A 57,671-nucleotide genomic window follows, 5' to 3' on the forward strand; every position below is an offset into this window, starting at 1 on the left:
TCTGCTACGAACGCATTGGCGGTTGGCAACGGTGCGACGGCCTCCGCTGGGAACGCAGGGGCAGTCGGCCCGTCTTCGACCGCGGCCGGGGCCGGATCGTATGCATTGGGCGTCGCAGCCCGGTCGCTGGGCCAACAGGCGCTCGCTATTGGGAATCAAGTAACGGCGTCCCAGTACAGGTCAGTCGCGTTAGGCCCATTTGCCACATCAGCAGGGAGCTCATCGATTGCCCTTGGGGATACGGCAGTCGCAGCCGGGAGCTCGTCGTTGGCATTCGGACAATCGGCGATGGCATCAGGTCTCAGCGCAACAGCGATCGGGTTGAACTCCACAGCATCCGGTACAGATGCAGTGGTACTTGGAGTCGGATCAACTGCGTCTGGAGATTTCTCGGCCGCCATTGGCACTTCTTCTACCGCTAGTGCTCCAGCCAGCTTCGTATTCGGTATGTCGAGTACTGCTACGTCGCAGTTTGCGGTGGTAGTAGGTACGAACAATCAAGTGACGGGTGATTTCGGAGTCGCCGTCGGCGATGCGGTCTCCGCGACGGGAGCAGGTTCGGTTGTAGTTGGGAATCGCTCGCTTTCTTCTGGCTTTCGCGCTACGGTCATCGGCAATGCTGCAACAGCAAGTGGGGGCTACTCCGTTGCGGTTGGAGCTAGCGCAATCGCTTCGGGAACGCAGGCGGCGACTTTAGGATTCGGCGCGGTTGCTTATGGAGACAATTCGCTTGCAGGCGGTTCGAATTCCGTCGCTGGCGTGAGTGGCAGTACCACGATCGTCAACGACGTCGCACTTGGCATGGGTGCGTCTGCGGTTGGCGGAAACTCAGTTGCGTTAGGCGCGACTACTACGGCTACAGCTGCGAATGCCACGGCCCTTGGTAATGGCTCACAAGCGCTGGCAGCTTCTACCGTCGCGCTGGGTGATAGCAACACCGCGGCGGCTACTGCGGGTCAAGGCTCGATCGCCGGTGGCTACAAGTCCACGGCATCGACGGGCCTGGGGGCGGTTGCACTGGGTTATCAGCAGACCGCATCGGGCAATGGTGCGGTGGCGATTGGCGACCCGAACACGGCAACCGGCAACGGTGCTGTTACCGTCGGCGCGAACAACACTGCGACCGGCGACGGTGCAGTAGCGCTGGGCAATGCAAACGTCGCAGTCGGCACGGGTTCGCTCGCGCTCGGAAACGTCTCCACAGCCACCGCGGCAGGGGCGATTGCCCTCGGGAATGGCGCGACCGCGGCCACGAGCGCAGGCGACGTGGCGCTCGGGTCGGGTTCCGTCACTGCAGCAGCGAACCCGACGTCGAGCTCAACGATCGGCGGTCAAACGTACTCGTTCGCGGGCACGACGCCGACGAGCGTGGTGAGCGTGGGAGCGGCAGGCGCGGAGCGTCAGATCACGAACGTGGCGGCCGGCCGGATCAGCGCGACGAGCACGGACGCGATCAACGGCTCGCAGCTGAATGCAACGAATCTGGCGGTCAATTCGCTGTCGACTGGTCTGTCCTCGACGAATAGCAGCATTACGTCCTTGTCGACTTCCACCTCGACGACGGCTAGTTCCTTGTCAACCGGTCTTTCGGCGACGAACAGCAACGTGACATCGCTGTCGACCTCGACGTCGACGACGGCAAGTTCGCTGTCGACGGGTTTGTCGACGACCAATAGCACGGTGTTGTCGCTGTCCACGTCGAACTCGACCGCAGCCAGCTCGCTGTCGACCGGCGTGAGCTCGCTGTCCACGGGACTGTCGACCACGAACAGCAACGTGTCGTCGCTGTCGACGGTGGTCTCGGCTACGCGTACCCACTACTACAGCGTGAACGACAACGGCACGCAGGGCGGCAATTACAACAACAACGGCGCGACGGGCGTGAACGCGCTGGCCGCCGGCGTGGGTGCAACGGCAGCCGGTGCGGCCGGTGTCGCGGTGGGCAACAACGCGAACGCGGCAGGTGCGAACACGGTGGCACTGGGTTCGGCCGCGACGGCGACGAACGCCGGTGACGTTGCGCTGGGCAATGGCTCGGTGACGGCTGCGTCGAACCCGACGTCGAGCGCGACGATCGGCGGCCAGACGTACTCGTTCGCAGGCACGACGCCGTCGAGCGTGGTGAGCGTGGGTGCGGCAGGTGCCGAGCGTCAGATCACGAACGTGGCAGCAGGTCGCGTCAGCGCGACGAGCACGGACGCGATCAACGGCTCGCAACTGAACGCGACGAACCTGGCGGTCAACTCGCTGTCGACGTCGACATCCACGACGGCTAGCTCGCTGTCGACCGGTCTGTCGACGACGAACAGCAACGTGACATCGCTGTCGACGTCGACGTCGACGACGGCCAGCTCGCTGTCGACGGGACTGTCGACGACGAACAGCAGCGTGACATCGCTGTCGACCTCGACGTCGACGATGGCCAGCTCGCTGTCGACGGGTCTGTCGACGACGAACAGCACGGTGTCGTCGCTGTCCAGCACGGTGTCGGGCAGCAAGACGCACTACTACAGCGTGAACGACAACGGTACGCAGGGCAGCAACTACAACAACGACGGCGCAACCGGCGTGAACGCGCTGGCGGCAGGCGTGGGTGCATCGGCAGGCGGCACGAGCGCGACTGCCATCGGCAACAATGCGCAAGCGCAGGGCGCTTCATCGCTGGCGCTGGGCAACTCGAGCTCCGCGGTAGGCACGGCGGCGCTCGCGCTCGGCAATGGCTCGATTGCCGGCGCCGATGGGACGATGGCGTTCGGAACGGCCGCCAGCGCCGGCGCGCAGAACGGCATCGCGATCGGCACGAATTCGATCGCGTTGAACGCCGGCGACGTTGCGCTCGGCGCGAATTCCGTCACGTCGACGTCCAACCCGACGTCGAGCGGCACGGTCGGCGGATCGGTCTACAACTTCGCCGGCACGAATCCGACGAGCGTGGTCAGCGTCGGCAACGTCGGCGCAGAGCGACAGATCACCAATGTCGCGGCGGGGCGCATCACCCCGTCGAGTACCGATGCAGTCAACGGTTCGCAACTTTATGCAACCAATCAGGCAGTGAACAAGCTGTCGACCTCAACGTCGACCACGGTTAGCTCGTTGTCGACTGCAGTGAGTTCGCTGTCGACGGGTCTGTCGGCGACGAACAGCAGCGTGACGTCGCTGTCCACGTCCACGTCGACCACGGCCAGCTCGCTGTCGACTGGCGTGAGCTCGCTGTCCACGGGTCTGTCCACGACGAACAGCAGCGTGACGTCGCTGTCGACGTCGACGTCGACGACGGCCAGCTCGCTGTCGACGGGTGTGAGCTCGCTGTCCACGGGTCTGTCCACGACGAACAGCAGCGTGACGTCGCTGTCGACGTCCACGTCGACGACGGCCAGCTCGCTGTCGACCGGCGTGAGCTCGTTGTCCACGGGGCTGTCGGCAACGAACAGCAGCGTGACGTCGCTGTCGACGTCGACCTCGACGACGGCCAGCTCGCTGTCGACGGGCGTGAGCTCGCTGTCCACGGGTCTGTCGGCAACGAACAGCAGCGTGACGTCGCTGTCGACGTCGACGTCGACGACGGCCAGCTCGCTGTCGACGGGCGTGAGCTCGCTGTCCACGGGTCTGTCCACGACGAACAGCACCGTGACGTCGCTGTCGACTTCGGCTTCGACGGGCATTTCCTCCGTGTCCACGGCCGTCAGCACGCTCAACGCACAGGCGGTCAAATACGACGTGAATCCGGATGGAAGCGTCAACTACGGTAGTGTGACGCTTGATCCGGGCGGCACGGCTGCGCAGCTCCACAACGTGGCGGCAGGCACCGCCTCGACCGATGCAGTCAACGTGTCTCAGCTGAGTACCGTGGTCTCGAGCAGCAAGACGCACTACTACAGCGTGAACGACAACGGCACGCAGGGCGGCAACTACAACAACGATGGTGCGACGGGCGTGAACGCGCTGGCCGCCGGCGTGGGTGCAACGGCAGCCGGTGCGGCCGGTGTCGCGGTGGGCAACAACGCGAACGCGGCAGGTGCGAACACGGTGGCACTGGGTTCGGCCGCGACGGCGACGAACGCCGGTGACGTTGCGCTGGGCAATGGCTCGGTGACGGCTGCGTCGAACCCGACGTCGAGCGCGACGATCGGCGGCCAGACGTACTCGTTCGCAGGCACGAATCCGGCAAGCGTGGTGAGTGTCGGCGCGGCGGGTGCCGAGCGTCAGATCACGAACGTGGCGGCCGGCCGGATCAGCGCGACGAGCACGGATGCGATCAACGGCTCGCAACTGAACGCGACGAACCTGGCGGTCAATTCGCTGTCGACGTCGACCTCGACCACGGCCAGCTCGCTGTCGACCGGTGTGAGTTCGCTGTCGACCGGTCTGTCAACGACGAATAGCAGCGTGACATCGCTGTCGACGTCAACCTCGACGACGGCTAGCTCGCTGTCGACCGGTCTGTCGACGACGAACAGCAACGTGACATCGCTGTCGACGTCGACGTCGACGACGGCCAGCTCGCTGTCGACGGGACTGTCGACGACGAACAGCAGCGTGACATCGCTGTCGACCTCGACGTCGACAACCGCCAGCTCGCTGTCGACGGGTCTGTCGACGACAAACAGCAGCGTGACATCGCTGTCGACCTCGACGTCGACGACGGCCAGCTCGTTGTCGACCGGCTTGTCGACGACAAATAGCACGGTGTCGTCGCTGTCCAGCACGGTGTCGAGCAGCAAGACGCACTACTACAGCGTGAACGACAACGGCACGCAGGGCGGCAACTACAACAACAACGGCGCGACCGGTGTGAACGCGCTCGCCGCCGGCGTGGGTGCCACGGCAGCCGGTGCGGCCGGTGTCGCGGTGGGCAACAACGCGAATGCGGCAGGTGCGAACACGGTGGCGCTGGGCTCGGCCGCGACGGCGACGAACGCCGGTGACGTGGCGCTGGGCAATGGCTCGGTGACGGCTGCGTCGAACCCGACGTCGAGTGCGACGATCGGCGGTCAGACGTACTCGTTCGCGGGCACGACGCCGTCGAGCGTGGTGAGCGTGGGTGCGGCAGGCGCTGAGCGTCAGATCACGAACGTGGCGGCTGGGCGGATCAGCGCGACGAGCACGGACGCGATCAACGGCTCGCAGCTGAATGCGACGAACCTGGCGGTCAATTCGCTGTCAACGTCGACCTCGACCACGGCGAGCTCGCTGTCGACCGGTGTGAGTTCGCTGTCGACCGGTCTGTCGACGACCAACAGCAACGTGACATCGCTGTCGACGTCGACGTCGACCACCGCCAGCTCGTTGTCGACCGGTTTGTCGACGACGAACAGCACGGTGTCGTCGCTGTCCAGCACGGTGTCGGGCAGCAAGACGCATTACTACAGCGTGAACGACAACGGCACGCAGGGCGGCAACTACAACAACGACGGCGCAACCGGCGTGAACGCGCTGGCGGCCGGCGTGGGCGCCACAGCAGCAGGCGCTTCCGCTGTCGCAATGGGCAACAATGCGAACGCAGCCGGCGCGAGTGCACTCGCACTGGGCCCGAATTCCACGGCATCCGGCGCGAGAAGCATCGCAGAAGGTAGCGGCGCAACGACGCCGACGACGGCCAGCGACAGTATTGCAATCGGCACCAACGCGACCGTCGTGGCCAATGGCCCGAGCGGCGGCGCGGGTGCGGTGGCGATTGGCTCGGGCGCGATGGCGGGGGATCCCGGCACCGCAGTCGGTACGGGGGCTTCTGCACTGGGAACCGATGCAACGGCGGTCGGCTACATCGCGACTGCTTCGGGCTCGGCCAGCGCCGCGCTTGGAACGGGTTCCGTCGCCTCGGCGGCAAACACGACGGCCCTCGGTCACGGCGCGACGGCGACGAACGCCGGTGACGTTGCGCTGGGCAGTGGTTCGGTGACGGCGGCGGCGAATCCGACGACGGGTGCAACGATCGGCGGCACGGCGTACACGTTCGCAGGCACGACACCGGCGAGCGTGGTGAGCGTCGGTGCGGCAGGCGCCGAACGTCAGATCACCAACGTCGCGGCGGGCCAGCTGAGCGCGACGAGCACGGATGCGGTCAACGGCTCGCAACTGTTCTCGACGAACCAGGCAGTCAACTCGCTGTCGACGTCCACGTCGACGACGGCCAGCTCGCTGTCGACGGGCGTGAGCTCGCTGTCCACGGGGCTGTCGACGACGAACAGCAGCGTGTCGTCGCTGTCGACGTCGACCTCGACGACGGCAAGTTCGCTGTCGACGGGGCTGTCGGCGACGAACAGCACGGTCTCGTCGTTGTCGAGCGGCGTCGGTTCGATTTCGAGCAGCCTGTCGTCCACGAGCAGCAGCCTCGCATCGCTGTCGACTTCGACTTCCACGACGGCCAGCTCGCTGTCGACGGGGCTGTCGACGACCGACAGCACGGTGTCGTCGCTGTCGACGTCGAGCTCGACCGCGACCAGCTCGCTGTCGACCGGCTTGTCGACGACGAATAGCTCGGTGGCGTCGCTGTCGACGTCGACCTCGACGACGGCAAGTTCGCTGTCGACCGGTCTGTCGACGACGAACAGCACGGTGTCGTCGCTGTCGACGTCGAGCTCGACCGCGACCAGCTCGCTGTCGACCGGTCTGTCGACGACGAACAGCACGGTGTCGTCGCTGTCCACGTCGAGCTCGACCGCAGCCAGCTCGTTGTCGACCGGTGTGAGCTCGCTGTCGACTGGCGTGAGTTCGCTGTCCACGGGTCTGTCGACGACGAACAGCAACGTGTCGTCGCTGTCGTCGGTGGTCTCGGCTACGCGCACCCACTACTACAGCGTGAACGACAACGGCACGCAGGGCGGCAACTACAACAACGACGGTGCGACGGGCATCAACGCACTGGCGGCAGGTGTCGGTGCGACGGCAGCGGGTGCGGCCGGTGTCGCGGTGGGCAACAACGCGAACGCGGCAGGCGCGAACACGGTTGCACTGGGTTCGGGCGCAACGGCGACGAACGCGGGCGACGTGGCGCTGGGCAGCGGCTCGGTGACGGCGGCGGCGAATCCGACGACGGGTGCGACGATCGGCGGCACGGCGTACACGTTCGCTGGCACGACGCCGACGAGCGTGATGAGCGTCGGCGCGGCAGGTGCTGAACGTCAGATCACGAACGTGGCGGCGGGCCAGCTGAGCGGGACGAGCACGGACGCGGTCAACGGTTCGCAACTGTTCTCGACGAACCAGGCTGTCAACTCGCTGTCGACGTCGACGTCGACGACAGCAAGTTCGCTGTCGACGGGCGTGAGCTCGCTGTCGACCGGTCTGTCGACGACCAACAGCACGGTTTCGTCGCTGTCGACGTCGACTTCGACGACGGCAAGTTCGCTGTCGACGGGCCTGTCGGCGACGAACAGCACGGTCTCGTCGTTGTCGAGCGGCGTTGGCTCGATCTCCAGCAGTCTGTCGTCCACGAACAGCAGCCTCGTATCGCTGTCGACTTCGACTTCGACGACGGCCAGCTCGCTGTCGACCGGTCTGTCGTCGACCAATAGCAACGTGGCCTCGCTGTCGACGTCGACCTCGACCACGGCCAGCTCGCTGTCGACCGGCTTGTCGACGACGAACAGCACGGTGTCGTCGCTGTCGACGTCGAGCTCGACCGCGACCAGCTCGCTGTCGACCGGTCTGTCGTCGACCAATAGCAACGTGGCGTCGTTGTCGACCTCGACCTCGACGACGGCCAGCTCGCTGTCGACCGGCCTGTCGACGACGAACAGCTCGGTGTCGTCGCTGTCGACGTCGAGCTCGACCGCGACCAGCTCGCTGTCGACCGGCCTGTCCACGACGAATAGCTCGGTGGCGTCGCTGTCGACGTCGACGTCAACGACGGCAAGTTCGCTGTCGACCGGCCTGTCGACGACGAACAGCACGGTGTCGTCGCTGTCGACGTCGAGCTCGACTGCAACCAGCTCGTTGTCGACCGGTCTGTCGTCGACGACCAGCTCGGTCGCATCGCTGTCGACGTCGACGTCGACGACGGCCAGCTCGCTGTCGACGGGTCTGTCGACGACGAACAGCACGGTGTCGTCGCTGTCCACGTCGAGCTCGACCGCGACCAGCTCGCTGTCGACCGGTGTGAGTTCGCTGTCCACGGGTCTGTCGACGACGAACAGCAACGTGTCGTCGCTGTCGTCGGTGGTCTCGGCTACGCGCACCCACTACTACAGCGTGAACGACAACGGCACGCAGGGCGGCAACTACAACAACGACGGTGCGACGGGCATCAACGCACTGGCGGCAGGTGTCGGTGCGACGGCAACGGGTGCGGCCGGTGTCGCGGTGGGCAACAACGCGAACGCGGCAGGCGCGAACACGGTGGCGCTGGGTTCGGGCGCAACGGCGACGAACGCGGGCGACGTGGCGCTGGGCAACGGCTCGGTGACGACGGCGGCGAATCCGACGACGGGTGCGACGATCGGCGGCACGGCGTACACGTTCGCTGGCACGACGCCGACGAGCGTGATGAGCGTCGGCGCGGCAGGTGCTGAACGTCAGATCACGAACGTGGCGGCGGGCCAGCTGAGCGGGACGAGCACGGACGCGGTCAACGGTTCGCAACTGTTCTCGACGAACCAGGCCGTCAACTCGCTGTCGACGTCGACTTCCACCGCGGTCGGTTCGCTGTCGACGGGTCTGTCGGCGACGAACAGCACGGTGACGTCGCTGTCCAGCGGCATCGGCTCGATCTCGAGCAGCCTGTCGACCACGAACAGCAGCCTCGTGTCGCTGTCGACGTCGACGTCGACGTCGGCCAGCTCGCTGTCGACGGGTCTGTCGACGACCGGCAGCACGGTGGCATCGTTGTCGACGTCGAGCTCGACCGCGACCAGCTCGCTGTCGACCGGTCTGTCGTCGACCGGCAGCACGGTGGCGTCGTTGTCGACCTCGACCTCGACGACGGCCAGCTCGCTGTCGACGGGGCTGTCGACGACGAACAGCACGGTGTCGTCGTTGTCGACGTCGACCTCGACCGCAACGAGTTCGCTGTCGACCGGTCTGTCGACGACGAATAGCTCGGTGGCGTCACTGTCGACGTCAACGTCGACGACGGCAAGTTCGCTGTCGACCGGTCTGTCGACGACGAACAGCACGGTGTCGTCGCTGTCCACGTCGAGCTCGACTGCAACCAGCTCGCTGTCGACCGGTCTGTCGACGACGAACAGCTCGGTCGCATCGCTGTCGACGTCGACGTCGACGACGGCCAGCTCGCTGTCGACGGGTCTGTCGGCGACGAACAGTACGGTGTCGTCGCTGTCCACGTCGAGCTCGACCACCGCCAGCTCGTTGTCGACCGGTGTGAGCTCGCTGTCGACTGGCGTGAGTTCGCTGTCCACGGGTCTGTCGACGACGAACAGCAACGTGTCGTCGCTGTCGTCGGTGGTCTCGGCTACGCGCACCCACTACTACAGCGTGAACGACAACGGCACGCAGGGCGGCAACTACAACAACGACGGTGCGACGGGCATCAACGCACTGGCGGCAGGTGTCGGTGCGACGGCAGCGGGTGCGGCCGGTGTCGCGGTGGGCAACAACGCCAACGCGGCAGGCGCGAACACGGTGGCGCTGGGTTCGGGCGCGACGGCGACGAACGCGGGCGATGTCGCACTGGGCTCCGGCGCGGTGACGGCTGCGCCGACCCCGACGTCGACCACGACGATCGGCGGCACGGCATACACGTTCGCGGGCACGACGCCGACGAGCGTGATGAGCGTCGGCGCGGCAGGTGCTGAACGCCAGATCACGAACGTGGCGGCCGGCCGGGTCAGCGCAACGAGCACGGACGCGATCAACGGTTCGCAGCTGTATGCAACGAACCAGGCGGTCAACACGCTGTCGACGTCGACCTCCACCGCAGTTGGCTCGCTGTCGACCGGTCTGTCGTCGACGAACAGCACGGTGACGTCGCTGTCGACGTCGACCTCGACGGCGGTCGGCTCGCTGTCGACGGGCTTGTCGACGACGAACAGCACGGTGTCGTCGTTGTCCACCTCAACCTCGACGGCAACGAGTTCGCTGTCGACCGGTCTGTCGGCGACGAACAGCACCGTCTCGTCGCTGTCGTCGGGGCTGTCGTCGACGAACAGCACGGTGACGTCGCTGTCGACGTCCAGTTCGACTGCGACCAGCTCGCTGTCGACCGGTCTGTCGACGACGAACAGCACGGTGACGTCGCTGTCCACGTCGAGCTCGACGGCAACGAGTTCGCTGTCGACCGGTTTGTCGTCCACGAACAGCACGGTCAACTCGCTGTCGAGCACGGTCAGCGCGATCAATGGCACCAGCACGTCGCTGTCGACCGCCGTGTCGACGACGTCGAGTTCGCTTTCCACGGCGATGTCGTCGACGACCAGCACGGTCAACTCGCTGTCGACGTCGACGTCGACGACGGTGGGCTCGCTGTCGACCGGCCTGTCGACGACGAACAGCAGCGTGTCGTCGCTGTCGACGTCGACCTCGACCGCTACCGTTTCGCTGTCGACGCTGATCTCGTCGTCGCGCACGCACTACATGAGCGTGAACGACAACGGTACGCGTCAGAGCAACTACGGCAACGACGGTGCGACGGGTAACAACTCGATCGCCTTCGGGCCGGCAGCCACGGCCGCGGGTGTCGGTGCAATCGCCGTCGGTAACGGTGCGAATGCTGCGTCGGATGGCGCGACCGTCATCGGTGCCAATGCGATGGGGTCCGGCACGAACGCCACCGCAATCGGTACGAACGCGACGGCGAGCGCACCGAATTCGGTTGCACTCGGCGCGGGTTCGATCGCTGGTGAAGCCAACACGGTGTCCGTCGGCTCTGCAGGCAACGAGCGCAGGCTCACCAACGTCGCGGCGGGTGTGAACCCGACCGACGGTGTGAACGTCTCGCAGTTGAATGCAGTGCAGGGAAGCGTGAACAACGTGGCCCGCAAGGCATACGCCGGTGTCGCGGGAGCCACTGCGCTCACGATGATTCCGGAGGTGGACCTCGGCAAGACCATTGCGATCGGTGTGGGCGGGGCCTCATACCAAGGCTATGGCGCAGTTGCGATCGGCTTCACGGCACGCTTGACGAACAACGTCAAGATCAAGGGCGGCGTGAGCAGCAGCAGCGCGGGGCACGTGGTAGGCGGCGGCATCAGCTACCAGTGGTAACAACGCGAAAGCGGGCGCGGACGGCAGCGATGCCGCCGCCCCGCGGTCGATACACGCTTGGCAAAGAATTTCCAGAACAACGAGGTTTGACATGACCAAAACAGCGATCGCGGCAGTGCTTGCCGCCGCCACCGTGCTGGCCGGCTGCTCATCGGCATCCGGTCCGACGTTCGACGCGTACACGATCGTGCTGCCGAACCAGCAGCAGGCATACCGTGTACGGTGCGACGGCCTGCTCGAAGGACATGGCACCTGTGATGCGAAGGCACGGGAAATCTGCGGTAGCACCCCGGTACGGCTGATCGAAGGGCAGGCGCCTTACTCGAGCGACGTCGGCGTCCGTCTGCTGACTTTCCAGTGCGCGGCACCCGTTCAGCCGGCGCCTGCGCCGGTGCAGCCGGCGCAGGCACCTGCTCCGGCGCCGGTACCCGTGCCGAAGAAGATCACCCTGGCGGGCGACGCCAATTTCGACACCGCGAAGGCGAGCTTGACGCCGGTCGCGCAATCGAAACTGGACAACCTCATCGCCGATGCGCACGGCATGTCGTTCCGGACCGTTGTAGTCGACGGTTATACGGATTCGCGCGGCTCGGATGCGTACAACCTCGATCTGTCCGCGCGTCGCGCGCAGACCGTGTCCGCGTACCTGCGTGATCACGGCCTGCGGTCTCAGCAATACATCACCCATGGGTTCGGCAAATCCAATCCGGTGGCGAGCAACGCGACCGAGGTCGGCCGCGCGCAGAACCGCCGCGTCGAGATTCAGCTGGATACGGTGAACTAGAAGTCCGGTGAAGTACCCCCGTTGTCTACGCTTCCGGTATGGGCGTGCGACATGTCACAACGGGTTTAGGGGAGGGGCTGTCGCGCCCCGGTAAGGCAGTTCTTCCCCTCTTTTTTCTAAAAACTATTACGTGTACTTCACGCAACGACAATGCGTATTGGAATTTCAGTTCTCACCCACTCCGGACATAGCGTCTGGGAAAACGGGCTAGGGCAGAACGTTTGCTACTTCGCGCAATTGTTGCGCGGGCTTCCGTTCGTGACCGACATCGTGTTGCTCAATTGCGGCGACCAGAATGCGCTCGCACCGGAAGTCGAAGCCGCTGCATTGGGTCTGCGGCTCATCGCGCCGCGCGAAGCAACTGATCTCGTCGACGTCGTCTTCGAGATGGGCGGCGGCCTCGACGTCGAATGGCTCGATCACATGCGAGCGTTGGGCAAGAAGGTCGTGTTCTTCTGCTGTGGCCAACCGTACGTCGGGCTGATCGAGCCGACGATCTTCAAGAAGGACGGGTATTTCGCGCGCGCGACGCGCTGCGACGAGATCTGGATTCTCGAGAAGGATCGCGAATTTGCGCCGATGCTGCGCGCACTGCACCGGTGCCCGGTCGTCGAGGTGCCGTTTCTGTGGGATCCGGTCTTCGTCGAGCAGCGCGTGCGCGCAGTCGAAGCCGCTGGCCTGACATTCGGGTATCAGCCGATGCCGGATCTCGTGTCGCCGCGTCGGCTTCGGGTGTCGATTTTCGAACCGAACATTTCGGTCGTGAAGTGTTGCACGATTCCGTTGCTCATCTGTGAAGCGGCGCATCGAATCGACGCCGAGGCGATCGACCGCGTGCACGTGCTGAACAGCGTGCAGATGAAGGATCATCCGACGTTTTCGTTCATGACGAGCTCGCTCGAGCTCGGCAAGAAGAACAAGCTTCACCTCGACCATCGGCACGACTTCGTCGGTTACGCGAGCCAGTACGTCGACGCGGTGGTCGCGCATCAGTGGAACAACACGCAGAACATCGTCTATCTCGATGCGCTGTATGGCGGTTATCCGCTCATCCACAACTCGCCGTGGCTCGGCACGGTCGGCTACTTCTACACCGAATCGCGCGTGAACGAAGGCGCTGGCCAGTTGCTGAACGCGGCCTACATGCACGACGTCGCGTTCCGCGACTACCAGGCAGAGACGAGGGCATTCCTCGCGCGCCTGTCGCCCGCAAACGCGAAGAATCGATCGGACTACGCGCGCACGCTGCTTGCGATTGGCGGTGCGAATCTCCCTCGAAGCAACGGACGGAGGGCAGCATGCCGAGCCGTCGCCTGAAGGTCGGGATCACGCTGTTCGTGCGCACCGGCTTCCAATCGATCTGGGAAAACGGAATTTTCCAGAACTGTTTCTTTCTGGCGATGCTGCTGAAGCGGTCGCCGCTTGTCGAAACCGTGTATCTCGTCAACGGCGGCGATGGCACGCCTTCCGACGCGAAGCAGTTTCTCGAATACTCGCCGGCGCCGATGATCGATCTGGAAACGGCGCGAGAGCAGCTCGATGTCATCATCGAACTCAGTGCGCAGCTCAATCCCGATTGGGCTCGCTCGTTCCGAAGCCGCGGCGGCCGCGTGATCGCGATGCGCGTCGCGAACGATTACGTGATCGACATCGAGCGCATGATGTTCGGCTTGCCGCACGGCATGCTGTTGTCGGGCACACCCTACGACGCGATCTGGACGCTGCCGGCATTCGAGCGAAGCTGTGCAAGCTACTACGAGACCGGGTTGCGCGCACCGGTGCGCGTGATGCAGCACCTGTGGGGCCCCCAGCTGCTGAATCGATCGCTTGCAGCGAGCGGCACGACGGCGAGCTTCGGTTACGAGCCCGGTCGAAGCCGTTGGCGGCTGGCCATTCTCGAGCCGAACATCTGCATGGTGAAAACCGCGCATATCGCCATGCTCGCGGCCGACCTGGCCTACCGGCAGGTGCCCGGCATAGTCGACGTGCTGCGCGTGTTCAACGCTGTCCACTTGAAAACCGAAGCACAGTTCGTCGGCTTTGCGCGGAGCCTGGATCTCTTCCAGCATGGACGAGCGACGGTCGAACCGCGGCTGCCGATCTACGAGATTCTCGGTCCGCAAGCCGACGCGATCGTCTCGCATCAATGGGAGAACGCGCAGAACTACCTCTACTACGAGGCGCTTTATGGCGGTTATCCGCTCGTGCACAACTCGACGCTGCTGGACGACTGCGGTTACCAGTACGACGGTTTCGACTGCGAGGACGGTGCCCTGGCGTTGCTGGAAGCGTTCCAGACACACGATTTGAACCTCGATTCGTACCGGGCCGGTGCGCGAGCATATCTCGCCACGCTCGACCCGGAGCGTAAGGAGAACGTCGAAGCCTACGGCGCGGCAATTGCGGAGCTCTTCCAATGAAACGTGTCGATTGCATCTCTACAGATCGCGGCTTGAAATTCATCGCCGCCGGTGTGGCAGCAGCTGTCATTCTGGCCGGCCGCATCGCCATGGCAGAGCCCCTGCCGATGCCGGGCACGGTCCTTTCGGCAGCCGCGATGCGTGCGGGTATTCGACGCTGCTACCCGATGGTCAACGCGATATCCAACGCGACGTTTGCCGACGCGCAGCGCGCGGACGTCGTGCTGGACTGGAATCGGAGCAGTCCGGATAGCGAACCATTTTTCTCGTTGTCGGGGCTCAATTACGGCGATACGTCGGCGCTGCTGTCCGTGACGACAGCGCCGGTCGAGTCGGGTTGCGCGGTACTGGTCGAGCGGGTATCGAGCGCGCCGATGCGGTGCAGCCAATTCGCGCGGGCAGAACTGGGCGGATATCGAGCGTCTCAACTGGTTCCGGCCGTCACGGTCTACGCCAACCCGGCGCGGCCGCGCGAGACCGTGACGCTTCTCGATGCGGCGGCGTCCTGCGTGATCATGCGCCGGCAAGTTCGACTGGGTACGTCCGAATCGCAATGAAGCGGTATCGGAAAAGAGCTTAACAACGATTGACAAGTATTTTCGGGGATGGAATATGCGCTCGCTGCGAATCGGCATCACGATCGGGTTGCACCATGCGGGGGAGAGCCTATGGGTCAACGGCATCAAACAGAATGCCTTGTACCTGATGAAGCTGTTCAAGAACTCGCCGCTCAAGCATCGCGTCACGCTCGTCAACACGACGGCGGTCGATATCAAGTCCGGCATCCAATGGGATACCGACCAGTTTCCGGTTCGCACGTTCGACGATGCGAAGGATGCGCTCGACGTGCTGATCGAGCTCGGCGGGCAGATCGACTCGCTGCAAACCGCGTATCTGCAAGAACGGGGCACGAAAGTAGTCAGCTATTGCTGCGGTCCCGAGTACGTCCAAATGTCCGAGGCGATGATTTTCGGCAGGCGCCTCGCCGATTCGATTTTTATCAACCAGCACTACGACCAAGTGTGGGTCATTCCGCAAGTGGTCGAAACGAGTGCCGGATTCTTCAGTGTGCTGCGCCGCCGCGAGGTGCGCGAGGTGCCGTTCGTGTGGGATCCGATGTGCATCGACGAGCGGACGTCGAACCTTCCGTTCGGCGGCGAATATCGCCCCACGGGTCGGCCGAAAAAGTTGTCGATCATGGAACCGAACATCGACGTGCTCAAGTTCTGTCTTTATCCGTTGCTGATCGCCGAAGCCGGCTATCGGAAGCGCGGCGAGAAGATCGACTACGTGCACGTGACCAATGCCGAGCATCTCGCCACCCAGAGCCCCGAATTTATCGGAATCGCTCAATACCTCGATCTGGTTCGCGACAAGAAGGTGAGTTTCGTCGGCCGATATGACACACCGCAGTTCCTTGCCGAGCACACCGATATCGTGATCTCGAACCAATGGGGGCTCGCGCTGAACTACTTTTACTTCGACGTCTGTTGGAACGGCTATGCGCTCGTTCATAACGCGAATCTCTGCAAGGAAATCGGCTACTTCTATCCGGGTAACGACGTCGAGGCTGGCTGCCGTCAGTTGACGGAAGCCATCGACCACCACGACGACGACTGGAAGGGCTACTTGATGCGGCAGCGCGAACAGATCGGCCGTTTCCTGCCCGACCATCCCAAGCAGATCGAGGCTTATGACGACCTGCTCGCCGGCTTGTTCGATGGTGTACGAAGCAAAAAGTGAGCGGCGTCCGAAAACACGTCGGAAATCAGTAGTGCAATCAATGGATATGAAAATGAGCGAGCACATGAAAAGCATCCACGCATCCCGTTCCTCGGCAGCGATCGCAGCGGCCGTCATGACGTCGTTTCTGTTTGCCGGATGCGCGCACGCGCCTGCGGCGGACCCGGCACAGCAATTGGTACGCCCGGCGCCCACCTCGGTGCCCGGCGCGGTCGCGACGGTCAACGGTGTCGCGATTATGCGGACCGAGGTCGACGATTTGCTGCGAACCAGTGCACAGCCCGATTCGCTCGCCCAGCGCGAAACCATCGTGCGAGGTCTGATCGCGCGGGAATTGATTCGTCAAGCAGCCGAATCCGAGAAGCTCGGCGACGCGAGCGAAGTTCGCGCTGCGGAAGGAAAGGCACGTGTCGATATCGAGAACCGTTTATATGTGTCCCGACATCTGCAACCCACGGTGGTGACGGACGAAGAGGTGCGTCAGCGCTACGACGCCGTGGTGGCATCGCTTGGCCCTGTTTCCTACAAACCGCGCGTGATCGTGCTGCCAGACGAGCAGGCGGCTCAGCGGGCACTCGCACGGCTTGCGCGCCACGAATCGTTCGACAAGGTGGCGGCCACTGCCAGCGTTGCCCCGAACAAGGCAGAAGGCGGGGCGCTGCAATGGATGAGCCTCAAGACGCCGGTGACGGACGGTCAGACACAAGGATTGCCGATCGAAGTGGCGCGCGCACTCGTGAAACTGCGCCCCGGCCAATACACGCGGACCGCCGTGCCGGTTGGCTCGAACCGAGTATTGGTCAAGCTCGACGCGACCCGGCCGACCACCGTGCCGCCGTATGCGCAGGTCCAGGATTCCCTGCGGAAATCGATGCAGGCCAAGCGGCAGGACGACGCGTTTGGCGCGCTCGTCGATTCGCTTGCTCAAAAAGCGGTCATTACGCGGCAATAAATCGCGTCAACCGTCGGATAGGGAGAAGCTCATGGAAAACGCACACTGCACGGACCGCTTCATCATGAACCTGATCGTGGGTTGGCTCGTCGCGTGCTGGATCGTGATGGCGGTCAACTGGTCGTCCGCGAACGTGGATTGGTTACGCAATGTGACGCCGCGCATGGAGGTCGCGATCGCTTTGGTTGCAGCAATTGTCGTTCTGTTCGCGATTCCATATTTATTCAAGAAGATTTCTCGGCTTCGACCTTCCGTGCTGTTCGAAGACGTCGCGGCGAAGCGGGCTGCTTTCCGTGGCCGGTTGATCGGCCTCTGTGTCGGGCTGCTCGCCGGCATCATGGTTCAGGGCATGTGATTCATGTGGGCAACCGCACAACATTAAAACAACACAAGGTACGACATGGCGAAGCAAGCAAAAAACCAACTGGACCGCGCCGAAGAACTGATCGCGCGTGGCGCGCTGATCGAAGCAACGCATCTTTTGTCGGCCGAGCGAGCGTCCGAATCGGCGAATCCGCGCGAGCTCGTGTTGACGAGCCGGCTGATGGGGCTGCGTGGCAGACATGCCGACGCGCGCGAACTACTTGATCGCGCATTGCGACTGGACCCGGAAAACGTCGATGCGCTGACGGAGCGCGCTCGTCTCGCGGTAAGGCTGGGTGACGACCCCGGCGCGGACGGGTGGTTCGAGCGTGCGTATCGACACGGCGCCCCGGGCGACGACTGGATGGTCGACTGGATCGATGTATTGCTGAGGCTCGGAAAATTCGATGCGGCGCGCGACATCGCGACCGTGCGCTGTGAACGCGCGCCGGACCAGGCAGGCCCGTGGTTCCGACTCGGTCTCGCCCATCAGCAGGCGCGCCATCAACTGCAGGCGCTAGATGCCTATCGGCATGCGATTCGGATCGAACCCAAGACGCCGATGCTGCGCAACAACATGGGGGCGGCGCATCTCGAACTGAAACAGTTCGACGATGCAAAAGCCGTGCTCACTCAGGCGCTCGAGGACGATCCCGATAACGCGCTTGCGTGGAGCAACCTCGCGACGACGCTTCTGAAGACCGGTGAAGTCGCGGACAGTCTCGTCGCGGCCGAGCGCGCATGCGCACTCGCTCCGAACTATCCGACCGCGCTGCAGACCTATTCGTATGTGCTCCGCGAGCACCAGCAATGGGACGAAGCATTGGCCATCGCTCAGCGAGCGCTCGAATTGGAACCGCAAAACATGTCTCTTGTATGGACGGTTGCGATGTTGCAGCTGATGCGCGGCGACTATCAGAACGGCTGGAGTCGCCACGAGGCTCGCTGGCAAGGCTCGCCGGAGCTGCGCGGCATCTCCCACAACCTGCCCGCGCCCCAGTGGAACGGTGAATCGCTGGCGGGCAAGACGATCCTCATCTGGGGCGAGCAAGGCAACGGTGACGTGCTGCAGTTCGTGCGCTTCGTTCCCGCGATATCGGAGCGGGTGCGCCGTGAGGGCGGCAAGATCGTCTACTGCTGTTTCTCGAATCTGATGCCGCTGCTCGAGCGCAGCGTCGGCGACGTGGTGGAATCCGTGGTCCCGCACGATCAGCGGCCGCTGCCGGCATTCGACTATCACCTTCCGCTCTGCAGCCTGCCATTTGCGCTGGGCGTGAGACTCGAGCATTTACCGGGCCGTACTTCTTATCTGCGTGCGGATGTCGAGAAGGTACGGATGTGGCGCGACCGATGCGAGAGCGGCGCGGGGTTGAAAGTCGGATTGGCGTGGTCGGGCAGTCGAAATCATCAACGCAATCCGATGCGTTCGGTGGACCCGGTCGAGTTGGCCAGCGTTTTGAAGACCATTCCGGGCGTTCAGTTTTACAGCTTGCAACTTGACGCAGACGAGGAGGCCGACCGGGCGCGCGACGCCGGCCTGCGATTGGTCGATCACACCGGCGAATTCGAATCGTTCGACGACACCGCCGCATTCGTACAGAGCCTCGATCTGGTCGTCACCGTTTGCACGTCGGTGGCTCATCTGGCCGGTGGGCTCGGTGTGCCGACGTGGGTACTGCTCGACGTCAATCCGCACTGGGTATGGATGACGGGGCGATCCGATAGTCCGTGGTATCCGAGCGTGCGCTTGTACCGCCAAAACACGTATGGCGACTGGAGTTCGGCGCTGGGTGAATTGAGCGGCGATCTGCGGGCGTTGGCGCAACACCATCAGGCGGAAGCACCAGAGACGGAAACGCACGGCGCGCTTTGAGAGAAAACCGGATCGGAGGATACGAACGAGCAATGGACGAGCCGCTGCAATTCCGGTTTCCGAGTCCGGGTTGTGCTGACCGCACCCGTGCCGACTGGCCGTTCTATCTCGATCGCGAGCAGCGCGCATTGCTTCGGAGGCTGCATGACGCATGGGGCGAGGATGCCATCGTTCAAATCTATGGCGGATGCGTTCGCGTGCGGGCCGAATCGGGCGAGTGGCGATTCGCAAACGAAGTGGAGTTGCGCGCCGGACTCGAAATATGCGCCCGGTGTCGACGCGCCTGAAAAATTTGAATTTGACGGAGTGAACCTTGAAGAATTTCGATTTCGTCCAGACGGTGTCCCGGGTGTTCACCCAGACGATATGCGAGCAGCTTTCGGCTCGGATGGGGTTGGCACCAAATGTGATTCATCACGTCGTCGAACTCGGTGCCGTGGCGGTCGGTGCTGCATTGATCGCGGCATGTCGAACCGCGCAAGGTGGGTCGTCGGTGTACGGAACGCTTATGTCGGGCGCGGCGAATCCCCGGATCAGCGAGCAACTGGGCGAACTGGTGGGCGATACGGCCGCGTTGAAGGATCTCGAGGCGAGCGGCGACGTATTGAGTCGACGCGCAATCGAGCGTCGGATCGCGCCGTTGAGCGATCAGATCGCGATGCAGACGGGGGTGCCGCCGCAAGCCACGCACGTTCTGGTCGCACTGGCGGCCGCCGTCGGGCTGGGCGCGCTCAAGCATCATCTGCTGATCGAGCAGGCGCAGACCAGCGATTTCGTCGAACTGACCGCCGCACAGGCCCCGTTGATCGCGCCGGCGCTGACTGATGACATGGCCGCCGTGTTGGGATTCGAGAGCGCATCGCGGCTCTTGCAGACTGGCGGCCACTTTGCGACGACGGCTGCCGGTCCCGCACCCGTTTCCATGGTGGCGGCCGATCCCGAGCCTGCGCGGCCGCCGGCTGCACCGTCGACGTATGGCGGGATCAATGCAACGGTCAGCACGACGGCAAGTTCCACAGTCGTTCCCGCCTCTCGCATGCAGCCGAGCGTGTTCTCGCCGCCGCCGATGGCCGCCCCGGAAGCCCACGTGCCGAACTTTTCTCAAAAAGTGGACGCACCAGCGGCGGCAGCCGTGGGGGAACCTGCGCCAATCGATGAGGCCACCGATGCCGGTCGGGCAACGCCGATCATGCACAAGGCAACCGTCCGGACACGTAGATCGCGTCGCGGGCTCGCGTGGCTTCTTGCCTTGCTGGCGCTCGGGACAGTTGGGGCGTTCGCGTATGAACAGACGCACCCGGGCTTTCTGAAAGCGGCAATATCGCCGTCCACCGATTCGGTGAGTTCGCCCGCCAGTGCGCCTGCCGCGGCGTCGCGTGTCGGTGTTGCGGTCGAAACGCCGGCCGGCGAAAGGCCGGTTGAAGTGTCCGCAACGTCGGTCGCCGCCGCCTCGTCTGCAGTTGCCGCTTCTTCCTCTACGGTTCCTGGCGTGGGAGACGCGGCCACGCCAGCGCCTGAAGCCGTCGCGAACACAGCCGCGTTTCGCGTCGACGATGGAGGGAGCCCGCACTTTGCGGGCACCGTCGCAGGCGATGAGCAACGCGACACATTGATGCGCGCGCTGAAAGACAGGTTCGGCGCCGGCCGCTTTACCGCCGATGTGAAAGTCGTGGCGGGTGCGCGTGCCGACTGGATGGATCACCTCGATACGCTCGTCGCGCTCATGGCGGTACGCGGCGCGGAAGTGGAACTCCACTCGTCCGCGATCGAACTCGCAGGATCGGCGACGACCGCAGGATGGCCCGCGCGCGTTCAGCAGGCATTTGGCTCTCCGTGGCAAGTCACGACGTTTTCTGCCGCCGAGCGAGTGGATGCGGCCGCGCGATCGTTTCGTCACGCGATGGCCGCGACGCTCGACGACGGTCAGCCATGCCAGGTCGCGAACGTTGTACGCGTTCTCAATATGCAGATCATCGATTTCGCGCACTCGAGCGCTCACGTGCCGACGTCGGCGAAGGACACGCTCGGCGATTCGGCGCTGTTGCTGAAGACGTGCGCAAATGTTGGCCATCCCGTGAAGGTCAGGATAGCCGCCTACGCGGATAGCCTTGGCGACCGCGAAGCGCTTGTACAACTCGCACGCAAGCGGGCCGACTCGGTGTTGGCGTACCTCGTCGCGAACGGGGCGCCTGCTGCTCTCCTGACGGCCGAGGGTTACGGCGCTGAGAAGCCGATCGCGAGCAATCTGACAAGTATCGGTCGGTTCGAGAACCGACGCATCGAATTCGCTGGGCAATAGTGAACCCGCGTCTATCGCCACCGGTCCGGAACAGGTTCCCGGCATTGAGGAAATTGATCATGAAGTTGCATCTGAATAACCGACCTCTCGAGGCCGCCGACCCAACGACCGAAGCACTGTTCGACACCCGCGCCGAACTCGAGCCGGCGCCGGCGGACGACACCCTGATAGCGACGCCGACTGTCTCCCCGCTGCGTTCGCTCAACGCGGTGCTGCCGCAGGGAGCCGCCCGGACGGTGCAGACGGCTGAACTCGCCGAGATAGAGGCGATGCACGCTCGGGACGCAGTAACGGTGCTTCGCACGCTGGAGACCTTCTCCTATGCGGTCAAGCTGCTGCTCCATCGCGCCGACATGTCGTACTACGTCACGCTGCACCAGGAAGGCAAGCTATGGCGAGCGTTGCATGGGATGGAGTTCGATACGGCCGAAGCCGCGTTCAAGTACTTTGAAGAGCAGGCAGTGCGACTCGCCGATGTGGAACTGCGGCGGGCTCAGCTCGAGGCGCAGAACCAGCAGATCGCCGCGATGGCCGATGCGACCGAAGGGCAGGCCGAGCGGCTGAGAATCGATCTTGAACGTCATGCCGAGCAGACGCAGCTCGTGAATAACCGCCAACAGCAGGTGAGAAAGGATGTGTCGCTCCTGGAGGCGCAAAGAGCGGCGGCGCAAGCGCAGTTGAACAAGGCGGTTCGCCTGATTCATCAGCTTCGTACGACGAGCAACGAGCGCGTGCCTCATCTTCCTCTGCGCCGGACTGACGGATCGTAGCCGGCAGGTCGAACCGGAATGGCGGCCGGAAAACCGTCAAGTTGATGCAAGGAGGACTCGAATGAAGAGACGCACGCCGGCGATATTGGCCGTGATGTTTCTGCCCGAGTGCAGTCATTCAAACGCATAAGCACCACAGTTATTTATATCGTCACGTGCATCGCGATGAGAAAACCAACAATCCCGATGAACGGGTAATTTTAATTTAAGTTAATTCAAGGAAAAACCATGCTTACTCATATTGCAATTTGGCTGATCGTTGGTGGCATCGCTGGCTGGCTGGCCGGTCTGATCGTTTCGGGCAGCGGATTCGGCATCCTTATCGACATTGTCGTCGGCGTTATCGGAGCAGTCGTTGGCGGTTGGCTCGCATCGGTATTCGGGATTAGCGTTGGCGGCGGATTCTTGTCGTCGATCATCGTTGCCGTGGTCGGAGCCGTAATTCTGTTGTTCATCATCCGACTGGTCCGGCAGATGTGAGTTTTTAGCGCATCGCCGGGCAGTGTGAACGGGGCATAGGATGATGAGTGAAGATCCGGCCCGCTCTGTCAGAAAGAGCGACAAACAAGCACGTCCAGGGCTGCAGGACATGAAAGACATTCACTGGCACGGAGAGCCGCGAACCATGCATTTTCGCCGTCTCATCCAAAGATTCACTCGCCCGTTTGTCTGCGTCGTAGCCGCGGTCGTGCTTGGATTGATTTTGCTAATTGTCGCGGAAATCGCCATTGAAATGCAGAAATGCACGATGTAAGGGCCCGGCTGGAGCCTGAGAGAACTGCGTAATGATGGGTGGTGGATTTTTATCGATCTTTCGGGGTTGAGACGTTGTCGCGTCTTTACCCATAAATCACCTTTAATGCGCAAAAGATTGTGTATGGAATGGGAGGAAATATGTCGAGAGATTCATTGCAAGCGCTTCTCGCGCAGCGAGTTGAACTGGATGCAAAGATCGCTGCGCAACGCGCAATTCTGCGCAAGAACGTTGTCGAGCAGATCGTCACGTTGATGCGCGAGTACGAAATCGGCATACGCGAGATCGAAACGCGCGTCGGAAGTCAAGAGCGGGGCAGGATAGCGCCGCGCAGGCGAGTCGAACCGCGATATTGGGATCCCGAAACAGGCGCGACATGGTCCGGCCGCGGTCGCCGCCCGCGCTGGATGAACGGACGCGATCCGGAAGGATTCAGGATCACGTCGAGCGATTTCGCGGCTGATGGTCGAGGAAAGCAGGATGAGCCCGAGGGCGATGGAATTGGTGAGTGAACGGGGCGATCCGGTTGCGTTTCGCAGGTGTCAGTTTGACCGCTATGAATGGAGCATGCCAATGTCGGTATTGTCGATCGTCCGGCCGGTAACGTCTTGCGCAGTCGTGGGAGGCAACGAGCGGTTGAGTGGCCTTGAAGCCCGGCTGAGCACACTCGGATTTGCCTGCGTGCATCTGGATTCCTGTCATGGTGTGATTGATCGCTTTCGCGCGGCGGCGGTCGATGTGATCTTGCTGATGGAGTTACATCGGAACACCGGGATTGCCGAGCTTGTGCAGAAAATCCGGAGCAATCCCGCGACGGAGCGAACCCCATTGGTCGTCATCGGGCCACGGAGCGATGACGAAATGGTGGACGCGCTTGTCGCGGGTGCGGACGTCTATCTTGACGAGGCTGCGGCATTCGACCTGATGGTAGCCAGAATTCGGGCGCTGATGCGACGTATTTCCTGTGTGCAGCGCCTCGCCGAGAATCAGTTCTTCGGTGCCTATGTCTTTTCGGCCGGAAGCGATCGGGTGTCGGTGGATGGCATGTCAATCGGGTTGACCCGTATGGAATATCGTGCGGCGCTGCTGCTTTTCTCACGACTATCTTCCGTCGTCACATTCGGAGAGCTGTGGATGACGATGTGGGAGGGCGTGTCGCTTCAGGACCCGCAGCGACATAACGTTTGTGTGCATATCTCGCGACTGCGCACCAAGCTCAAACTGACGGGCGAACATGGTTATCGCCTCATCTCCGTACGTGGGACCGGCTATACGCTGGCGGCCGTCGACATGGAGCATGCGGTTTCGTCAAGAGCGGTGAATTACTGAGATGGACGCAGGTCACAGCATGGACGTGTGTCGCCGAGACTGCACTGTGACCGTCGTCGCAGCGGAGTGCAATGTTCGCGGCACACGATCAGACCGGCTTGATATGGATAGACCGTAACCGGTATGGCGCCCGAATTCATCCGTCGCAGTGCATTGGAAGCATTTGAAGCCGGGGTGGCCGCTCACCACGGTGGAGACCTTCATGCCGCGGCGAGTAATTACCGTCGTGTCCTCGAACTCGAGCCCGATCACGCTTCCGCGCTGAACAATCTTGGCGTATTGCTCGAAGCGAGCGGATCTCCCGAAGAAGCGGAGACCTGCTACCGTCGGGCCATTGCCATCGATCCGTCTTACGTCGACGCGCATTGCAATCTCGGGATGCTCGCTTACGCGAACGGACACAGTGAAGCGGCACTGATCTGCTTCGAGCGCGCTTTGGATGCAGCTCCCGACAACATGGTCGTGAGGCATAGGCTCGGCATCGTCCTGCAGGCCACGGGCCGGTCGGTCGAAGCCGAGTATCATTTTCGGCAGGCGCTAAGGGAAAGCGGCGCGCACGCCGGGTTACTGACCGATCTTGGAACATCGCTGTACGAGCAAGGTCGGCATCATGAAGCAGAGGCATCCTATCGTCACGCGATCGAGCGTGACCCGGCGCTCTTCGATGCGCATTTGAATCTCGGCGTTCTCCTTTACAAGGTGAACAGGTTTCCGGAGGCTGATCGCTGCATCCGGACGGCAATCGCGCTGCGTCCCGATGATCCACGCTCGTACGGCAATCTCGGCAACCTGCTGTATGCGCAGCAGCGCTTCTCCGAAGCGGAAGCGTGCTACCGCAAGGTACTCGAACGCTTGCCGGAGTCAGTGGAAGCGCTCAACAATCTCGGGCGCGTGTTGCAAGACGCCGGCCGTCTTTCCGAAGCCGAACAATGTCTGCGACGCGCGCTCGATGTCGATCCGCTTCGCGCGCCTACTGCGTTCAATTTGAGTCTCGTGCTGCTCGCAATGGGGCGCTATGAAGAAGGCTGGGCGCGGTATGAGACGCGGTACGCCGTATCGCCCTATTGGGGAGGTGAGGCGCGCGAGCATGTACAGCCAGCGTTGATATTTCCGGAGTGGCAGGGCGAGCCTCTGAATGGGAAGTCGATGGTCGTGCTTCCCGAGCAAGGGCTGGGTGATTTCGTACAGTTCGTACGGTATCTGCCGATCTTGAAGGCGACGGGTCTCCGGCGACTGACGGTTGTGTGTCCACCTGGGCTGCGTCGACTGGCTGAATCCATCGACGGTGTGGACGACTGGATTGTGCCTGACGACCTGGATACGCTGCCCGCGCACGACTATGCTTGTCTGCTGATGAGCCTGCCGCACCGGCTCCGTGCGGAATGTCCGGAAATCCCGACAAACGTACCCTATCTGAGGCCGAGTGATGAACTGATTGCTCGATGGCGGGCGCGTATGCCGGCACACGGGATTCGAGTCGGCCTGGTCTGGGCCGGGGACCCACGCCCTGATCTGGCGAGCGCACATGCGATCGATCGACGAAGGTCGTTCCATGCGACGCTCTACCGACCATTAGTCGAGATGCCGGACTTGACCTTCGTGAGTTTGCAGAAGGGAGATGCGGCGCGCGGGCAGATTTCCGAGTTGCCTGCATCATTGCAACCGTTCGATCCTATGGGACACGTGTCGGACTTTGCGGATACGGCTGCGATCATCATGAACCTCGACCTCGTTATCTCCGTCGACACATCGGTCGTTCACGTTGCCGGAGCGGTGGGTACACCTGTCTGGATGTTGTCGCGGTTCGACGGTTGCTGGCGCTGGCTATCGGACCGTGAGGACTCGCCTTGGTATCCCACTGCACGCATTTTCAGACAAAAAAATCCAGGCGACTGGGTGGCCGTTATCGAAAGTGTCCGTGAGGCGCTCCGTGCATGGTTGCTGTCGGCAGCACGGAACCAGGAGGTGATCCCATCGAATCAGCTCCGGTCGTCCGAAATTTTGTCACCGTGATGCATCTCGGCATCGCGGCCCGACGATCCGCAATCACGATTTCAATACGAGCGGTCCGGTGCCGGTGAGCGCGTCGGCATGCGATAAGTGCTTTGACAATTCTTGAGCGAGGCTGGTCGATGCACCGGGTAGCATTGCCAACATACTGCTGCATGGTGCACTCGTGCTCAGTTCATGTCTAAAGTCACGCGAAGATCGTCATTTTCCTGTAAGAACTGCATCAAACGATCGTTCGGTTGACGCGACGGAAGATGCTTCGTTGTATCGGAGATCGTGGGCGGCGCGCGGTCCGATAGCAATCAGTCGGGGTTTTGCGGTGGTGTCGAGTATGAATTGGAGAAAGTTTTCCGATGCAGAGAAACGCATCGCGGCAGTCCTGATTGCGACGATAGGATTTGTAGCTGGTTCGGCATGGGCGGATCCTATGCCCACGGAACGGGCCGACCATGATAATGCAGCTCGACCGGCTATTCCCGCCATGGGGGCCGATGCAACCAGGGATCCAGCAGCATATGTGCAGGAAAAGGCATTAAGTCTTGTTGGTATTCCGTATCGCCGGGGGGGAACATCGCCGAAGAGCGGTTTCGATTGCAGCGGCTTTGTTCAATACGTGCTGCGCGCCGCAACCGGCGTTCGCATTGCTCGCACGGCGGCGAGTCAGGCAAGGGAAGGGCTTCCCGTTGGGCAGGGGCAACTGCACGTGGGAGATCTCGTATTCTTCAATACGCTCGGTCGAAAGTTCTCCCACGTCGGGCTTTACCTGGGGAATGACCAATTCGTACATTCGCCGTCAAAGGGCGGACATGTACGCCTTGAGAGCCTGCGCAGTCCGTATTGGCAGCGCCACTATGTGACCGGAGAACGACTGAAGGCGTTTGCAGAGAATACGACGCGTCGCAGCGTGCAGTCTGCGGACACCAGAGGCGGCGTCAAGGACGTTGAATCGATGGCGATCGAACCCGAGTCGCGCGACATGGAGACGGGGAAATAATGGAATACCGAAATAAAAACCGGATTGGAATATGTGTACTGGTGGCCATTGTGGCTTTTGCCGTCGCCCTGTCGATCCTATCCGGCCCGTCGCAGAGCGTGCCACTCGCTCTGCGCGCAGCCGACGCAAACAGACACCCGTAGCGTGCTCCGCTCGAAAAAACCTGACGATGTGCGAAATCAGCCACCGTTGTCCACTGCGATACGAGGCATTCTTGTGTATTCAACGGGAGATCTCGTGCAGCGAAGAAAATTGAACGAAGGTATCGGGGATTTGAAGGGCATGACATGGAGGCCAGTTGTCAGTGCGGTGCGGACCCACTATCTCGTACACTTTCATCTGACCCGTCGACAAAAAATCGCTCTAATTGTCGCATTCCTCCTGGCATGGGCGTTTCTTCACGTTGCGCTGCATATCGTCTTTGCTACGCAACCGGTTCAGGCTCAGCCTGCGAAGCTACGAAGTAATCGTTGCTGCCATGCGCAATCGACGCAGATGCCATCACTGGCTCCCAAGGCATCGACCACTCACTAGCGCCCGTACCGCGCGTGTCCATTGTTTCGCTGGTCGCGCGCTCACGAGTCGACATCTGCAAGTTCGGCCGATTGTCATCCGGCGCGTTTCGGCGTTCGGAACAACTCGGTGCTTAAGCTGTCCTCGACGCGAGAGCGAAGAAGATGGTGAGGGACAGTGAACGCAGCGTTGGGGAGAACGATGGCCTTGGCTGCAGTCTGGGAGCCGAGGTCGCAATCATGAGCGATACATGGCACGCCTGCCCAGGGCACGTCGTTGCGAGCCGCATGATCTTGCACTGCCGAAGCGTTGGCGCTGTATGGCGCTTGGCTTGGCTTCCCGGCGGCCGTGCGAATTTGGCGATCGGATCATCGCCGTTGCGGTCAATGCTGGTTGGATGCCGCTCAACGAGTGAGGCATTAGCGCCCCGTGGGCGTCTTGGTCCTTAGAGTGCTAGCCGTGCGTAGAGCTTATTGTTCCCAGAGCCCTTCGACCCGGCTTCCCGGCAACGGTGACTGATGCGGGCTTAGCGCGAAGGTCGTGAACCTGTCGACGGCTTTGATATAGTGGTGCTTCGGCACGCTCGCGATTGCACTATCGAATTGAAGCAGGATACCGCGAATCACCGGCACGGTATCTTCGCTCACTGTACAGCCGTTCCCGTCCTCTGTGGCGCGAATGCTTTCGTCCAGCGCAGTCTCCATCGTCAAGAACATGTCGATCGCGACATCCGATGGGTTCGTTTCCAGCAAAAAATAGGTCATGTACAGAACGCGCATCAATGCGATCATTGTATCGGCGGTTCCATTTCCGGATTGAATCGTCGCGAGCGCGAGATGATTTTCCAGAGACAACCGCCGAGCGACGCCCGCCGACAACGGCAGCAGCATCTCTCGCGTTCGTGGCGTGCGCAGAGGTGTTTTTCTTCGCTTCATGTGGCTCCCATGTCCGTAGGCTTTGCGGTCAGGAACAGGGAATCTCGTGATTCCCTGTTACAGGAAACGATCTGCCGATTACTGATACTTGACACGTCGTTTTACGTTGCACACCCGGTGGCGCACATGCACGCCAGCGTACGTCGAATGGTCGTACGCTCGTGTCGAGCGCTGGTGATGCCGACGACCGTGCGAGAATCTGTTTCATCGGCCGCAGACAGTTACCCGCAGTGGTTTCCGTCGTGATTTTCCGAGTGCCTGCATTGCAACCGGTGTCCGCCTTTGTGCCTCGCGCGGTGAGCCGCATGTTCGTCGGGCACTCCTGCGTATACCTGCCGTTGCAGCGCGGCCACCTGGTTTTGGGTCTGCACGAGCTTTGTCGCTGTCGCATCGCGCTGCGCTTTCAATTCCGCGACATGGGTTCGAGCTTCCCGCTCGCGACTATCGACGATAGCGGCCTGCTCATGAGCCGTATTGAGGTCAGCTTCGAGTTGGTTTGCACGCTGTTCCATCACGGCCAGTCGCTGCTCGGTCTTCGACTTGTCGACCTCGAGCCGTGCTGAACGAACTTCTGCAGAGGAGAGCCGCTCGGTCAGCTTGGCGAACGTGCGATAAGCCGCAACCGCGCGCCCTTCGTCGCTTGTCTTGACGACGCGCCAGACGTTGCCCTGCTGAAGCAATACCGCGTAGTAGTTGCCTGCCCGAGTATCGACCACGAGCCGCGAACTGGAACTTCCATTCGACGTACTGCGCAGCGTCTCGAGCGCGTTGCCACCCAGCAGTTGTTGCACTTCTTGCGCATCGCCGATCGGTGCATCACTGGCCGGCGCAGCCGATGAAATCGCGGTGCGTTGTGCAGCGGCTTCCTGGGTGGTATCCGCTGTCTGAGCCGATACGTTCGCGAGCGGCATGAAGGACGTAGCGATAACAAGGGCGACGTACGCCCGGTAACGGTTGGTTCGATTCATACAAGTTTGATGATTATTCGAATTCAGGCGTGCGCGGGATACTCGCAGCTTCTTGACTATTGAGTTCGTGCGGCCGGTGCGTCACGGGGACGTTCCGCACGATCCTGGCTCCTGTGGGCAAGCGTCTTCGAATGCATGACTCTGCGGTCCGGCGAGCCTCTCGGGTGCGATATGTCACGTGACGCACTTCACGGCGAGCAGAGCGTAGCGCTGCAGCCGAGACAGTACTGCGCTTCGGATAAATTCATCACCAAAATCCGTCGATATGGAGATCGATTCTCGCTGGCATCGAACGATGTCGCGCCGAGCCGTGGAAAGCAAAGGGCAAACGGTTCAGCGTGTGAAGTTTAAAAGTACGCTCGATTCTTATGTATCAACAATTGTCATGATCCGGAAGCTCTCGCGGGTGGACATGGTAGCGCCGACGGTCAATATGAGCGACGTTGCGATGACTCGCGATCTGCGAACTCGATGGCGGTTTCTGTCGATTGGTATAGAGCGGTGGGCTTCAGTACTGATTCGATCGACCGATAGTGCAAAGTCATGCGCATACCGCTCGCGTGTGAGTGGCGGTGACGGCCAACTGGAGGCTCCATCCGGTCGTGCTGGTGCTCGAGATCACGCGCTGCGTGCAGTTCGCCACGACGATGGGGATGCTCGCTGAGCTCGGAGATCAGTGCCGCTTCGTCCATCCGGGTCAACCGATGGTTTGACTGGCCCTCACGCGATACGAACGCTCACCGGGGCGCCAGGCGAGTTAAAGCAGCATCACAAAGAACGGCAACAAACAGCCACGCGAGAAAGCTGCTCGTCGAAGCCGCCTGGGGCTACCGGCATCCGGCGCGCGTGAGCCCGGAGATCCAACACCATCACTAACGCATCCCGACGCCGTGGGCTGTGCCTGGGATGCGCCAGTGCGCGTGCGCCGACGCTATCGAAGATTCATTGTGCGCGGCAAGTAGAAGAACATCGTGGGGGGCGCGGTAGAAACCTTCCGTCGATTGTCTTTGCGCGCGATGGTAGAAGCACGAGTGCTATGTGAATACATCGATAGCGACGCGTTCGATAGACTTGACGATTGTTGATGGAGCGCCACGCCCGAACCGCATAGCATTCACTCAAGCACACTGTGGCCTGCCGTGGCGGTTGGCCTTAGCGATGGGGAACGCGGGTGGTCGAATGGGGGAAGTCTCTTTTCGCAGTGCAAGATGTGCTCCGCGGCCGCTTAGGGCCGTCGCGGGGGCGCGTACAGATTGCGTATATTTTTGATCGCCTCCACTTCGAAATGGTGCCGCTGGCCAAGGCAATTCAGCCACGCATCGACTTCCGATACCCCCTTCAGCCGGAGCGCCGGCAGTCTGCATCTCCTCCGTACCTCGATCTCTTTGTTTCGATGAATGGCTTCGCCGTGTGCCGCCGAATGTAGAGACGGTTCACGAAAAAATCCATCAACCCGTTAGGAGTCTATATGGAAAAAGTAAACATCATTCAATCACTGGAAGCATTGCTTGCAGAGCCTGTCGCGCTGCAGGCGCCTGCCTTTCTGAACGAAAGTCGCGCCTCGGTAATTCATGGCCTGGAGGTTGCGCTAAAGAACGTGCTGGGCGCCCTGGTTCGTCACGATAAAACGTCGGCTGGAACGGATTCGTTGTTGCGCGTTTTGCGTACTCATTACATTGAACCGGACCTGCTCACCAGAGATATGTCCGGTATGTTCACGGGCAGCGATGCGACTTACAGTCTGATCCATGCCGGAAAATCGAGCCTCGAGATGCTGTTCGGCAACAAGGTCCACGATTTCGGTGATGCGCTCGCCGGCGTGTGCGGGCTGGCGGCGAAACATGCGATGCTCCTCGTCGAGATGGTGACGCCGTTTGTATTGGCAGCGGTCAAGCAAGCCGTCACGGCAGCGGGGCCGCTGGAGGCTTCCGGCCTCCATGCCGTGCTGAAGGCACAATCGATGCATCTGGAAGGTCGTCTCTCCGAAAAACTTCTTGGCGCATTGGGGCTCGGCGCGATCGGAGCCCACGTGCGGGACGAAATCCACACGATGGAAGCTGGCGCGAAAAAGGGCGTCTTGATCGCTGAGCGCGACGCTGCCAAGCACAAGCTGAAGTGGTTGTGGCTTCTCCTGCTGTTACTCGCTTTGCTCGCGCTGCTCTTGCTCGGTTTTTGCAAAAAGTCGACGCCGGATGAGGCTCAGTCGCCGCAGGCTGCGGCGTCGACTCCGGCTGCGGCGTCGACACCGACTGCGGCGTCGACACCAAATGGGGCGACGGCGGCCGTGCAAGATGCCGCGAGCGCGGTGGCGGACGCGATTCCGAAGGGCGCGGGCATCATTGCAGCGATGATGGAAGGCAAACCGTCGCTCAAGGTGTATTTCGACTACGCCAAGGCAGACCTGTCGCCGGACTTCACGGACAAGGCCAAAGACGTGCTGGCATATATGAAGGACAATCCTTCTTCGAAAGTCAGTGTCTCCGGGTTCACGGACACGAGTGGCGATCCGAAGCTGAATGCCGAGTTGGCAAAGAAGCGAGCCGAGTCGGTTAAAGCGAGCCTTCTGGCAGCGGGCATCGATGCATCGCGCATCAGCCTCGACAAACCGGCCGAAATTGGCGGGGCAACGCCGGACGCGAAGGATCGCCGCGTCGAACTCCACGTCCAATAAGACAGTACCTGATGCGCCGCGCGGAGGGTTTCATCGCGCGGCGCGCTCAAGTTCGAACTTTACTTCGCGAATTCCTTCAACTTGGATTCTGCTGCCGTGTGTTGAACCGGAAGCGGGTCAATCCTCATCCGTAAGGGCGCCGACTCAAACCCGTGTACATCTGGCGCTCACACCAGACCGCCCGAAACGGGCAAACCATGATCGGCGCTATTGCACATCAAAGAATCCGTGGCAGCGACCGCAGTGACGCCGTAACACGCGAACAGCACGAAGTACTCGATTCCCGATCGACCGACGGTTGCGGGAATTGCGCAGTAGTCCTCGCTGGATCGGTATTGGTGCCCGGACCCGTCCAGCTCGACTTTCTCGTCGCGGCACTTGGGACGGCAACGACCACCTGTCGACCCAGGACGCAGCACCCCTCTGCGAGTGTTGCAGGCGATCGCCCGTGCGGCGAAGCGAAACGGGTATCCGCGGCAGCGCACGATACGCTGTTCGCCGGCGCCGCTGCCCGGACAAGACGATTTTTCACCGAAGCGCCGCACATACGACGACCGAGACCGCTTTGAATCGATCCGAGGCCGAAGTCGTAGCTACGCGCGGACAAGCAGCCTGACAATTCTTGATTTGCACACTTGATCACACGCCAAAATAATGAGGTTGCAAAGTTCCGGTCCTCAGGGTGGTGGCAGTGCTTTCGAGCCTCTGTTTTGGGGGCGGTAGATCCGGACGGGTTGCCGGTTTTGCGCCACATCGCAGTATTCGTGTTGCAGCATCCACTGCGTAGGCGATATTTCGTAAAAATGAACGGAAGTGCAATGAATAGAAGAATCACCGTGGCCGGCTACTGCGTCGCTCTCGCCTGTGCCGTATTCGGAACACCCGTGCAATCGGCCCAACCCATACAAGTGCTAACGGTGGACCAACTGAATCAACTGGATAAGGATTCTGCGTCATCCGTCCCCCAAGGCACCGTCAAGCATCGTCAACGTGCGCACCGTAACGTATCCGAGGATGCGTCAAAATATGCAGTGCGCCCCGCAGGCTCTCACAAAGTCGAATCTGGAGACCCTATCGCGGCATTTGCTGGTGATGTATCGGGACATGGGCGCAGCTCCTATGGTCGTCGCGGGAAAGCGGACGCCGTGTCATCCGGTGTGACGGCTGGATATTACCGTGTCAATTTTGGAGACACGGTCGTGCATATCGCGACGGCGTTTGGCCAACAACCGAAAGACCTGATGAGCTGGAACAGTCTATCTTCGAACTCGGTGATACAGCCTGGCCAGGTACTCAGGGTCGGGCCGCTTGATGAAGGCCGCGCTCGTGGACCGGTCCGCTGAACGAAGCTGCTAGAAGACGATGGGATTGTCCGAAATTCCCTGGCATGTGGTCGCTATCGCCGCATTTGGAGGCTGCACATTTGGCTGGATGTGGGATGAAGGCCGTGCAGCAATGGCTGGCTGCGCGTTGGCCGGCGCCGTGATAGGTGGGCTTGTCTTGATGTGGAACTACTATGCCGACCGGCGAACCGCTTCGGCCGCCGGACTGCGATCATCCGACGCGACCAGGAGCAGCGAACGAGCACCGGAATGATCGAAGGACTTGCACCTCGGGAATCCGGGGGGTGTGTCAAACGGTGCCATGTTCCGGTTCGATGCTGGCTGTCGCTGATCATCTAGCGCTTCCTGCTGTCCGCGAGATGAACTCGTGCATGTTCCTGATGAGGTTGCGACGGCGGCTCACGTTGGCGGCTCGCCCGAGGCTGTCGGTTGAACGGTCTGCGCCATTAGCCACTCAGCGAAACTTGGTTTTCTCTGTTCCCGGCGCGCAACATCAATTTGCCAAACAGTGAGGCAAGGTAATAAGCAGCGCTGGTGCCGCTCGGCGACGCGTGTGTCGACGCGATCCTCCAGCACTGGCGAGATCGCGAGCAGGATCTCTATGCGGCGGCCGCGCACCTGCCGCTTGGCTTGCCGCAGGTCGCGCCGCCGGTGATCCCGCCGACGTCGCGCGCCCGTGAGAAATTCGACGAATCCGCTGGCATGGCGAACCGACGGCCGTACCGGCGATGGCGGGCTACTCTATACGTGGTGCGCGTGGACTCACGCAGCGAGCGATTGCGCATTTGCTCCAGACGACGCAGGATCTGACTAACGTCGAGCGACGAAAGCCGGCCAGCACGTTTCCCCACGCGTTTCGGCACACGGTCGGCACGCAGATGCTGGCCTGCGGCGTCGCGCTCGAGGTGGTGCGGCGGCCAATCAGCCGTACGTCGCTCGGCACGGCGGCGATCTACGTGTCGCCGGAGGAAGCGTGGATGCGCCGAGAGGCGGCGAAATATGACGTGCGGTTTGCCTGCCGCACCTGTGTGATGCGTATTGGCCTGCTACTCGGCAGACGGTGTGTCCGAACGCGATCCGCAGATTGCGGGCGATGCATGCGGGTAGAGCATTGCCGAACCCGTCAGGGCGGAGTCAAACCCCCGGGCAGTAACCCGGTATTTTCCTCATTCAGCAGAATCGCAGTGGCGGAGTGGCTTACAGGAAGCGCAACGTGTCACGTGGGTAGCAGAGGCCGCTTTGCTGCCTGTTGATGTGATCGATCTGCCTGCGAAAGACGTCAGCAACGACGCTGTGCCGCAAAGCCCGGATGTGTCGCCGAGGCCGACGATGCCGTTGAGCTGTGAGATCGAGATTGAGACCGCCAAACGGAGTGTCCGCATCTGCGGCGTGTCGCAGGAGTTCGCCAATCGGTTGCTGCGAGACTGCCGGACATGATCCCTCCCAACACGCGAATTTGGATTGCGGCGGGCGCCACGCACATGCGTTCCGGCTTCAACTCGTTTGCCGCGAAAGTACAGACAGTCCTGGAAAGATTGGTTCTCTGGACACGTGTTCGGGTTCCGCGGCAAGCGCTATGACTTGCTGAAGTGCTTGTGGTGGTGCGACGGCTGTCTCTGCCTGCTCTCCAAGCGTTTTGAGAAAGGGCGTTTCGCGTGGCCGCGCTCTGATGCCGGCGTGGTCGCGCGGACCACCACCTAACTGTCGCTCCTGCTCCGAAGTTTCGATCGGCGGTAGCCGGTCGAAGCCGCGCGCCACGCAGTGCCTTGTAAGCCATTGTTAGCCGATGCCGCCATGACGACGGGCAGTCGTAAACTGCCCAACGACATCGCTAGGCAACTCGAATACCTGCGGGCGCACTTCCGCGTGACCCGTCACCGTCGCCCGAAGCTGGCCTGCACGTGCTGCGATCGCATCGTGCAAGCGCCGGCACCGAGTCGTCCGATCGATCGTGGCATCCCGCGTCCGGCGCACTGTTTTCGGTACCTTGAACATGCCTGATTCCCTTCCTTTCCGGCGAGTTTATACACGACCTCATGGAAGGCGAATTTCAGGGGAAGCTCGGTTCAGGGCAGACTACCGACAGTTGGTCATGCAAAGGTCAATGCATCTGATGGCTTGCGATGAAACGCTCGCATGCCTTCGGATCCGACCACCACGGAAATACGCTAGGTGGATGATTGAAACCATTGACAATTGCACTTGCAATTGCCGGACAGTGAGCTGCGGATTGCAGAAGATTGAGGATTTCTTGGGATGGCGGCAGCAGCAGCGAATTCGTCCACCGCACTGTCCATTGAGCATAGTCCCAGAATTTCTCAAACGTCGCGTTCATCCATTCGAGGCTATAAGGCAGTTCACCGCGAGCGACGATCTCGTCGAGATAAACCTTGGACGCCTTTGTTGCGTTGTTTGCACCCTGTCCTGTGAGGGGATCATTGATGACCACCGCGTCGCCCAGCCCGAACACCAGGCGGCCGGATGGCAGATTGATGACAGGACGACGTACGGTTGGAGCGAACCTGCCGGCCAGGACACCCTTGCTGTCGGTTAACTCGACATTTTCGATGTGTGCCGCTTCTAACGGTGCGTATGTTTTCACCAAATGCTTGCTCGCCGCCAGATGTTCTTCGGGCGTTCGAACGTTCTCCCACGGATCAAGTGGACCGTTGGGGATACACTCGAAGGCCATGATGTGGCAAGCACCACTGAGCGTAAGGGCCGGAAATAAGAAATATTCCCCAATACCTGGTATGAGGGCGACGTTCATGCTCGAATAACCCGGAAACGGTTTCACACCGTGGACGTAGGTTATGGCCAAGGAGCGCTGCGGTCGGTCAAATACAGACCGCGATGCGTCGCGTTCGAACAGCTTAACCACCTCGTCCTTGCCAGCAGCCAAGATAGTCAGGTCATGAGTACTTGCAAGCGCTTCGAGTTCGGCGACACCCACTTTTTTGAAGAGTAAGTGCGCGCCGCGGGACTCAATATCCCTCAGCCAAGAAGACATTTTGATCCGTTGATCGACCGCTTGGGCGGGACTGTCCAGGCAAGCCTGCCATCTGAAAATATCGGCGCCGTTGTCCTGAGGATGCTGCATCGCGATTTCGACGCCCTCTACGGGTGGGCAGTCGCCGTCCCACTGATTCAGACCCAGACCACGCTCGATCTCGCGAGCCGGGGCAAACATGCACTGACTGGACATGACACGACCGGTGCGGATTTCATCCGGCGTACGGTCGCATACTACTGTGACGCTGTAGCCCCGGTCCAACAAACCAAAAGCCAGTGACAGCCCCGCTTGTCCCGCACCTACAATGGCAATTTTTCGCATATGAGATCACCTTTTCGAGTTTACGGTTAGGCTGCGTAACGGCTTCAATCCGCGGTCCATTACTTTCGCCAAGACGCAATTCGCCGACGCAGTGATACATCACGATACGACTGTCTTTTCCACATCTTCGTCAATTCAAGCACCGACACTCGAACGCCGCATTGCGTGGCCACTCTACGAAATCGCCGGAATACCGAAAAATACTTCCGGCTTTGCGCGGGAGATCTGTTGACGTGTATCGAACGTGGGGCAAGAGGAAGGTTATAGACGGTTAAGCGATGACACAATCAAACAATTGTCACAACTACGCTCGGGAGTTTCGGATAAAAATCCATCCAAAAATATCCAGTAATGGCAGCATACTTCCGTGCGAAAGCAGGAATGCATGCGAATCGCTGGGAAGGAACTGGAGTTTCTCCTGTAACTCAGGGTGGTACTTGACATCGGCGCCAACGGTGCAATCTCGGTAGTCGGCACGTCGGCCTTCACGGGAACTAAGCCCACTGGATCGTATTCGCCGGCTCGAAACGAACCGCGCCATTTGAATACCAGATTGGCGTTCAGCCCGTGCGCCATTGCCGAACGCGCGACCGACACACCGGGTTCGCACGCAAGCCTGGCCATTTCGCGCCGGAATTCCAGCGGGTGATTCGGGACGCCTTTGCGGCCGATCCTCTTTGGTGCTTCTGTTGTCAAAGTAGCCCCCGTTACTCGAAGCGGTGGGGACTACTCTGGCAATTTCTGATCGGCCCGTCGAGACGGTGCTGGCGACTCGCTTGAAGTGTCCAACGTCCGACGTCCAACGCCAAACCGACCAACACCACCAACCGAAACGACCACCATCGCCGCCTCGGACAAACCCTCGCAACGTTCGATCATCGAACGCAAGAGAGCGATGATCGACCGCCGATCTTGGACTTTCCCTTGTCACCTCCGATCCTGCACCGCTACGCTTCAAACAAGTAGGACGACGAACGCTAGTCGTCTTTCTGTTCAGACAAACGGAGACAACCATGACCGCCACCGCGGCTCACGAACCACATGGCAAACACCAGTCGAAGAAGGCCGCAGCGAGCGGCTGGATCGGTTCGGCGCTCGAGTACTACGACTTCTTCATCTACGCGACGGCAGCCGCGCTGATCTTTCCGCAGATCTTCTTCCCGAAGGGGAACCCGACCACCGCCATCGTCGCGTCGCTCGCCACCTATGGCGTAGGCTACGTCGCCCGCCCGATCGGCGCATTTGTGCTCGGCCACCTCGGCGACACTCACGGCCGCAAGACTGTGCTGCTCTGGTGCATGTTCCTGATGGGTCTGTCGACGATCGGGGTTGGCCTATTGCCCACCTACGGCCAGGTCGGCCTGGTTGCTCCGGTCCTGCTGGTGGTCCTGCGCTTGATCCAGGGCTTCGCGGTGGCCGGCGAAATCTCCGGCGCCAGCTCGATGATTCTCGAACACGCGCCTTTCGGCCGACGCGGCTTCTATTCCAGCTTTACGCTGCAAGGAGTGCAAGCGGGGCAGGTGCTGGCGGCAGCCGTGTTCCTGCCGCTCGCTCACTACATGCCGTCCGACCAGTTCAACAGTTGGGGCTGGCGCATCCCGTTCCTGATGAGCTTCATCGTCATCATCGCGGGCTGGATCATCCGCCGCAAAGTGAGCGAGACGCCGGCGTTCACTGAAGGCGCGGGGCGCCAGACAAGCGCTCGCTCGCCCGTCGTCGACGCGTTCACGTACAGCTGGCCGAACATGCTGCGCGTGGTTTGCATGGCGCTGATGAACGTGATCCCGGTGGTCGCCACGATCTTCGGTGCGGCCTACGCGGTACAGCCGGCCTACGGCATCGGTTTCGCGAAGGACGTCTATCTGTGGATTCCGGTAGTGGGCAACATCGTTGCGGTGGTCGTGATCCCGTACGTTGGCAACCTGTCCGACAAAATCGGCCGCAAGCCGCCGATCGTCGTCGGCGCACTGCTGTCGGGTCTGCTTGCGTTCGTATACCTTTACGCGATCAGCATCAGGAGCGTGCCGCTGGCGTTCGCGATGTCGTTGCTGATGTGGGGCGTGCTCTATCAGGGCTACAACGCCGTGTTCCCGAGCTTCTACCCGGAACTGTTCCCGACCCGCACACGCGTTTCCGCGATGGCGATTGCACAGAACGTCGGCACGGCCATCACCGCGATGCTGCCGGCGATCTTCACGGCCGTGGCGCCCCCCGGTGCCGCCAACATCTGGCTGACCGTCGGCGCGATCGCGTTCGGCGTCACCGTGATCGCCGCGCTCGCCGCGCTCAGCGCCCGTGAGACCTATCGCATCCACATGAACGACCTGGGCCAACGCGACGCGCAACCGGTGGACAAGAGCGAGTACGATCGCTTGCGCGAGCAGGCCCTGGTCGCTTGAACACAACTGTCGCTTCAGAGAACACCACGACCATGATTTCCGGAAAGACCACCCTGATCGCGCATATCGGCTACCCGACCGAGAGCTTCAAGTCGCCGATGATCTACAACCCGTGGTTCGAGCAGAAGGGCATCGATGCGGTCGTGGTGCCGATGGGCGTCAAGGCCGAGGACTATGCGCAGAGCTTCGAGTCGATCTTCCGTTTCACGAACCTGCGTGGCGGGCTGATCACGATGCCGCACAAGGTGACGACGGTCGGGCTGGTCGATGAAGTCACGCCTGCCGTGCGCATCGCCGGAGCCTGCAACGCGGTGCTCAAGCGACCGGATGGCACGCTGCTGGGCGACCAGTTCGACGGCGCCGGTTTCGTGCGCGGCGTGCTGCGCAAGGGACGGCGGCTCGAAGGCGCGCGTGTTCTGCTCTCGGGAGCGGGCGGCGTAGGTTCGGCGATAGCCGCTTCGTTTGCGGCAGCCGGCGTGGCCGAACTGGCGTTGTACGACACGCGGTCCGCCTCGGCTGACGAGTTGGCCCGGCGGCTGCGTGAGAATTATCCGCAAGTGAAAGTAGGCACCGGCTCGAACGATCCGGACGGCTTCGAAGTCGTGGTCAACGCAACGCCGATGGGGATGAAGGAGGATGACCCGCTGCCGTTCGACGTGGCGCGCCTGTCGCCCGACTGCTTCGTCGGCGAAGTGGTGATGAAGTCGGAGTACACGCCGTTCCTGCGCGCCGCCCTCGACAAGGGCTGCGAAGTTCAGGTCGGCACGGACATGCTGTTCGAGATGATTCCCGCTTACCTGGAGTTCTTCGGTTTCGGCACGGCCACCGCCGACGAACTGCGGCGCGCCGCAACCATCGCGTACTGAGGCTGACGATAGATTGGCATCGTCAAAGATTTGCTCCGCAGTAGGCCTGAATGATCCGCGGCCGTTCCCTGAACTTTGCAGTGCTGCTGCCTTTCCTGCTGGCTGCACAGCAGGTCGCGACCGACCGTTACCTCCCGGCGCTGCCGGCGATCGCCGCCGTGCTCGGGTCGGCCAGCGCAAGCCTGACGATGTTCGCCCTCGCGTTCGGCAATCGGGCAGTTGCCGATGGGAAGCCCGGCCGATCGCTACGGCCGCCGTCCGATGTTGCGGGTCGGACTGGCGGACTACGCCGGTGCCGCGCTGGCCGGAGCGTTCGCGGAAAGCGGGTGGATGCTGGCGGTCACGCGCGCGTTCCAGGGGCTGGCCGTGGTCGCGAGCTCACGGGGTTGGGCGCGACAGTGCTGGTCGAGCCGTACGTATGTCGCCCTCGATCGTCGCGGCTTCCGCATCTGGTTTTTCAACCTATGGCCATTGTTCTCGCAACGTGCGGCGGCCATTCAGCGTTTTATCCCACACGCCTGCCGGATCTGTTGAGCGTACAGGATGAAGAGGCCACTCGCAGCAATCACGCTAATGCCGAACAAAGCGAGCAACTTGGGATTCTCATCGAACACCAGCTGTCCCAGCAGCACGGCCCAGATCAGATGCGTTTAGGTGAAGGGTGCGGCTGCAACGGGGCTCATCTGTTCGAACACCCAGATCAAGAGAAGATCGCCCATGCGAGTGGTTAGGCCCAGTTCCAGCATGGGCAGCACATCTGACGCTACGGGGGCGGGAAGCCGTATTGACCACCGATCGTCACGTTTGTTGAGCCGCCGATTTCCACGGGAAACGGCACAGAGGTAGTTTGAACGCGTGGCCGCGGTGTAGTGATTGGCGCCCTTGCAAATGGGAGGCGACCATATAAGAAATGTCCGCTTTCGGGCCACGTAAGCTGCCGACAGTCGGAGGCTGCGATGACTGCAACGGTGATCGCAAGCGTCCGAGCAGAGCCGTAGCGTCAACTTCATCCACGCTCTCCGTCCGGTTGCGAACCGCAACCGGACGGAGAGCGGTCGATCCACCTCAGTTGCTGAAGATCAGACCGCGAGCGGCGCCATTCACGTAAATGCGGCCATACGTGTTCCAGTCGCCCACCATCACGGCGTTGCCGCCGAACTGGTGCGCATCGTCGTTGAAGCGCGACCACGTTGCGCCGCCATCGTTGGAGCGGAAGATGCCCCACTGGCCGTTGATCGTGCCTTCCACGTAGACCGCGGCCGAGTAAGGCGAGCCGGTTTGCGCCTTGCCCAGCGTAATATTCGTCGCGCCCAGCGTGCCGTTGGCGGTTGCAAATGCGGTGAGCTTGGTCCAGGTCGCGCCCGAGTCCAGCGAATGGTACACGGCATTGCCGTCGGCCACCCAGATGTCGCCCTCGGCGCTCGGGTTAACCGCCATCGACGTATCGCCCCAAGCGTTCCAGGCCATGTTCGCGTTCACCGAACCCTGGCTCAGCGTGAACGTGTGGCCGGCGTCGGCCGAGACGTAGACCTTGCCAGGCTGCCAGCTCCAGTTTGCGCCGCCTGAATCGAAGGCATAGACCTTGTTCGGGTTCTTGCGGTCCACGGCCAGGCGATAAGCGCGGAAGAAGCCATTCCAGGTGGCGGTAAACGCCGGCAGGTTGGTTTGCGTCCAGCTCGCGCCATTGTTCGTGGTGTACGACGGCACCGAGTCTTGCGGCGCCCAGACCAGGCTGTTGCGGGACGTGACTGCCACGCTTTGCACCTGGCTTGAACTGGTCGAGCCGCCGGTAGGCATCGACGGGAACTGCGACCAGCTATTGCCGGAGTCGCCCGACCAGAAGCCCTTGACGGCGGAACCGTTGGCATTGTCGACGCCGGTGACGGCGATGTAGGACGGATCGGCCCACGCCATGTCGGCCGCATTGCCGCTGCTCCATCCGGGCATCGGCGCCCGCGTCGGCCGCGTCGCGAGGTCCGTGATCACCCACGCGCCGATGTCGCCCGCGGCGTTAATCAGCTTGTACTGCGCGCCGGCCGGAGGCGCGACGGCGAACAGCGTGGCGGTCTCTTCCAGGTTGTTGACCTTGGGGCTCCAGCTCGGCGTGGTCGAGGAGGCGTTCGTGGTTTCGCAGATGCCGCCGCCGTGGACATGCATGATGTGGTCACGGTTGGCCGGGTCGATCGTGACGCTCTCGATCCAGCCGCGGCAGGTGTCGGACGTATGCGGCATGTTGGCCTCGACTTCGCGCCAGGTGGTGCCGCCGTCATCGGACATCTGAATTTGCTTGCTGGTGTCGCTCCAGCCTGTCATGCCAACCGCAATGCGGGCGCTCGAGCCGGCACCGTAGACGGAGAGGCCGGCCATCCCCATGCTGGTGGAGCTCAAGAGTTGGGTCCAGGTGCTGTTGTTGCTGGCGCCGAACTTGTAGAGATAACCCGGGCCGCTGCCGCCCTGAACCTGAGGCGCCGTCGCGCGGAACGTCATGTAGAAGGTGCCGTCAGACGTCTTCGCGACGTGCGGGATGTCGTAATTGCTCACGTTGGACGGGACCGCGATCGGCGCCCACGTGGCGCCGCCGTTGGTGGACCGGTACAGCGTCGACGTCAAGCCTGCCGCCTGGGCATAGTCGGAGGCGACGGTGGCCCAGATGATCCACGTCGGCTGCCCGGTTCCCTTGAATGGGGTATCGAAGATGATTTGTTCGACACCGATCGGGGTTCCCCCACCGGTTATCGTGGTGCTCGAGAAGCCCGTGACCTGGCTCCACGTGTGGCCCGAGTCTGTGCTCTTCCAGATACCGGCCTTGCGCGAGCCGAACATCAGCGTCGACGGATTCTGTGGGTCGACCGCCAGGCGCTCGCCGTAGCCCCGGGCGTTATCGTTGCCACCCACCGCGAACGGCAGGTCGTAGTGCGTCCAGGTGTTGCCGCGGTCGCTGGAAATGTAAATGCGGCCGTGGGCATCCTGACCCACGGTATCGCCGGTCATCATGTAGACCAGCTGGTCGTTGTTCGGGTCGAGGGCGAGGCTCTCCACGCCGTGGTACCGGCCTTCGCCGGCGCCGAAGCCCAGGCCATCGGTGATGGGCGTCCACGTCGAGTTGGTCGCGTTCCACCGGTAGGCTCCGCCGACGTCGGTGCGTGCGTACAGCAAGCTCGCGTTGCTCGGGTGGTAGATCAAGCCGGTGACATAGCCGCCGCCGCCCCACTTGACGCTGGTCCAACTGCCCGCCGGCAGATTGCTGCCGCTGCCATTTCCGCCGACCTGGCCACGATTGGTGGCTACAGCGGCGCTCACATTGGTCACGCTTGTCGTGCTGTCGGATCCGTCGCCACATCCGCATAGCGTACACGCCATCGCCGCAGCAGCAATCCATCGTTGAGAAAACACGGTCATCTGAGCAATCCTTAAAGAAGGGAAGGGGTCCATCACGGGGCCCGCCATCGGTCCTGCGTAATCAATTCGCCATGAGCGACGCAGTCTGCGCAGCGCTGAGCGCGCCGCGATAGATGCAGAAATCGTCGATCAGGCCGTGGAACGTTGCGTCGTTGTACTGCGATTTTCCCAGCCAGTTCTGCGTGGTACGGCCAAGGCGGAACGGCGCCTGGAACATCGCCGTGTTGGTACTGACGGGCGTGCCGTCCACGTACATCGTGCCAGTCGAACCCGATAGCAGGACGGCCAGATGCCCCATCGCTTGCTCGGCTGCTCGGTGGGCGCGTTGATGATCTGTTCCGTATGGCCGTCACCGGGGCCGTTGGCCGTCATGGCGAAGCGCATGCCGGCCCAGCCGTTGCGCAACCGTCCGGGAGGCGTGAACATCATGTAGCGGTGGAAGCCCGTGCCGAAGTCGAACAGGCGTGCCCATGTTTGCGAGCCGCTCCAGAACACCCAGCTGGCGATGGTGAAGGCCGACACATCGGCCAGCAGATCGTCGGGCAAGGCCGCATACGCGCCCGAGCCGTTGAGCAAGACCGCGTTGCCGCTGCCTTCATCGAAGGTGAGCTGCGCAAGCAGCTGCTGCGCACTGGCCACTCTCACTTCGTTGGAGTGCGCCGATTCATCCGCAATCGTTTGCGCTGTCACGACATAAAAATACGTGTCGGCACCGGCTGGCATGTCGGTATAGGTCCGCAGATCGGTGATACCGCTTCGGATGGTGCTGTACGGTCCGTTGGCAATGGCGGGACAGGCGTCTCGAATGGGCATCTTTGCTTTGTTTTACGATAGAGGCAGTGTTCGACAAACTGTATCCGCAGATCCAATGTAGTGCTGTCAATAAAAGTCAACATCGCATTCGTGGTCCGAAACGTTAATTTTTGACGATCGTGACAATGAGATCGAATGACGCTTGTTGGCCGGATGCGGCCCGACACGCTAGCTTGCAGCCGACCCTGAACGGCCGTTGGCAGTTTGGGAAAACGGACGCCAACGCGGTTGTTTTGGCAGTTTGTTCGACATTAGATCAATGAGAAGTTAGACCGCATCCGGCATTTCGTGAGGTAACGGTGGTCGAACGGGCGGAAGGTCCTGTCTGCGAGAAGCGCCAAATATCCGGTGGTTCGCTCGCCGCACCGAGAGGCCCAAATCGCCATTGGGCCGGCTAAGTACTTCGTCCGCGCTATGATGGCCGTGCCGGTCGTCCTCCCAAAGCGGGCGGCACAGATTTCGTAGCCGCCGTGCTCGCTGAGCCTCTTGAATTCGCAGCAAGGGCATGGAGAGGAAGGTCGCAGATGGGAGCCGTGTGGTTTAACTGAAATGAGAGCGACAGCTTCGCGGACACCAGACGGAAGACTGCTTCTGGCCGCGCAAGCGGTCGGTCGCAGCCGAGCCACCGCCGCCCATAAAGTCGCCCCGGCTCCTGTCGCTTTCGATCTGAGCGATCTGAACAGCGCTGGACGTTGCGACCGGGCGAATCGCATACTGAGAACCGTATATCAATTGTGGCCCGGCCCGGCCCGGCCGGGCCAACTGAAAGTGCATGAGGCGAATTGACGACTTCAATCAGTGCACAGATGAAGTGACGACACTATTTCAGCGACATGTCGATAAAGTCGTAACTCTGACGTCAACGCCGTGCGGGACCGACATCGCGAATTGACATCTTTGCTTTGCTCTACGGGTATCGCGCCGCGTGTCAACAGCCGTGGCGACAGCAACGACAACGCGCTTGCTGCAACGATCAACGATTTGTACAAGACGGAACTGATTCATCGGCGCGCTCCGTGCAAGACGCGGGAATCTGTCGAACTGGCAACGCCGGGATGGGGGGCCGTACATTCACCATCGGCTGATGGAAGCCGCTCGGCTAGATCCAATCCGCCGAAGCTGCGGCAAACTACTACCGGTAGCAGCAGAAATGCTCCTGAGGTGCCTGCCTTAACTTAAACCAACCGGCCTCCACGATCATCGGTGCGGTTCACCGATCTGGCGGGATAGTGAGCCCGCTAATACACGGGGTGCCTCTTGATTTTGCATGGCAACTGATAGCAGTGCCGGCTACTGGAAAACACGACATTCGGCTTTGCTTTTCCTCACGCTGAGAATTGCGGTCTAGTCGACAGTGCGGGCAGTCGACGGCAAACCTTCGAGGCGTCGCGGGATCCGTCGACGCGATCACACCCTGCCTCAAAGGTGCCGCGCTCATGGCATCGTTCGAGCCTCACCTGATCCGGCCATGGCCGATCACGGCGGCACGCTCGATGTGGGCTGCCTGACAACTGAGCGCTCGCTCCAACATCGAGCTACTGCGTTGTTGATCAAAATTAATATTCCTGACCGACACGCTTTACGCTGCATGCTATGGATGACGGTTCTTACGCTGATGGTCAGTGCGTAACCCGCGTCACGCCACCGCTCGACAGAATGCGAATACGGTCTCCCGCGCGAAACACTTCGCCCGTTGCGGCCTGCGTGATCGCCCGCAATTCGCCATTGTCCAGACGCACGGTAATCTCGACGCCGCTTGCCGAGCTCATACCCTGGCCGGCGGCATTGCCTGCGACTGCACCGAGGAGGCCTCCGGCAATCGCGGTGAGAACCGACCCTCTACCGCCGCCAATCGCGCTGCCGGCCACCGCGCCAAGTGCGCCGCCACCGAGGGTGCCGAGTTCGCTACCGCCACTGTCTCCCGCAATCCGGACCGCCCGCACGCTTTCTACGACGCCCATTCGCACTGTCTGTTCACGTTGTGCTTGATCGACGCCGTAGACGTCGGCTGAGCCGAGAGGTGTGAAACAACCAGCCAGCGATGCCGTCGCTGCGAGCGCGACCAAAATCGTAGCAGTCTTGAATATGGTCATAGAGATTCTCCTGTCAATTGGATTACGGGTCGGGCGATCCTGGTGCCAGTGCGTCGGCCGCCCTGACTTCAGAGCGCTCAAAAGAACGCCAGCTATCGCGACGGGTTTTTCAGATTGGGGGATTACGACGATGCCATCTGTCGACGAATCGGGCTGTTCGCGTCATATGCCGACAGTAGACCAGGTGACCGCGCCGGCCGGTCAGGCCATCAGAAGCGGCTTTATGGTGATTGCCATCCCGTTGGATGGGGCATCGTCCGTCCCGTTGCCCTTAATGCGGCAACTGAACCACTCCATAACGCTGCAGCCCAGTATCTGGTGTACCGAGAAGACTCCCAGGTGGTCCTCAGGATCATCAAGCATTGTCAAATCAAGCGAGCGATGTCGCGGCGCTCAGCGACAACATGTCACGAACAGATGCGTGAGAGCAGACTCGGCCCGCATTTATCTCCATCAAGACACTTTGCAATATAAAAAGTGCGATTCATGTCGCGCTAGCGATGCCACTGCGAAGGGGACTGCACTGCTGTTGAAGTAGTCCGTCAGCGACGGCTATCGTTTCGGGTGCGACGGCTTGTCCTCGCTGACGCGGAGTAACGCCGTGCTGAAAAGGGCGGAGCAAATAAATCTGCTTTTCAATTTTAAATCAAGGCTGGAAGTTTCAGTATCAACAATTGTCATGACCGGGTTTGCTTCGCGACGAGGTCGGCTCGTAATAGTGTCGTTCAGCTTCAGATGCATTGAGGTAGTGGGCCGAGGTTCGAAAGCCTGGTCGGCTTGAGCTCATGTCTCTTTAACCTCGAGCGGATACGCCGCCCACCCTGGCTTGGCTTACCGCTCGGTGGCGCTCGTGTCCTTCGATCCGTTGATGCTGCGGGAGTGAAGCATGACGTTGAGACGATCGCGCTCGATCAAGTGGGCCGTGCCGCGCTTCCCGATGATCAAGAGCCGACTGCCTCCGGAAGCGAATGTCTTTATGAAAATTTGACGTGACCGCGCGCCTTCTATCGAAAAAATTGTTCCGGTTGGCTTCGCACATTTCCGTATGGCGTAGGACTTTGCTTAAAATTCTTCGCGAGAATGTAAGGTAATTCCTAACGATCCCGATTCTCTTGTAGGGGATGTCAAATTTATTGAAAATGTCCTCGGTCATCTTGACTGATCTGTGCAAGGATCTGTTAAATTAAGTAAAAAACGTAGCGATTCACCAGTGTCGAGGCACTGGGCGGGCGGGACTCCACGGGGCTGTAATTTTTACTGGAATTTCTTGTTGTGGAGTGTGCGGGAATTTATATTTTATATATAAGTTATTAAAAGGAAGCGATGAGGGCTGCGTATTGATGGGGTTGTATTTTGAAATTATATAACGCTTTGAATGTGAGGCGACTCATGAATATCCTGCTCATCGAAAATGACGTGCCGCATGCCAAGTTGATGCAGCAATTCATGGCCAGCGAGGAGTTGACCATTTTGCATGCGACTTCGGCTGAAGGTGGAGTCGAGATCGCCAAGCGTCACCCGGTCGACCTGCTGGTGCTGGAATGGCAACCCTATGCCGCCGCAGGGCTCCAACTGATTGAAACTATCCGTTCTTATAGTGGTAAAAGAGTGCCGGTCATCTGTCTTTCCAATCAAGTCGCCGAGATGGAAATCGTGGGTCAACCAAGTGGCGTCATCGACGACTACATCTTGAGACCATTCAGTGGTTTAGAATTGGCAGCCAGAATCGACGCATGGCTGCAGCCCGGACGGCGCACTGATGCGGCGGCAAGAGATATGACAATTGGAGATTTTATTTTAAAGCCCTCGGAGAGGCGTGTAATGCTGCACGGAGGTGCGATCCATTTGATGCCTAAGGAGTATGAGCTCATGGCATTCTTCTTTCGAAACGTGGGCAAGATAGTTTCACGTCAGATATTATCCATGGCAGTGTGGGGAAGAACCCAAAATGCCGACTCCAGGACGTTGGATACGCATATATATCGATTGCGCAAGAAGCACGGCATGATCCCCGAAAACGGCGTTCGCCTGGAGTCCGTATACACGAGAGGGTATCGACTTGAAGCGGTCGGTGCATACGGCGATCTAGGCGTTCACGTTGTTCCGGAGAAGATTCATTCTGGTGGAGTCGCGATGATCTAGCGATTCTCGATTTCGTTCATTTCGAGATTGACGATTTGAAGTGCTGGCGATCGAGATCGAGCGCCATCGTCGAGAACGTCCAGCACCCTCCGAAGTGCGACCATGTTCGCCAGCGCCGCTACGAGCGGCGTGCCGTTCCGCGGGGCGACAATCACGGAATTGGCGGAAGAAGTATGGCTATCTACAGAGCAGGCCTCGTAATAGTCGGCGCCGGCGCGGCGGCTGTCGCGACGTTCATCGCAGCCGTCCGGCAGCAGGTCGCTGCAACCATCTTTATCGTTGACCCACCCGTAGTCGAGGCGGAGCTCCCAGACTCCGCCGAAGATTCAGTTTGTGACACACCGGTCGGTGCGCTGTCGGTCGTTGCAGGGCGCCCATCGGATTTCCTGGATTACTTGCAATCCGAGGAATACGATGCAGTGCTCGATTCGCTCGTGCCGCAAATATGGATGAACCGCTACATCGCTGATCGCTTCGATTACTACCGTCTCATCGCGGTTCAGAACGGTATCGAGGTAATTCATCTTCCCCATCGATTTCATTCACTGACTGTACACGGCTGCCGACGCTACGCGGTCCGTGTTGCGAATGCATTGATACCCCCTGTCCTCGCGAACGATGTCGTCTTCTGTACAGGATACGGTCGTTCTCGGGTGGCCGGTGTCTTCAGGCCTTATCAAGGTCATCCCACCTTGCTTCACCGACCCCGATCAAGGGGGGATCTGCTTGCGCGTGTTCGAGGGAAAACGAGAGTCCTGTTTGTCGGGCACACGTCGGCGGACCTTGACACTGCGATCATGCTTTGCAGTGACGATCGCCGCGTGAGTCTGTTATCGTTTGACCGAGATATTGAACGGATCGAATCAGTTAGCTCGCGAAGGATCGTTCGTTTGATCGAACGAGGGGATTTCGAACTCGTATTCGGCGAGGTGTATGCCGCCGTGCCGCCGGACCCTATATGCAAATCATGGTTGGTCGACTGGGGCGAGGGCGATCGGCCGTTCGACGTAGTAATCGTCGCGTCTGACTTCGACTGTTCCCGCTTTTTCATTAATGAGACGGGCGCCTTGGTGATGGACGTCGAGCGGCGATTTGCGACTAACCCCGTCAAGCTGTCAGGCATGGCGTTGACCTGCGGCGCTTGGGCGAGCGAGCAGAGTCTATGGTGCGTGGCTGTGTCGGCGCATGGACGCGCAGGCAACCAAGGCTCGCTGTCGACCGTGGCTGTATTGGCGGACCAAGTTGTCACGAAGATACGAGAAATGATTCGGATCTCATTCGCACGCATGGATCGCCACGCTGGCTTCGGTGTGGCAGGGCTGGCCGGCGCATACGGCATCGAGGGGGAATCGGGTACGTCCAATCGCGTAGCAGACCGAAATGACCTCCGATGTCAAGGAAGAAGTACGATGTGGCCGTCCGCAAGAGCTCGGAGAAAGTCGAAATAATACGTTTGTCCTTATCGTCACAGTTGCCGACGGGCACTGTTGAGTCAATCAATATTCGACCAAGGCGGAGCAGGGGAAGTCGTAGATTCGGCAGGTATCAATCCCCCGGGATACGCACGAAACGCTTCTAGCCGGTATCCGGAGGTGTACACAGCCAGGAGAATGACTCCATTCTCCGGCATGAGGCCGAGCTTTCTTCTCAGCCGATACATATGCGTATCGAGCGTTCGCGAAGTAGAGACCGTTGGTCGGCCCCACGCAGCGGCCGATATGAGTTGACGTGAAAGCGTCTTCCCCGCGTTCAGTGCCATGAAGAGCAGCAAATCGAATTCCTTGCTCGTCAGAGAGATATCCTTCCCGCGCAGGCTGACCTGTCTTCGTTGAATATCCAGTACATAATTTCCGATCCGAACAAATTCAGCCAAATGCATGGATTTCAAGGAGTTTCCGAGCCACGCGTTTACGCGCTTGACCAGATCGTAGCCGCTCACCGGTTTAATTATAAATTCAATCGACAGCGATCGAGAAAGGAGAGTCTTGGGAATTTCATCAAATCTTGTTGCGAGAATTATAAGGGGGATCCGGTGGCCGATTTTTGAATGTAAGAGTCCGAGTGTCGCGTGACCATTGATGTCGCCGGAATTCCAGTCGGCTATTGTTAGATTGATATCGTAATTGGAAAGAATCGAAAGAGCCGTGTGGTTGTCTGGTGCATGTAGTACTTGGCAATTTGTGTGTTCCGTGAATAATTGAATCACTTTTACCAGTGCGGAATCATTGCTGATTATTAGAATGTACATCTATATCTCCGGGAAATGTCGGCCGATTCCTGTGAGTTGATACAAAAATCCAACGGTACAGCGGGTATAGACGGGACTGCGGTCGATATGCTTGCAACCATGTTTGAGACCGATAGAGATCCAGTCGCATTAGGCCCTGCCGGTTCGATATTCAATTTAACAAAGGGAGGCGCGATCGAGTCAAGGGGAGGATTCGGCGATTTTCTAGTATTTTCATTTGTTCAGATTGTGTGTCGCGTGATGTAGGGAAAATCCTAAATAAACTTAAAGAATTGCGGTAAGGAAATACTCCTTGGCTGTGTTGATATTGTTAGCTTTGTGAATGAAAAGGCAATGCCGGGCTATCGGTTGGTGTTGCGTTAAGTAGGATTTCCCGTTTGCCTGCTCTCGAATTGGTAATAGTTACCGTAAAAGTGAACTATTGTCACGCGTTGAATTTGTAAGAAATTTATTGGGATATGTTTTGGATTGTGGGCGCGGGTAGGTGTAGTCCGAATCGAGTGCTGTGTTCAGGCGTGGCGTCAATTTATATTTTTTCAATTCGGGGGTAATGGAATGAAATCTGAAAGAGAAATTCTTGGCGGACCTTCGTCGAGTATGAAGATCGGTTCTCTTACTGCGTCGATCGAATTGGATGACATCGTCCGGTTCGCGCGCGAATACGACCCTCAGCCGATGCATGTCGATCCCGAGGCGGCGAAGGAGAGCATCATGGGCGGTCTCATTGCGTCGGGATTGCACACATGCTCGCTTGCGGCGCGAATGATTGCGGAAAGTCTGCCGCTCGGGTCCAAACCCGTGGCGATCCAGAATGTCGACATGGTCAAATGGATCAAACCGGTGCGTGCCGGTGATCGACTTCAATTGCGCAAAACGATTCTGAAAGCGTACAAATCCGAGAATTCAGACACCGAGATTGTTCAATACAGGTTCGATGTTCTGAATGGCTCGGACCAGGAGGTAATGAATCAGACCGCCTGGGTCGCGTTCGGTCCGCGTGCAAGTGACTTGCAAACGCGCCTGCAATTCGAAGAGGCCCGCGACGCCGCCGACAAATCCGAAGCAGGGTCGCCGAATATGGATGCAGGGGATCGTCATTTGGACCGGAGCTACTTTGACGATGTCATTGTGGGAGAGTCTGCAATTCTCGGACATCATCAGTTCACCGCGGAAGAAATCGAGAGCTTCGCGCAGGTCTATGATTCACTGCCATGTCACTGGGTTGATCGAGGCGAGTCATTGGATCACCTTTCCGGGCGACGAACGGCACCTGGTTGGCTGGTGACGTCGGTGTGGATGAAGCTCTACGTCACCGGGCGTAACAAGACGGTCCATGCCAACTTCTCTGCTACCGGCCGTCAGGCGCAGTACGGCCTTTCCCCGGGAATTTGGGATATGAAGTGGCTCAAGCCAGTTCATGCGGGCGACATCCTGTCCTATAGCGCGCGCGTATCCAAGACCCGTCTCGTGAATTCGAAACCGGGATGGGGACTCGTGTTCTACGAGAATGACGCGGTCAACCAACGCGGCGAGCGCGTGTTTGAGTGCAAGACTGCAATTTTTTGGGAATGCCGGCCGACCTGAAGTTTCGGGCGCAAGGGCGCGCGTAAACGTGCGCATGCCCCCTTGTTTGACGTGGCCATGCGTACGTTTTTCGCCGCAATCCGGAGAGCCTGATATATCCGGACGACGCCGTTGGCGTGTTGATGCTAATCGAGAATGCGACTGGAGGTGACCGCTATGGGGACGGGAAGATATCTAGCGTGGCTGGAGATATGTGCAGAAGTCGACGCCGCACATGATGCCGTGTCGAAAGCGACTTTCCCTATTGGTCGGCAGGGGACTTCGATCGAGCAAGAGACTACTCTTTGGGCGGCGAAGCGATCGTGGGATATTGCGCTCGCGAAGCAGGCTGTCTTTGTGCGAGAGGAACTGAATAGCTGTTCTTCGACATGCCGCGCGAGTCCTCGAGAATCGTCGCGCTGAGAATATGCCGCCACATGGCGTGTGTGGTTACCTAACCCGCACGCCGGTCCACTCGCGACCAAGCGCCTTCGCTCAACGCCGACGGGCGCGCGCAAGAATACAGCGAGAGTTCCGCCGTTAATCGACCCTGCCAGTGCCCCGACATCGTCGAGGGCCGCGCTTCAGCATCCGCGTTGTCGAGAATCGTGGGTTCTCTCATGGCATTCGCGTCATTTCGTCTGAAGTAGCGCAAACGCCTTTCCTCCATCAAGCCGGGCCTAGACAGTTGACTGATGCAGCGGGTGGCTAGCCATCGTCGCCGCGAGCGAGAGACGTGTAGCTTGCGGAGAGCAAGCCCGCATCTTTTCATCATGGTCACAATTGTTGTCTTGTCGGCACAGGGGACCGAAATTTAACCTTGTTTAACGGTTGGCGACCGGAGGACGATGGCGGTCCTCGTCAATCAAATCATGGTGTCATTATTAGGAGTGGAGATCATGCTCGGAAAATCCGATCAGGTGAGACTGAACGACCTCTTAGAGTCGATGGGCGAGGCCAACAACTGCTTTCTTGGTTACCCCTTTGCACGTGGGTTCGATTACAGTGAATTGGCGCAATTTTTGAATTTGACCGGAAATAATTTGGGCGATCCGTTTCAGGCGGGCACCTATCGGGTTGATTCCAGAGAGCTCGAGCGAGAGGTAGTGAAGTTTTTCGCGTCGCTCTTCAACGCTGGTGACGACGATTACTGGGGGTATGTCACCAACGGAGGAACGGAGGGAAACATCTACGGGCTGTACATAGCGCGTGAATTGCATCCCGACGGGGTTCTTTACTGCACGGCAGATACTCACTACAGCGTCAGCAAGGCGGTTCGCCTGCTTGGCCTCACAGTCGTTACCGTCCGCTCTCAGCCGCATGGCGAGATGGATTACGACGACCTTCGGAGCAAGGCGCGGGACCGATTGCACAATCCGGCCATCGTGGTCGCCAATCTTGGCACCACGATGAAGGAGGGAAAGGACGATGTCTGTACGATCCGGGAAACGCTTCAGGATGTCGGTATCGATCAGATCTACGTTCACTGTGACGCGGCGTTGTGCGGACCATTTGCTCCTTTCCTCGACCCGAAGCCGCGTTTCGATTTTTCCGATGGATGTGATTCCATCACTATCAGCGGTCACAAGTTCATCGGTGCACCGATGCCGTGCGGTGTCGTCGTTGCTCGCAAATGTCACGTGGAGCGCGTGAGCCGCGTGATCAAATATATCGGCGCTTCCGATACGACATTGACCGGCTCGCGCAATGCGTTCACGCCAATCCTGCTTTGGTACGCGATTCGTGCGCTTGGCTACGAAGGTCTTCGGCAGCGAATGCTCGAATGCCAGAACGTCGCCGCATACGCGGTGCAGGCGCTCAATTCTATCGGTGTACGTGCGTGGCGTAATCCGGGCGCGCTCACCGTTGTCTTTCCGAAAGTCGCGTCGTCTACGGTGAAGGCGCGCTGGCAGCTGGCTACTGACGACGACGTCAGCCATCTGATCGCAATGCCTGGGACCACGATGCAGCACATCGACGCTTTCGTCGACCAGCTCGAAGCCAGCATCGACGCGCAGGCCGACGTCGCGCGGCTTGCCGTATCGGTGTAGTTCCAAACGGTATCTCCAGGCGCAATTGATGTGGCTTGGAGACTCTTTTCGAGTTTTCAGAAATAAAAGGGGATCGGATCATGATCGAAGATATCGCAGTCGAATCTATCAAGCGGGTGACCGTAGCGGACGAAAAGGCGGTCAACGGGATTCTCAAATTGGCGTTCTCCGCTTGCCCGCTGCTTCGTTGGCTTTACCCCGAGCCTGAGCGTTATCTCGAGTCGATCGATGGATTTATCGAGTATTACTGCGGCGAAGTTTACGCTCGTGGCACGGGTGTATACGAGGCAGGATTAAAAGGTGCGATGCTCTGGTCGACCGCAAGCGTCCATCGCGACGAAGACGAGCTGATGTCGTTTCTAGTTCGTAGCGTTCCTCGCGACAGAGTAGATGACGTCCAGAAGCTCTTTCACGAGTTCGATCGCTATCACCCGTCAGGAGCATTCAGTTATCTGGGAATGCTGGGCATCGATCCGATGCAGCGGCGTCATGGTCTCGGCCGGCTGCTGTACGACGAAGCGCTACAGGACGCCGAGCGTATCGGTTTGGTTTCGTATGGAGAAGCGACCAGCGAGCAGGCAGTGCGTATTTATTCCTCGCTCGGCGGTGAAGTTCTCGGTAAGGTGCAGGTCGGATCGTCGCCGGTCTTTTACCCGATCTTGCACAAGCCGAGGTAACACGGCGCATAGGTGCCGCGTGCGCCGGCGTTTCCTTACGTCCAGCGTTATCGGATTCGACGTCGTACACCGCACGGCGGCCGTATGGGTGCAGCTTGGGATTTCGATCGACAGAGCCTGACCTACTTTCCGCGCCATGTCGGATTGCTCAAATGTGAATATAACTATTCGTCCGGTACCGACTCGGCGCGGTGGAGATTCGTAAAATGAACGGCACGCAGCGTGAAGTGAGAATAGCGGGAATTGGTATCGCGCTTCCCGAGCGCGTGGTGACGAACGAGGAACTCGCCATTACGGCGGGCGTGAATCCTTCGTGGGCAACGGAGAAGTTGGGAATATCGGGTCGGCGGATCTGCGGTCCGTCCGAACATACCTCGGACCTCGCCGCCACTAGCGCAAGGAACGCGATCGATGATTCGGGTTTGTCCGACGATGACATCGACCTCGTGATCGTTGCCACGGCAACTCCTGACCGGCGGGCGCCATCGACAGCGTGTCTGACGTTGAACAAGCTCGGAATCGATGGCGTTCCGGCTTTCGATCTCTCCGCTGTTTGTTCGGGATTTCTGTTTGCGATGGTGACTGCATCGCAATTCGTGAAATCCGGCATGTATGAAAACGTCCTCGTCATAGGTGCAGACACATTTTCAAAGGTGACGGACTGGACGCGCCGTGATTGCGTGTATTTCGGCGACGGAAGCGGGGCCGTAGTGGTGCAAGCAACCTGGGACAGCGGGGCCAAGTTCGACGCACTCATGAGCACAGGGGTCGAGGGCGTCGAGAATTTCACTATTCCGACGGGACAGGGCTACTTCGAAATGGCGGGTGGACCCGTCTTCGAGTCGGCATCGACCATGGTTCCCAAACTCATCGGATCGTTGCTCGAAAGGTCCGGACTATGTCCGGACGACGTGGACTCCGTCATACCGCACCAACCTTCGGTGCATCTCTTGCGAAGGATTGCTGAACTATCCGGGCTGGATTTTGGCAAGTTCCATTTAAGCATGGACCGTCTGGCCAATACTGCTGGGGCGACGATTCCCATCGCGCTCTGGGAAGCGCGGCAGGCAGGACGTCTGAAAGTCGGTGATCTAATTCTCTTTGCCAGCGCGGGTGCCGGCATGACAGCGGGGGCGGCGCTGATGCGCTGGAGTTGAGCCATGATCGATACGAGACTCTGCGGTGGCCATCCTGCCACACTTGAAAAGTGGATCGAACAAGCACGGAAGTCGTGTCCGGAAGGTGACGTTAGTCGACTCGATCGAGTGAGCTTCGATGGAATCCACCTCAAGGCACTTTATACCGCGCACGATATTGAGGGTCTGCCGCACTTGCATGGGCTACCCGGGCTTTATCCCTTTGTAAGAGGGCCTCAGCCGACAATGTACGCCACACGGCCGTGGACGATTCGTCAATATGCCGGTTTTTCAACTGCTGCGGAATCCAACCGATTCTATCGAGCGGCACTGGCGGGCGGCGCTCAGGGTATCTCCGTCGCTTTCGATCTCGCGACTCATCGCGGCTTCGATTCCGACCATCCGGCGGTGATTGGGGACGTCGGCAAGGCGGGCGTCGCCATCGATTCCGTAGAAGACATGAAGGTGCTCTTCGATGGAATCGAGCTGGACTCTGTATCGGTCTCGATGACGATGAACGGCGCAGTGCTGCCTGTACTTGCGAGCTTCATCGTGGCGGCCGAAGAGCAGGGTGTCGACCGACGAGATCTGACGGGTACGATTCAGAACGATATCCTCAAGGAATTCATCGTCCGGAACACGTACATCTATCCACCCGGACCGTCCATGCGGATCGTAGGTGATGTTCTCGCCTATACCGCGGCGGAGATGCCGAAGTTCAACTCCATCTCCATTTCCGGATACCACATGCATGAGGCAGGCGCTTCAACAGCGCTGGAACTCGCCTTTACCATTGCAAATGGGAAGGAGTATGTCAAAACTGCGATAGCCCGCGGAATGAACGTTGACGAATTTGCCGGTCGTCTGTCGTTCTTTTTCGCGACCGGGATGGATTTCTATCTGGAAATCGCAAAGCTGCGCGCCGCACGCCTTCTTTGGTCGACCGCGATGACCGAACTCGGCGCCAAGAGCGCGAGGTCGAAAGCACTTCGCATGCACTGCCAGACTTCGGGCGTTTCGCTGACCATGCAGGACCCGATGAACAACGTGGTTCGGACGACGATCGAGG

Annotated in this window: 42 protein-coding genes and 7 pseudogenes (2 of these 49 cut by a window edge); 36 read left to right on the forward strand and 13 right to left on the reverse strand. The window is 60.4% G+C overall.

The features are described 5' to 3' along the window. A pseudogene (locus BSE24067_RS32880) lies at positions 1–1,476 on the forward strand (ESPR-type extended signal peptide-containing protein) (its annotated part extends 423 nt beyond the left edge of the window); the annotation flags it as partial. Here the strand turns inward: BSE24067_RS32880 and BSE24067_RS32265 are convergent. The 4 genes from BSE24067_RS32265 to BSE24067_RS33170 all read right to left on the reverse strand — a co-directional run bounded on the left by BSE24067_RS32265 (position 1,401) and on the right by BSE24067_RS33170 (position 3,740). After that, a complete protein-coding gene (locus tag BSE24067_RS32265; RefSeq protein WP_151062351.1) occupies positions 1,401–1,766 on the reverse strand; it encodes a hypothetical protein in 366 nt (121 codons plus the stop codon). The pseudogene BSE24067_RS32880 and the gene BSE24067_RS32265 sit on opposite strands and share 76 nt — an antisense overlap. A 90-nt stretch (positions 1,767–1,856) precedes the next feature. Beyond that, the gene (locus BSE24067_RS03130; RefSeq protein WP_151062350.1) at positions 1,857–2,105 is read right to left on the reverse strand and encodes a hypothetical protein; all 249 of its coding nucleotides are present in this window, start codon (positions 2,103–2,105) and stop codon (positions 1,857–1,859) included. Between the two features lie 438 nt (positions 2,106–2,543). After that, positions 2,544–2,885 carry a hypothetical protein gene (locus BSE24067_RS33165; protein ID WP_254600347.1) on the reverse strand — a complete coding sequence of 114 codons (342 nt, stop codon included), beginning with the start codon at positions 2,883–2,885 and terminating at the stop codon, positions 2,544–2,546. Between the two features lie 159 nt (positions 2,886–3,044). Next, complete coding sequence (locus BSE24067_RS33170; protein WP_174904688.1) at positions 3,045–3,740, reverse strand: hypothetical protein; 696 nt, start codon at positions 3,738–3,740, stop codon at positions 3,045–3,047. 52 nt (positions 3,741–3,792) lie between these two features. Here BSE24067_RS33170 and BSE24067_RS33175 point away from each other — a divergent pair. Beyond that, positions 3,793–3,879 (forward strand): annotated as a pseudogene (locus BSE24067_RS33175) (hypothetical protein); the annotation flags it as partial. Between the two features lie 29 nt (positions 3,880–3,908). On the opposite strand, the gene BSE24067_RS33180 reads toward BSE24067_RS33175, so the two are convergent. Then, positions 3,909–4,157 (reverse strand): hypothetical protein, encoded by a 249-nt coding sequence (locus tag BSE24067_RS33180; protein WP_151062347.1) that lies wholly within the window; start codon positions 4,155–4,157, stop codon positions 3,909–3,911. A gap of 103 nt (positions 4,158–4,260) precedes the next feature. Here BSE24067_RS33180 and BSE24067_RS33185 point away from each other — a divergent pair. The 18 genes and pseudogenes from BSE24067_RS33185 to BSE24067_RS03270 form a co-directional block, all read left to right on the forward strand. Continuing rightward, positions 4,261–5,133, forward strand: a pseudogene (locus BSE24067_RS33185) (hypothetical protein); the annotation flags it as partial. Positions 5,134–5,202: 69 nt separating this feature from the next. Further along, a complete protein-coding gene (locus tag BSE24067_RS33055) occupies positions 5,203–11,160 on the forward strand; it encodes a YadA-like family protein (protein WP_477021214.1) in 5,958 nt (1,985 codons plus the stop codon). Between the two features lie 187 nt (positions 11,161–11,347). Further along, complete coding sequence (locus BSE24067_RS03195; RefSeq protein WP_244130455.1) at positions 11,348–11,944, forward strand: OmpA family protein; 597 nt, start codon at positions 11,348–11,350, stop codon at positions 11,942–11,944. Positions 11,945–12,094: 150 nt separating this feature from the next. Next, positions 12,095–13,261, forward strand: a complete 1,167-nt coding sequence (locus BSE24067_RS03200) for a DUF2827 family protein (RefSeq protein ID WP_151062341.1) — start codon at positions 12,095–12,097, stop codon at positions 13,259–13,261. Further along, on the forward strand, positions 13,243–14,364 hold the full coding sequence (locus tag BSE24067_RS03205) for a DUF2827 domain-containing protein (RefSeq protein ID WP_151062340.1): 1,122 nt from the start codon (positions 13,243–13,245) through the stop codon (positions 14,362–14,364). The genes BSE24067_RS03200 and BSE24067_RS03205 overlap by 19 nt, the downstream gene beginning before the upstream one ends. Next, entirely contained in the window at positions 14,361–14,921 is a 561-nt protein-coding gene (locus tag BSE24067_RS03210; RefSeq protein WP_151062339.1) for a hypothetical protein, read from the forward strand. The genes BSE24067_RS03205 and BSE24067_RS03210 overlap by 4 nt, the downstream gene beginning before the upstream one ends. Before the next feature lie 55 nt (positions 14,922–14,976). Further along, positions 14,977–16,107: a DUF2827 domain-containing protein gene (locus BSE24067_RS03215; protein ID WP_151062338.1), complete on the forward strand. Its 1,131-nt coding sequence runs from the start codon at positions 14,977–14,979 to the stop codon at positions 16,105–16,107. A 52-nt stretch (positions 16,108–16,159) separates the two neighbouring features. Then, positions 16,160–17,059 carry a peptidylprolyl isomerase gene (locus BSE24067_RS03220; protein WP_170297388.1) on the forward strand — a complete coding sequence of 300 codons (900 nt, stop codon included), beginning with the start codon at positions 16,160–16,162 and terminating at the stop codon, positions 17,057–17,059. A gap of 31 nt (positions 17,060–17,090) precedes the next feature. Then, complete coding sequence (locus BSE24067_RS03225) at positions 17,091–17,414, forward strand: hypothetical protein (RefSeq protein WP_151062336.1); 324 nt, start codon at positions 17,091–17,093, stop codon at positions 17,412–17,414. Between the two features lie 45 nt (positions 17,415–17,459). After that, the gene (locus tag BSE24067_RS03230; RefSeq protein WP_151062335.1) at positions 17,460–19,295 is read left to right on the forward strand and encodes a tetratricopeptide repeat protein; all 1,836 of its coding nucleotides are present in this window, start codon (positions 17,460–17,462) and stop codon (positions 19,293–19,295) included. Positions 19,296–19,327: 32 nt separating this feature from the next. After that, positions 19,328–19,582, forward strand: coding sequence for a hypothetical protein (locus tag BSE24067_RS03235; protein WP_151062334.1), 255 nt, complete (start codon positions 19,328–19,330; stop codon positions 19,580–19,582). A 26-nt stretch (positions 19,583–19,608) separates the two neighbouring features. Next, positions 19,609–21,594: an OmpA family protein gene (locus tag BSE24067_RS03240; RefSeq protein WP_151062333.1), complete on the forward strand. Its 1,986-nt coding sequence runs from the start codon at positions 19,609–19,611 to the stop codon at positions 21,592–21,594. A 59-nt stretch (positions 21,595–21,653) separates the two neighbouring features. Next, on the forward strand, positions 21,654–22,364 hold the full coding sequence (locus tag BSE24067_RS03245; protein ID WP_151062332.1) for a DUF2968 domain-containing protein: 711 nt from the start codon (positions 21,654–21,656) through the stop codon (positions 22,362–22,364). Between the two features lie 228 nt (positions 22,365–22,592). Continuing rightward, positions 22,593–22,844 (forward strand): GlsB/YeaQ/YmgE family stress response membrane protein, encoded by a 252-nt coding sequence (locus BSE24067_RS03250; protein ID WP_151062331.1) that lies wholly within the window; start codon positions 22,593–22,595, stop codon positions 22,842–22,844. A gap of 429 nt (positions 22,845–23,273) precedes the next feature. Continuing rightward, positions 23,274–23,630 carry an H-NS histone family protein gene (locus tag BSE24067_RS03255; protein WP_174904689.1) on the forward strand — a complete coding sequence of 119 codons (357 nt, stop codon included), beginning with the start codon at positions 23,274–23,276 and terminating at the stop codon, positions 23,628–23,630. Further along, on the forward strand, positions 23,614–24,447 hold the full coding sequence (locus BSE24067_RS03260; RefSeq protein ID WP_170297387.1) for a response regulator transcription factor: 834 nt from the start codon (positions 23,614–23,616) through the stop codon (positions 24,445–24,447). The genes BSE24067_RS03255 and BSE24067_RS03260 overlap by 17 nt, the downstream gene beginning before the upstream one ends. A gap of 123 nt (positions 24,448–24,570) precedes the next feature. Beyond that, positions 24,571–26,460, forward strand: coding sequence for a tetratricopeptide repeat protein (locus BSE24067_RS03265; RefSeq protein ID WP_151062327.1), 1,890 nt, complete (start codon positions 24,571–24,573; stop codon positions 26,458–26,460). Positions 26,461–26,788: 328 nt separating this feature from the next. Continuing rightward, positions 26,789–27,451, forward strand: a complete 663-nt coding sequence (locus BSE24067_RS03270) for a C40 family peptidase (protein WP_151062326.1) — start codon at positions 26,789–26,791, stop codon at positions 27,449–27,451. Positions 27,452–28,434: 983 nt separating this feature from the next. Here BSE24067_RS03270 and BSE24067_RS03275 read toward each other — a convergent pair. After that, entirely contained in the window at positions 28,435–28,854 is a 420-nt protein-coding gene (locus tag BSE24067_RS03275) for a hypothetical protein (RefSeq protein WP_151062325.1), read from the reverse strand. 266 nt (positions 28,855–29,120) lie between these two features. Then, positions 29,121–29,867, reverse strand: coding sequence for a DUF2968 domain-containing protein (locus BSE24067_RS03280; RefSeq protein ID WP_151062324.1), 747 nt, complete (start codon positions 29,865–29,867; stop codon positions 29,121–29,123). A 1,468-nt stretch (positions 29,868–31,335) separates the two neighbouring features. Here BSE24067_RS03280 and BSE24067_RS03285 point away from each other — a divergent pair. The 4 genes and pseudogenes from BSE24067_RS03285 to BSE24067_RS03305 form a co-directional block, all read left to right on the forward strand. Next, complete coding sequence (locus tag BSE24067_RS03285) at positions 31,336–32,538, forward strand: OmpA family protein (protein ID WP_151062323.1); 1,203 nt, start codon at positions 31,336–31,338, stop codon at positions 32,536–32,538. Positions 32,539–34,415: 1,877 nt separating this feature from the next. Continuing rightward, positions 34,416–34,691: a hypothetical protein gene (locus BSE24067_RS03295; protein ID WP_151062322.1), complete on the forward strand. Its 276-nt coding sequence runs from the start codon at positions 34,416–34,418 to the stop codon at positions 34,689–34,691. A 693-nt stretch (positions 34,692–35,384) separates the two neighbouring features. After that, positions 35,385–35,582 carry an IS66 family insertion sequence element accessory protein TnpB gene (gene tnpB, locus BSE24067_RS32900; RefSeq protein ID WP_420883517.1) on the forward strand — a complete coding sequence of 66 codons (198 nt, stop codon included), beginning with the start codon at positions 35,385–35,387 and terminating at the stop codon, positions 35,580–35,582. 108 nt (positions 35,583–35,690) lie between these two features. Then, positions 35,691–35,852, forward strand: a pseudogene (locus tag BSE24067_RS03305) (IS66 family transposase zinc-finger binding domain-containing protein); the annotation flags it as partial. A 130-nt stretch (positions 35,853–35,982) separates the two neighbouring features. Here BSE24067_RS03305 and BSE24067_RS03310 read toward each other — a convergent pair. Then, entirely contained in the window at positions 35,983–37,215 is a 1,233-nt protein-coding gene (locus BSE24067_RS03310) for a styrene monooxygenase/indole monooxygenase family protein (RefSeq protein ID WP_151062321.1), read from the reverse strand. A 261-nt stretch (positions 37,216–37,476) separates the two neighbouring features. Further along, positions 37,477–37,911 (reverse strand): transposase, encoded by a 435-nt coding sequence (locus BSE24067_RS33060; protein WP_151062320.1) that lies wholly within the window; start codon positions 37,909–37,911, stop codon positions 37,477–37,479. 317 nt (positions 37,912–38,228) lie between these two features. Between BSE24067_RS33060 and BSE24067_RS03320 the strand changes: the two genes are divergently transcribed. The 4 genes and pseudogenes from BSE24067_RS03320 (at position 38,229) to BSE24067_RS03335 (ending at position 41,211) form a co-directional block, all read left to right on the forward strand. Next, positions 38,229–39,614, forward strand: coding sequence for an MFS transporter (locus BSE24067_RS03320; RefSeq protein ID WP_151062319.1), 1,386 nt, complete (start codon positions 38,229–38,231; stop codon positions 39,612–39,614). A 32-nt stretch (positions 39,615–39,646) separates the two neighbouring features. Beyond that, entirely contained in the window at positions 39,647–40,480 is an 834-nt protein-coding gene (locus BSE24067_RS03325) for a shikimate dehydrogenase family protein (RefSeq protein WP_151062496.1), read from the forward strand. A gap of 50 nt (positions 40,481–40,530) precedes the next feature. Continuing rightward, positions 40,531–40,855, forward strand: a pseudogene (locus BSE24067_RS03330) (MFS transporter); the annotation flags it as partial. An 89-nt stretch (positions 40,856–40,944) separates the two neighbouring features. Continuing rightward, on the forward strand, positions 40,945–41,211 hold the full coding sequence (locus tag BSE24067_RS03335; RefSeq protein ID WP_170297382.1) for a hypothetical protein: 267 nt from the start codon (positions 40,945–40,947) through the stop codon (positions 41,209–41,211). Positions 41,212–41,545: 334 nt separating this feature from the next. On the opposite strand, the gene BSE24067_RS03340 is transcribed toward BSE24067_RS03335, so the two are convergent. Then, positions 41,546–43,879, reverse strand: a complete 2,334-nt coding sequence (locus BSE24067_RS03340) for a sialidase family protein (RefSeq protein WP_244130454.1) — start codon at positions 43,877–43,879, stop codon at positions 41,546–41,548. A 61-nt stretch (positions 43,880–43,940) separates the two neighbouring features. Further along, positions 43,941–44,177, reverse strand: coding sequence for a LamG domain-containing protein (locus tag BSE24067_RS32305; RefSeq protein WP_367647123.1), 237 nt, complete (start codon positions 44,175–44,177; stop codon positions 43,941–43,943). A gap of 1,415 nt (positions 44,178–45,592) precedes the next feature. Here BSE24067_RS32305 and BSE24067_RS03350 point away from each other — a divergent pair. Further along, positions 45,593–45,871: pseudogene (locus BSE24067_RS03350) on the forward strand (IS3 family transposase); the annotation flags it as partial. Between the two features lie 440 nt (positions 45,872–46,311). Here the strand turns inward: BSE24067_RS03350 and BSE24067_RS03355 are convergent. Continuing rightward, on the reverse strand, positions 46,312–46,785 hold the full coding sequence (locus BSE24067_RS03355; protein ID WP_151062318.1) for an outer membrane lipoprotein: 474 nt from the start codon (positions 46,783–46,785) through the stop codon (positions 46,312–46,314). A 1,389-nt stretch (positions 46,786–48,174) separates the two neighbouring features. On the opposite strand from BSE24067_RS03355, the gene BSE24067_RS03360 reads away from it, so the two are divergent. Next, positions 48,175–48,927 carry a response regulator transcription factor gene (locus BSE24067_RS03360; RefSeq protein ID WP_151062317.1) on the forward strand — a complete coding sequence of 251 codons (753 nt, stop codon included), beginning with the start codon at positions 48,175–48,177 and terminating at the stop codon, positions 48,925–48,927. 173 nt (positions 48,928–49,100) lie between these two features. Then, positions 49,101–50,375 carry an FAD/NAD(P)-binding protein gene (locus BSE24067_RS03365; RefSeq protein WP_151062316.1) on the forward strand — a complete coding sequence of 425 codons (1,275 nt, stop codon included), beginning with the start codon at positions 49,101–49,103 and terminating at the stop codon, positions 50,373–50,375. A gap of 44 nt (positions 50,376–50,419) precedes the next feature. Here the strand turns inward: BSE24067_RS03365 and BSE24067_RS03370 are convergent, their stop codons facing one another. After that, entirely contained in the window at positions 50,420–51,175 is a 756-nt protein-coding gene (locus tag BSE24067_RS03370; RefSeq protein WP_151062315.1) for a response regulator transcription factor, read from the reverse strand. Between the two features lie 633 nt (positions 51,176–51,808). On the opposite strand from BSE24067_RS03370, the pseudogene BSE24067_RS03375 reads away from it, so the two are divergent. From BSE24067_RS03375 to scpA, 5 genes and pseudogenes are all read left to right on the forward strand, one after another. Next, a pseudogene (locus tag BSE24067_RS03375) lies at positions 51,809–52,759 on the forward strand (MaoC/PaaZ C-terminal domain-containing protein); the annotation flags it as partial. 827 nt (positions 52,760–53,586) lie between these two features. Continuing rightward, the gene (locus BSE24067_RS03380) at positions 53,587–54,789 is read left to right on the forward strand and encodes a histidine decarboxylase (RefSeq protein ID WP_208455040.1); all 1,203 of its coding nucleotides are present in this window, start codon (positions 53,587–53,589) and stop codon (positions 54,787–54,789) included. 80 nt (positions 54,790–54,869) lie between these two features. Next, on the forward strand, positions 54,870–55,466 hold the full coding sequence (locus BSE24067_RS03385; protein WP_151062313.1) for a GNAT family N-acetyltransferase: 597 nt from the start codon (positions 54,870–54,872) through the stop codon (positions 55,464–55,466). Between the two features lie 206 nt (positions 55,467–55,672). Next, complete coding sequence (locus tag BSE24067_RS03390) at positions 55,673–56,623, forward strand: 3-oxoacyl-ACP synthase III family protein (RefSeq protein ID WP_151062312.1); 951 nt, start codon at positions 55,673–55,675, stop codon at positions 56,621–56,623. Between the two features lie 3 nt (positions 56,624–56,626). After that, positions 56,627–57,671, forward strand: the 5' portion of a protein-coding gene (scpA, locus tag BSE24067_RS03395; protein ID WP_151062311.1) for a methylmalonyl-CoA mutase. 1,148 nt of this gene lie beyond the right edge of the window; the window shows 1,045 of its 2,193 coding nt (coding positions 1–1,045); the start codon lies at positions 56,627–56,629; its stop codon lies off the right edge, out of view.

Origin of the sequence: Burkholderia latens (genome assembly GCF_902499045.1) — a bacterium.
In the GTDB taxonomy this organism is placed as follows: Bacteria; Pseudomonadota; Gammaproteobacteria; order Burkholderiales; family Burkholderiaceae; genus Burkholderia; species Burkholderia latens.

Excerpts from the sequence above, each read along its gene's own strand:
- BSE24067_RS03200 (WP_151062341.1), top strand. The coding sequence starts at position 12,095 with ATGCGTATTGGAATTTCAGTTCTCACCCACTCCGGACATAGCGTCTGG.
- BSE24067_RS03205 (WP_151062340.1), top strand. The coding sequence starts at position 13,243 with ATGCCGAGCCGTCGCCTGAAGGTCGGGATCACGCTGTTCGTGCGCACC.
- BSE24067_RS03210 (WP_151062339.1), top strand. The coding sequence starts at position 14,361 with ATGAAACGTGTCGATTGCATCTCTACAGATCGCGGCTTGAAATTCATC.
- BSE24067_RS03215 (WP_151062338.1), top strand. The coding sequence starts at position 14,977 with ATGCGCTCGCTGCGAATCGGCATCACGATCGGGTTGCACCATGCGGGG.
- BSE24067_RS03220 (WP_170297388.1), top strand. The coding sequence starts at position 16,160 with ATGAGCGAGCACATGAAAAGCATCCACGCATCCCGTTCCTCGGCAGCG.
- BSE24067_RS03225 (WP_151062336.1), top strand. The coding sequence starts at position 17,091 with ATGGAAAACGCACACTGCACGGACCGCTTCATCATGAACCTGATCGTG.
- BSE24067_RS03230 (WP_151062335.1), top strand. The coding sequence starts at position 17,460 with ATGGCGAAGCAAGCAAAAAACCAACTGGACCGCGCCGAAGAACTGATC.
- BSE24067_RS03235 (WP_151062334.1), top strand. The coding sequence starts at position 19,328 with ATGGACGAGCCGCTGCAATTCCGGTTTCCGAGTCCGGGTTGTGCTGAC.
- BSE24067_RS03245 (WP_151062332.1), top strand. The coding sequence starts at position 21,654 with ATGAAGTTGCATCTGAATAACCGACCTCTCGAGGCCGCCGACCCAACG.
- BSE24067_RS03250 (WP_151062331.1), top strand. The coding sequence starts at position 22,593 with ATGCTTACTCATATTGCAATTTGGCTGATCGTTGGTGGCATCGCTGGC.
- BSE24067_RS03260 (WP_170297387.1), top strand. The coding sequence starts at position 23,614 with ATGGAATTGGTGAGTGAACGGGGCGATCCGGTTGCGTTTCGCAGGTGT.
- BSE24067_RS03265 (WP_151062327.1), top strand. The coding sequence starts at position 24,571 with ATGGCGCCCGAATTCATCCGTCGCAGTGCATTGGAAGCATTTGAAGCC.
- BSE24067_RS03270 (WP_151062326.1), top strand. The coding sequence starts at position 26,789 with ATGAATTGGAGAAAGTTTTCCGATGCAGAGAAACGCATCGCGGCAGTC.
- BSE24067_RS03275 (WP_151062325.1), bottom strand. The coding sequence starts at position 28,854 with ATGCTGCTGCCGTTGTCGGCGGGCGTCGCTCGGCGGTTGTCTCTGGAA.
- BSE24067_RS03280 (WP_151062324.1), bottom strand. The coding sequence starts at position 29,867 with ATGAATCGAACCAACCGTTACCGGGCGTACGTCGCCCTTGTTATCGCT.
- BSE24067_RS03285 (WP_151062323.1), top strand. The coding sequence starts at position 31,336 with ATGGAAAAAGTAAACATCATTCAATCACTGGAAGCATTGCTTGCAGAG.
- BSE24067_RS03310 (WP_151062321.1), bottom strand. The coding sequence starts at position 37,215 with ATGCGAAAAATTGCCATTGTAGGTGCGGGACAAGCGGGGCTGTCACTG.
- BSE24067_RS03320 (WP_151062319.1), top strand. The coding sequence starts at position 38,229 with ATGACCGCCACCGCGGCTCACGAACCACATGGCAAACACCAGTCGAAG.
- BSE24067_RS03325 (WP_151062496.1), top strand. The coding sequence starts at position 39,647 with ATGATTTCCGGAAAGACCACCCTGATCGCGCATATCGGCTACCCGACC.
- BSE24067_RS03335 (WP_170297382.1), top strand. The coding sequence starts at position 40,945 with ATGGCCATTGTTCTCGCAACGTGCGGCGGCCATTCAGCGTTTTATCCC.
- BSE24067_RS03340 (WP_244130454.1), bottom strand. The coding sequence starts at position 43,879 with ATGACCGTGTTTTCTCAACGATGGATTGCTGCTGCGGCGATGGCGTGT.
- BSE24067_RS32305 (WP_367647123.1), bottom strand. The coding sequence starts at position 44,177 with ATGGGGCATCTGGCCGTCCTGCTATCGGGTTCGACTGGCACGATGTAC.
- BSE24067_RS03355 (WP_151062318.1), bottom strand. The coding sequence starts at position 46,785 with ATGACCATATTCAAGACTGCTACGATTTTGGTCGCGCTCGCAGCGACG.
- BSE24067_RS03360 (WP_151062317.1), top strand. The coding sequence starts at position 48,175 with ATGAATATCCTGCTCATCGAAAATGACGTGCCGCATGCCAAGTTGATG.
- BSE24067_RS03365 (WP_151062316.1), top strand. The coding sequence starts at position 49,101 with ATGGCTATCTACAGAGCAGGCCTCGTAATAGTCGGCGCCGGCGCGGCG.
- BSE24067_RS03370 (WP_151062315.1), bottom strand. The coding sequence starts at position 51,175 with ATGTACATTCTAATAATCAGCAATGATTCCGCACTGGTAAAAGTGATT.
- BSE24067_RS03380 (WP_208455040.1), top strand. The coding sequence starts at position 53,587 with ATGGCGGTCCTCGTCAATCAAATCATGGTGTCATTATTAGGAGTGGAG.
- BSE24067_RS03385 (WP_151062313.1), top strand. The coding sequence starts at position 54,870 with ATGATCGAAGATATCGCAGTCGAATCTATCAAGCGGGTGACCGTAGCG.
- BSE24067_RS03390 (WP_151062312.1), top strand. The coding sequence starts at position 55,673 with ATGAACGGCACGCAGCGTGAAGTGAGAATAGCGGGAATTGGTATCGCG.